75 protein-coding genes (1 of these 75 running past the window's edge) are annotated in these 56,000 nt (G+C 35.1%); 63 read left to right on the plus strand and 12 right to left on the minus strand.

The window, feature by feature from the left end; genetic code table 11:
• The first annotated feature begins 192 nt into the window (after window positions 1-192).
• The 34 genes from BCR26_RS18445 (at window position 193) to BCR26_RS02690 (ending at window position 35,108) form a co-directional block, all read left to right on the plus strand.
• Window positions 193-330, plus strand: a complete 138-nt coding sequence (locus BCR26_RS18445) for a hypothetical protein (RefSeq protein WP_169818848.1) — start codon at window positions 193-195, stop codon at window positions 328-330.
• Window positions 331-367: 37 nt separating this feature from the next.
• Window positions 368-505 (plus strand): hypothetical protein, encoded by a 138-nt coding sequence (locus tag BCR26_RS18450; RefSeq protein ID WP_169818848.1) that lies wholly within the window; start codon window positions 368-370, stop codon window positions 503-505.
• 123 nt (window positions 506-628) lie between these two features.
• Window positions 629-1,009, plus strand: a complete 381-nt coding sequence (locus BCR26_RS02535) for a hypothetical protein (RefSeq protein ID WP_139124858.1) — start codon at window positions 629-631, stop codon at window positions 1,007-1,009.
• Window positions 963-2,207, plus strand: coding sequence for a glucosaminidase domain-containing protein (locus BCR26_RS02540; protein ID WP_069697400.1), 1,245 nt, complete (start codon window positions 963-965; stop codon window positions 2,205-2,207). The genes BCR26_RS02535 and BCR26_RS02540 overlap by 47 nt, the downstream gene beginning before the upstream one ends.
• A 346-nt stretch (window positions 2,208-2,553) precedes the next feature.
• On the plus strand, window positions 2,554-2,775 hold the full coding sequence (locus BCR26_RS02545) for a hypothetical protein (RefSeq protein WP_069697401.1): 222 nt from the start codon (window positions 2,554-2,556) through the stop codon (window positions 2,773-2,775).
• 13 nt (window positions 2,776-2,788) lie between these two features.
• Window positions 2,789-2,992, plus strand: coding sequence for a hypothetical protein (locus BCR26_RS02550; protein WP_069697402.1), 204 nt, complete (start codon window positions 2,789-2,791; stop codon window positions 2,990-2,992).
• A gap of 12 nt (window positions 2,993-3,004) precedes the next feature.
• Entirely contained in the window at window positions 3,005-4,300 is a 1,296-nt protein-coding gene (locus tag BCR26_RS02555; protein WP_069697403.1) for a hypothetical protein, read from the plus strand.
• A gap of 78 nt (window positions 4,301-4,378) precedes the next feature.
• A complete protein-coding gene (locus tag BCR26_RS02560; protein ID WP_069697404.1) occupies window positions 4,379-7,015 on the plus strand; it encodes an MSCRAMM family protein in 2,637 nt (878 codons plus the stop codon).
• Between the two features lie 63 nt (window positions 7,016-7,078).
• Window positions 7,079-7,411, plus strand: coding sequence for a hypothetical protein (locus tag BCR26_RS02565; RefSeq protein WP_069697405.1), 333 nt, complete (start codon window positions 7,079-7,081; stop codon window positions 7,409-7,411).
• A 2-nt stretch (window positions 7,412-7,413) separates the two neighbouring features.
• Window positions 7,414-7,716: a hypothetical protein gene (locus BCR26_RS02570; RefSeq protein WP_069697406.1), complete on the plus strand. Its 303-nt coding sequence runs from the start codon at window positions 7,414-7,416 to the stop codon at window positions 7,714-7,716.
• A gap of 14 nt (window positions 7,717-7,730) precedes the next feature.
• A complete protein-coding gene (locus BCR26_RS02575; protein WP_069697407.1) occupies window positions 7,731-8,957 on the plus strand; it encodes a M23 family metallopeptidase in 1,227 nt (408 codons plus the stop codon).
• Window positions 8,958-9,026: 69 nt separating this feature from the next.
• Window positions 9,027-9,212 (plus strand): hypothetical protein, encoded by a 186-nt coding sequence (locus BCR26_RS02580; protein ID WP_069697408.1) that lies wholly within the window; start codon window positions 9,027-9,029, stop codon window positions 9,210-9,212.
• Between the two features lie 15 nt (window positions 9,213-9,227).
• A complete protein-coding gene (locus BCR26_RS18455) occupies window positions 9,228-9,404 on the plus strand; it encodes a hypothetical protein (protein ID WP_169818849.1) in 177 nt (58 codons plus the stop codon).
• Window positions 9,401-9,757 carry a pilin gene (locus BCR26_RS02585; protein ID WP_069697409.1) on the plus strand — a complete coding sequence of 119 codons (357 nt, stop codon included), beginning with the start codon at window positions 9,401-9,403 and terminating at the stop codon, window positions 9,755-9,757. The genes BCR26_RS18455 and BCR26_RS02585 overlap by 4 nt, the downstream gene beginning before the upstream one ends.
• Before the next feature lie 15 nt (window positions 9,758-9,772).
• Window positions 9,773-10,879, plus strand: coding sequence for a hypothetical protein (locus BCR26_RS02590; RefSeq protein ID WP_069697410.1), 1,107 nt, complete (start codon window positions 9,773-9,775; stop codon window positions 10,877-10,879).
• On the plus strand, window positions 10,854-12,683 hold the full coding sequence (locus BCR26_RS02595) for an immunoglobulin-like domain-containing protein (RefSeq protein ID WP_069697411.1): 1,830 nt from the start codon (window positions 10,854-10,856) through the stop codon (window positions 12,681-12,683). The genes BCR26_RS02590 and BCR26_RS02595 overlap by 26 nt, the downstream gene beginning before the upstream one ends.
• Window positions 12,684-13,018: 335 nt before the next feature.
• A complete protein-coding gene (locus BCR26_RS02605) occupies window positions 13,019-14,104 on the plus strand; it encodes a hypothetical protein (RefSeq protein ID WP_069697413.1) in 1,086 nt (361 codons plus the stop codon).
• Between the two features lie 2 nt (window positions 14,105-14,106).
• Window positions 14,107-17,784: a hypothetical protein gene (locus BCR26_RS02610; RefSeq protein ID WP_069697414.1), complete on the plus strand. Its 3,678-nt coding sequence runs from the start codon at window positions 14,107-14,109 to the stop codon at window positions 17,782-17,784.
• Between the two features lie 16 nt (window positions 17,785-17,800).
• Window positions 17,801-20,299, plus strand: a complete 2,499-nt coding sequence (locus BCR26_RS02615; protein WP_245676901.1) for a VirD4-like conjugal transfer protein, CD1115 family — start codon at window positions 17,801-17,803, stop codon at window positions 20,297-20,299.
• Window positions 20,300-20,308: 9 nt separating this feature from the next.
• Window positions 20,309-22,525 carry a pLS20_p028 family conjugation system transmembrane protein gene (locus BCR26_RS02620; RefSeq protein ID WP_069697416.1) on the plus strand — a complete coding sequence of 739 codons (2,217 nt, stop codon included), beginning with the start codon at window positions 20,309-20,311 and terminating at the stop codon, window positions 22,523-22,525.
• Window positions 22,525-22,833, plus strand: a complete 309-nt coding sequence (locus BCR26_RS02625; protein WP_069697417.1) for a DUF5592 family protein — start codon at window positions 22,525-22,527, stop codon at window positions 22,831-22,833. Before BCR26_RS02620 ends, BCR26_RS02625 begins: the two co-directional genes overlap by 1 nt.
• Window positions 22,834-22,880: 47 nt before the next feature.
• Complete coding sequence (locus BCR26_RS02630; protein WP_139124859.1) at window positions 22,881-25,505, plus strand: ATP-binding protein; 2,625 nt, start codon at window positions 22,881-22,883, stop codon at window positions 25,503-25,505.
• A 17-nt stretch (window positions 25,506-25,522) separates the two neighbouring features.
• Window positions 25,523-26,668: a lysozyme family protein gene (locus tag BCR26_RS02635; protein ID WP_069697419.1), complete on the plus strand. Its 1,146-nt coding sequence runs from the start codon at window positions 25,523-25,525 to the stop codon at window positions 26,666-26,668.
• A 39-nt stretch (window positions 26,669-26,707) separates the two neighbouring features.
• The gene (locus BCR26_RS02640; protein WP_069697420.1) at window positions 26,708-27,373 is read left to right on the plus strand and encodes a hypothetical protein; all 666 of its coding nucleotides are present in this window, start codon (window positions 26,708-26,710) and stop codon (window positions 27,371-27,373) included.
• 2 nt (window positions 27,374-27,375) lie between these two features.
• Window positions 27,376-28,227: a hypothetical protein gene (locus BCR26_RS02645; RefSeq protein WP_069697421.1), complete on the plus strand. Its 852-nt coding sequence runs from the start codon at window positions 27,376-27,378 to the stop codon at window positions 28,225-28,227.
• A 244-nt stretch (window positions 28,228-28,471) separates the two neighbouring features.
• A complete protein-coding gene (locus BCR26_RS02650; protein ID WP_069697422.1) occupies window positions 28,472-28,741 on the plus strand; it encodes a hypothetical protein in 270 nt (89 codons plus the stop codon).
• On the plus strand, window positions 28,742-29,209 hold the full coding sequence (locus BCR26_RS02655) for a hypothetical protein (protein WP_084386993.1): 468 nt from the start codon (window positions 28,742-28,744) through the stop codon (window positions 29,207-29,209). It abuts the gene before it with no gap.
• On the plus strand, window positions 29,206-30,447 hold the full coding sequence (gene mobP2, locus BCR26_RS02660; protein WP_069697423.1) for a MobP2 family relaxase: 1,242 nt from the start codon (window positions 29,206-29,208) through the stop codon (window positions 30,445-30,447). The genes BCR26_RS02655 and mobP2 overlap by 4 nt, the downstream gene beginning before the upstream one ends.
• Before the next feature lie 42 nt (window positions 30,448-30,489).
• Window positions 30,490-32,661, plus strand: a complete 2,172-nt coding sequence (locus tag BCR26_RS02665; protein ID WP_069697424.1) for a DUF3991 domain-containing protein — start codon at window positions 30,490-30,492, stop codon at window positions 32,659-32,661.
• A 21-nt stretch (window positions 32,662-32,682) separates the two neighbouring features.
• The gene (gene ssb / locus BCR26_RS02670) at window positions 32,683-33,171 is read left to right on the plus strand and encodes a single-stranded DNA-binding protein (protein WP_069697425.1); all 489 of its coding nucleotides are present in this window, start codon (window positions 32,683-32,685) and stop codon (window positions 33,169-33,171) included.
• A 21-nt stretch (window positions 33,172-33,192) separates the two neighbouring features.
• A complete protein-coding gene (locus tag BCR26_RS02675) occupies window positions 33,193-33,810 on the plus strand; it encodes a thermonuclease family protein (protein WP_069697426.1) in 618 nt (205 codons plus the stop codon).
• Window positions 33,811-34,002, plus strand: coding sequence for a hypothetical protein (locus BCR26_RS02680; RefSeq protein WP_069697427.1), 192 nt, complete (start codon window positions 33,811-33,813; stop codon window positions 34,000-34,002).
• A 9-nt stretch (window positions 34,003-34,011) separates the two neighbouring features.
• On the plus strand, window positions 34,012-34,746 hold the full coding sequence (locus BCR26_RS02685; RefSeq protein ID WP_139124860.1) for a hypothetical protein: 735 nt from the start codon (window positions 34,012-34,014) through the stop codon (window positions 34,744-34,746).
• Between the two features lie 8 nt (window positions 34,747-34,754).
• Window positions 34,755-35,108 (plus strand): hypothetical protein, encoded by a 354-nt coding sequence (locus BCR26_RS02690; protein ID WP_069697429.1) that lies wholly within the window; start codon window positions 34,755-34,757, stop codon window positions 35,106-35,108.
• 148 nt (window positions 35,109-35,256) lie between these two features.
• Here BCR26_RS02690 and BCR26_RS02695 read toward each other — a convergent pair whose 3' ends face one another.
• From BCR26_RS02695 to BCR26_RS02740, 10 genes are all read right to left on the minus strand, one after another.
• Window positions 35,257-35,724, minus strand: coding sequence for a hypothetical protein (locus BCR26_RS02695; RefSeq protein WP_084386994.1), 468 nt, complete (start codon window positions 35,722-35,724; stop codon window positions 35,257-35,259).
• Between the two features lie 267 nt (window positions 35,725-35,991).
• Window positions 35,992-36,342 (minus strand): hypothetical protein, encoded by a 351-nt coding sequence (locus BCR26_RS02700; protein WP_069697430.1) that lies wholly within the window; start codon window positions 36,340-36,342, stop codon window positions 35,992-35,994.
• Between the two features lie 622 nt (window positions 36,343-36,964).
• Entirely contained in the window at window positions 36,965-38,482 is a 1,518-nt protein-coding gene (locus BCR26_RS02705) for a DUF4942 domain-containing protein (protein WP_069697431.1), read from the minus strand.
• Between the two features lie 21 nt (window positions 38,483-38,503).
• Entirely contained in the window at window positions 38,504-38,941 is a 438-nt protein-coding gene (locus BCR26_RS02710) for a hypothetical protein (RefSeq protein ID WP_069697432.1), read from the minus strand.
• A 621-nt stretch (window positions 38,942-39,562) separates the two neighbouring features.
• Entirely contained in the window at window positions 39,563-40,105 is a 543-nt protein-coding gene (locus BCR26_RS02715) for a hypothetical protein (protein ID WP_069697433.1), read from the minus strand.
• A 57-nt stretch (window positions 40,106-40,162) separates the two neighbouring features.
• A complete protein-coding gene (locus BCR26_RS02720; protein ID WP_069697434.1) occupies window positions 40,163-40,456 on the minus strand; it encodes a hypothetical protein in 294 nt (97 codons plus the stop codon).
• 57 nt (window positions 40,457-40,513) lie between these two features.
• Window positions 40,514-40,975, minus strand: a complete 462-nt coding sequence (locus BCR26_RS02725; protein ID WP_069697435.1) for a hypothetical protein — start codon at window positions 40,973-40,975, stop codon at window positions 40,514-40,516.
• Window position 40,976: 1 nt separating this feature from the next.
• The gene (locus BCR26_RS02730; protein WP_069697436.1) at window positions 40,977-41,336 is read right to left on the minus strand and encodes a hypothetical protein; all 360 of its coding nucleotides are present in this window, start codon (window positions 41,334-41,336) and stop codon (window positions 40,977-40,979) included.
• An 11-nt stretch (window positions 41,337-41,347) separates the two neighbouring features.
• Window positions 41,348-41,755 carry a hypothetical protein gene (locus BCR26_RS02735; RefSeq protein ID WP_069697437.1) on the minus strand — a complete coding sequence of 136 codons (408 nt, stop codon included), beginning with the start codon at window positions 41,753-41,755 and terminating at the stop codon, window positions 41,348-41,350.
• Window positions 41,756-41,775: 20 nt separating this feature from the next.
• The gene (locus BCR26_RS02740) at window positions 41,776-41,991 is read right to left on the minus strand and encodes a DUF4314 domain-containing protein (protein ID WP_069697438.1); all 216 of its coding nucleotides are present in this window, start codon (window positions 41,989-41,991) and stop codon (window positions 41,776-41,778) included.
• 572 nt (window positions 41,992-42,563) lie between these two features.
• Between BCR26_RS02740 and BCR26_RS02745 the strand changes: the two genes are divergently transcribed.
• From BCR26_RS02745 to BCR26_RS02775, 8 genes are all read left to right on the plus strand, one after another.
• Window positions 42,564-42,746, plus strand: a complete 183-nt coding sequence (locus BCR26_RS02745; RefSeq protein WP_069697439.1) for a hypothetical protein — start codon at window positions 42,564-42,566, stop codon at window positions 42,744-42,746.
• 17 nt (window positions 42,747-42,763) lie between these two features.
• Window positions 42,764-43,006, plus strand: a complete 243-nt coding sequence (locus BCR26_RS02750; protein WP_069697440.1) for a hypothetical protein — start codon at window positions 42,764-42,766, stop codon at window positions 43,004-43,006.
• Between the two features lie 87 nt (window positions 43,007-43,093).
• Window positions 43,094-43,432, plus strand: coding sequence for a hypothetical protein (locus BCR26_RS02755; RefSeq protein ID WP_069697441.1), 339 nt, complete (start codon window positions 43,094-43,096; stop codon window positions 43,430-43,432).
• A 21-nt stretch (window positions 43,433-43,453) separates the two neighbouring features.
• The gene (locus BCR26_RS02760) at window positions 43,454-43,684 is read left to right on the plus strand and encodes a hypothetical protein (RefSeq protein WP_069697442.1); all 231 of its coding nucleotides are present in this window, start codon (window positions 43,454-43,456) and stop codon (window positions 43,682-43,684) included.
• A gap of 4 nt (window positions 43,685-43,688) precedes the next feature.
• The gene (locus BCR26_RS18895; RefSeq protein WP_245341869.1) at window positions 43,689-43,961 is read left to right on the plus strand and encodes a hypothetical protein; all 273 of its coding nucleotides are present in this window, start codon (window positions 43,689-43,691) and stop codon (window positions 43,959-43,961) included.
• A 96-nt stretch (window positions 43,962-44,057) separates the two neighbouring features.
• Window positions 44,058-44,477 carry an HNH endonuclease signature motif containing protein gene (locus tag BCR26_RS18900; RefSeq protein ID WP_245676902.1) on the plus strand — a complete coding sequence of 140 codons (420 nt, stop codon included), beginning with the start codon at window positions 44,058-44,060 and terminating at the stop codon, window positions 44,475-44,477.
• 93 nt (window positions 44,478-44,570) lie between these two features.
• Window positions 44,571-44,780 (plus strand): hypothetical protein, encoded by a 210-nt coding sequence (locus BCR26_RS02770; protein WP_069697443.1) that lies wholly within the window; start codon window positions 44,571-44,573, stop codon window positions 44,778-44,780.
• 186 nt (window positions 44,781-44,966) lie between these two features.
• The gene (locus tag BCR26_RS02775) at window positions 44,967-45,089 is read left to right on the plus strand and encodes a putative holin-like toxin (protein ID WP_069697444.1); all 123 of its coding nucleotides are present in this window, start codon (window positions 44,967-44,969) and stop codon (window positions 45,087-45,089) included.
• A 160-nt stretch (window positions 45,090-45,249) separates the two neighbouring features.
• Here the strand turns inward: BCR26_RS02775 and BCR26_RS18700 are convergent, their stop codons facing one another.
• The gene (locus BCR26_RS18700) at window positions 45,250-45,399 is read right to left on the minus strand and encodes a hypothetical protein (protein WP_211272278.1); all 150 of its coding nucleotides are present in this window, start codon (window positions 45,397-45,399) and stop codon (window positions 45,250-45,252) included.
• Window positions 45,400-45,480: 81 nt separating this feature from the next.
• Here BCR26_RS18700 and BCR26_RS02780 point away from each other — a divergent pair, with 81 nt between their 5' ends.
• From BCR26_RS02780 to BCR26_RS02800, 5 genes are all read left to right on the plus strand, one after another.
• Window positions 45,481-45,711: a hypothetical protein gene (locus BCR26_RS02780; RefSeq protein WP_069697445.1), complete on the plus strand. Its 231-nt coding sequence runs from the start codon at window positions 45,481-45,483 to the stop codon at window positions 45,709-45,711.
• Window positions 45,712-45,725: 14 nt separating this feature from the next.
• A complete protein-coding gene (locus tag BCR26_RS02785) occupies window positions 45,726-46,301 on the plus strand; it encodes a type I-C CRISPR-associated protein Cas8c/Csd1 (RefSeq protein WP_069697446.1) in 576 nt (191 codons plus the stop codon).
• 1 nt (window position 46,302) lies between these two features.
• The gene (locus BCR26_RS02790) at window positions 46,303-46,491 is read left to right on the plus strand and encodes a hypothetical protein (RefSeq protein WP_069697447.1); all 189 of its coding nucleotides are present in this window, start codon (window positions 46,303-46,305) and stop codon (window positions 46,489-46,491) included.
• A 137-nt stretch (window positions 46,492-46,628) separates the two neighbouring features.
• Window positions 46,629-47,222, plus strand: coding sequence for a hypothetical protein (locus BCR26_RS02795; RefSeq protein WP_139124861.1), 594 nt, complete (start codon window positions 46,629-46,631; stop codon window positions 47,220-47,222).
• 540 nt (window positions 47,223-47,762) lie between these two features.
• Complete coding sequence (locus BCR26_RS02800) at window positions 47,763-48,080, plus strand: hypothetical protein (RefSeq protein WP_211272279.1); 318 nt, start codon at window positions 47,763-47,765, stop codon at window positions 48,078-48,080.
• 783 nt (window positions 48,081-48,863) lie between these two features.
• Here the strand turns inward: BCR26_RS02800 and BCR26_RS02810 are convergent.
• Window positions 48,864-49,424 carry a tyrosine-type recombinase/integrase gene (locus BCR26_RS02810; protein ID WP_069697451.1) on the minus strand — a complete coding sequence of 187 codons (561 nt, stop codon included), beginning with the start codon at window positions 49,422-49,424 and terminating at the stop codon, window positions 48,864-48,866.
• Between the two features lie 230 nt (window positions 49,425-49,654).
• On the opposite strand from BCR26_RS02810, the gene BCR26_RS02815 reads away from it, so the two are divergent.
• The 16 genes from BCR26_RS02815 to BCR26_RS02895 all read left to right on the plus strand — a co-directional run.
• Window positions 49,655-50,104: a helix-turn-helix domain-containing protein gene (locus BCR26_RS02815; protein ID WP_069697452.1), complete on the plus strand. Its 450-nt coding sequence runs from the start codon at window positions 49,655-49,657 to the stop codon at window positions 50,102-50,104.
• Between the two features lie 34 nt (window positions 50,105-50,138).
• A complete protein-coding gene (locus BCR26_RS02820; RefSeq protein ID WP_069697453.1) occupies window positions 50,139-50,504 on the plus strand; it encodes a hypothetical protein in 366 nt (121 codons plus the stop codon).
• Window positions 50,505-50,692: 188 nt separating this feature from the next.
• Window positions 50,693-51,223, plus strand: a complete 531-nt coding sequence (locus BCR26_RS18705) for a hypothetical protein (RefSeq protein ID WP_209591816.1) — start codon at window positions 50,693-50,695, stop codon at window positions 51,221-51,223.
• 132 nt (window positions 51,224-51,355) lie between these two features.
• Complete coding sequence (locus BCR26_RS02830) at window positions 51,356-51,709, plus strand: hypothetical protein (RefSeq protein ID WP_069697454.1); 354 nt, start codon at window positions 51,356-51,358, stop codon at window positions 51,707-51,709.
• Between the two features lie 13 nt (window positions 51,710-51,722).
• On the plus strand, window positions 51,723-51,932 hold the full coding sequence (locus BCR26_RS02835; protein WP_069697455.1) for a hypothetical protein: 210 nt from the start codon (window positions 51,723-51,725) through the stop codon (window positions 51,930-51,932).
• Window positions 51,933-52,054: 122 nt separating this feature from the next.
• On the plus strand, window positions 52,055-52,351 hold the full coding sequence (locus BCR26_RS02840; protein ID WP_069697456.1) for a hypothetical protein: 297 nt from the start codon (window positions 52,055-52,057) through the stop codon (window positions 52,349-52,351).
• 13 nt (window positions 52,352-52,364) lie between these two features.
• The gene (locus tag BCR26_RS02845; RefSeq protein ID WP_069697457.1) at window positions 52,365-52,547 is read left to right on the plus strand and encodes a hypothetical protein; all 183 of its coding nucleotides are present in this window, start codon (window positions 52,365-52,367) and stop codon (window positions 52,545-52,547) included.
• Window positions 52,548-52,661: 114 nt separating this feature from the next.
• Window positions 52,662-52,874: a hypothetical protein gene (locus tag BCR26_RS02850; RefSeq protein WP_069697458.1), complete on the plus strand. Its 213-nt coding sequence runs from the start codon at window positions 52,662-52,664 to the stop codon at window positions 52,872-52,874.
• Window positions 52,875-52,890: 16 nt separating this feature from the next.
• Window positions 52,891-53,118: a hypothetical protein gene (locus BCR26_RS02855; protein ID WP_069697459.1), complete on the plus strand. Its 228-nt coding sequence runs from the start codon at window positions 52,891-52,893 to the stop codon at window positions 53,116-53,118.
• A gap of 39 nt (window positions 53,119-53,157) precedes the next feature.
• Window positions 53,158-53,379: a TraM recognition domain-containing protein gene (locus BCR26_RS02860; protein WP_069697460.1), complete on the plus strand. Its 222-nt coding sequence runs from the start codon at window positions 53,158-53,160 to the stop codon at window positions 53,377-53,379.
• 20 nt (window positions 53,380-53,399) lie between these two features.
• Entirely contained in the window at window positions 53,400-53,591 is a 192-nt protein-coding gene (locus BCR26_RS02865; RefSeq protein WP_069697461.1) for a hypothetical protein, read from the plus strand.
• A gap of 274 nt (window positions 53,592-53,865) precedes the next feature.
• Window positions 53,866-54,291, plus strand: a complete 426-nt coding sequence (locus BCR26_RS02875) for a hypothetical protein (protein WP_069697463.1) — start codon at window positions 53,866-53,868, stop codon at window positions 54,289-54,291.
• A gap of 32 nt (window positions 54,292-54,323) precedes the next feature.
• A complete protein-coding gene (locus BCR26_RS02880) occupies window positions 54,324-54,503 on the plus strand; it encodes a hypothetical protein (protein WP_069697464.1) in 180 nt (59 codons plus the stop codon).
• A 201-nt stretch (window positions 54,504-54,704) separates the two neighbouring features.
• A complete protein-coding gene (locus tag BCR26_RS02885; protein WP_069697465.1) occupies window positions 54,705-54,944 on the plus strand; it encodes a hypothetical protein in 240 nt (79 codons plus the stop codon).
• Between the two features lie 399 nt (window positions 54,945-55,343).
• Window positions 55,344-55,574, plus strand: coding sequence for a helix-turn-helix domain-containing protein (locus BCR26_RS02890; RefSeq protein WP_245676904.1), 231 nt, complete (start codon window positions 55,344-55,346; stop codon window positions 55,572-55,574).
• Window positions 55,575-55,606: 32 nt separating this feature from the next.
• Window positions 55,607-56,000 carry the 5' end (the start) of a toxic anion resistance protein gene (locus tag BCR26_RS02895; protein ID WP_069697466.1) on the plus strand. It continues 713 nt past the right edge of the window, so the window shows 394 of its 1,107 coding nt (coding positions 1-394); the start codon lies at window positions 55,607-55,609; its stop codon lies off the right edge, out of view.

Consider the following 56,000-nt stretch of genomic DNA (forward strand, 5'->3'; position numbering starts at 1 on the left):
GAAAGGAAGAACATAGAATGGAAAGAGAGACAAGCATATTAAGTTGGATGATTTACACAGTTGTTATAGGCGGAATTATTTTCGCTGTAGCGAAAGTGACATTCCCAGGATTAACGAACCAAGTGTTTGAGTATTTACAAGGGTTACTCCCGTAACCACCAAAAAAAGAGCCAATGAAAGGAAGAACATAGAATGGAAAGAGAGACAAGCATATTAAGTTGGATGATTTACACAGTTGTTATAGGCGGAATTATTTTCGCTGTAGCGAAAGTGACATTCCCAGGATTAACGAACCAAGTGTTTGAGTATTTACAAGGGTTACTCCCGTAACCACCAAAAAAAGAGCCAATGAAAGGAAGAACATAGAATGGAAAGAGAGACAAGCATATTAAGTTGGATGATTTACACAGTTGTTATAGGCGGAATTATTTTTGCTGTAGCGAAAGTGACATTCCCAGGATTAACGAACCAAGTGTTTGAGTATTTACAAGGGTTACTCCCGTAAAATAGAAGACAAAGAAAGGAAAAGAAGCAGCGGGTGTTCCACTAACAGGAAAGGACACTCGCTCTTTTAGTAGAATCAGTATGAGACAAACAGATGAAAACAAGCATCAAGAACGAGGGCTGGTTGCATAGGAAAGAGGAAGGACAAGCGGAAACACGCATTTTATCGGTGCCGAACCGGTTTGTGACGCGGTATAAAGACTATCATGGTGACGGACAAGCACGGATCGGAACGATCGCGTATTTAGTCAAAGAACGACATGTCCATTTTCCTCAAACTTACCTGACATGTGCCCTGCACCGTGTGCAATATTTAGAGATCCAACATGGGGGTGGACGAATCCAACGGATACCCATTGGACGAATTGCCCATGATTTTCAAGAAGTAGACGGGGGACAAGAACCGTATTGGTTATTTATTCCACGTAAAAGTAAAAAGAAGAGGAGTGAATTTTTTTATGAGAAAAATAGTCACCTTATTAACCATCAGTACACTATGCCTTAGCATGAGTCCAATCAGCGGTTTTGCGATGGAGAGTGAGGCAGAAACAACCACAGAAACGAGCCTAGAAGCCACGGAAATAAGCAGTACAGAGACGATCCCTGAATCAACTGAAACAAGCAATACAGACACAAAACCTGAACCAGTAGTACCCACAGAGACAACGACTGAAAGCGTACCGGAAACAACGACTGAAAGTAGTCAAATAGAACAGCCACTAAATCAAATACCGCAAGACGTGCCAACGAAGTATCCTTCAGAAGAACAAGTAGTACCGGACGTTCAACGGTTAGATGGGGAAGCAATGCCTCTAAGAATAGAACGGAATCAAACGACAGAGGAATTTGTAAAAAAAGTTGGAAATGAAGCAAGAAAAGTTGCGGAAGAAAATGATTTATTTGCGTCAGTCATGATCGCACAAGCGATTTTGGAATCGGGTAGTGGGTCAAGTCGATTGAGTCAAGCGCCCAACCACAATTTATTTGGGATGAAAGGCGAATTCGAAGGGCAATCTGTCTCATTTACCACACAAGAAGACGATGGAACAGGAAACCTGTACACGATACAATCGTCTTTCCGCAAATACCCGTCTTTCACAGAGTCATTTCAAGATTACAGTGATCTTCTAAAACAGGGTGTAAGCTGGAATGAAATGATTTATCAAGGGACTTGGAAAAGTATTGCCGGTACGTATCAAAACGCCACAAAAAGTTTAACAGGCGTGTATGCCACAGACATTCATTATGACGAAAAACTGAACCAATTAATTGAAACGTATGGGTTAGCACGCTATGACTTTCCAGAAGCTGAAGACGGACAATTTACGAAACCGTTAGCAGAAGAAGCCCCTGTCACGTCTACTTTTGGTGGAGAAGACAATCATAGAGGGGTCGATTTTGCGACTAACGAAGGGACACCGATTCACGCAATGGCGGCTGGGACAGTCATTTTTGCACACTATCACGACTCATGGGGAAACTATGTCGCTATTCAACATTCAAACGGCTTAGTGAGTTTATACGCTCACCAATCAGCATTTGCAGTAAGTGTTGGCGATACTGTTATGCAAGGGCAAGTGATCGGCTTTGTTGGGTCAACAGGAAACAGTACAGGAAGTCATTTACATTTAGAAATTTGCCAAGACTCTACACTAACACCAGAAAAGCTTGTTGATCCTATGAGTGTGATATCCAATGGCTAAAAAAGTTTGCCGTCAAAAAGAGAAGTCAGTTAGAGAAAAACTTGCAGATTTTGGAAATGTGACTGAAGAAACACATCGATTGATTTGACAGACCCGTCTACAGTCATACCTATTTTATTTTTATTGGTTGGTTTGGTGTTTATTATATTGGATTTTCTGAACGATTAAAGACAATTGAAAAGTTGAAACGAGAAGGAGTGAACAGAAAAATGAATCTAAATAAAATGTCGAAGGATACGTTAAGTTGGGCGCAAGAAGTTGTGAAACAAACAGGACGTGAGTTGATTATTGTCAAATAAAAGAGTGGTCACACAGGAATATTGGCGGTTCAAAAGGTGGAGAAACAGTGACAGGTTATTCTGTCATGATTGAAGATATCAAGGAATACTTGAAAAAAAACGGCTGGTCAACGATTGAGGACATATTAGAGAATGTTCCTTCAGCAAGAGAGCATTATGCCAATCCTAAACCTAGTTTACGAGCAACATTGAGGGAAAAGTGGAATGAACATTGGGTAGAGTGTAAACGAGGTAAAGAATTTCGGACAATTCTCTATAAACTAAAATGAGGGGGAGTTAATTGTGAAAAAGGGAATCATGTTAGTTAGTACGGTGTTGGTCATAGTATTTGTATTATTTATGTTGGATTTCAATAAATATTATCCAGTGAGTGTTATTCTCCTTTGTCTTTCTCTTTTCAAGGTGATTGACTTTATTCAGTTGGAAGAATTGAGAGAAGACGGTAATAACAGTGTTTGCTATAATAAAAATAAGGAAAAACTATAGGAGGACAAAAAAATGAAATTAGTAGAACAAATCAAAGGGTTATCAAAATCAAAAAAAATATTACTTACAGCCGTTACAGTGCTTGCCGTAGGCGGAATCGGCGGTACAGTCTATGCTAACGAGCAATCTAAGCAAAAATTAGCAGAGGCCCAAGAAACTGTAAATAAGGCTACAGGTGAGTTAAAAGAGTTGAACAAGGATATTAACAAACTATTTGATAGTAAAGATCCTAATTTTCTTGTTAAAGGTGTTACAGAAGGTCAAGTGGACGAATTAAAATCAAAAACAGATCCGATTTTTATTGTAGCAGAAGAGAAAAATAAAAAAATTGATTTTTCTGAATACAACAGAGAAAAAATGTCTACAGTTGAATCTATGGATAAGCTAGAAACAGCCTTTAAAACACAATCAGCAATTAACAACCTTTACAAAAAAGATAAAGAGACATTAGCAATGAACGGATCAGATGTTAAAAAGGATTTACCAATTGTGGACGATTTAAAAACGGAAACGGTTGAGACTACGAAAAAGGAGTTCTTCAAACAAGATTCAAAAGTTCCCTATGAAAAAGTAGTCAATGAATTGATTTTAAATACAGAAAATCAATTGAAACAAATCGCTGTTGCTAAACAGGCAGTAGTTAAGGTGTTTAAAGACAACAAGGTTATTTCTACAGATAGTAAATTATACGATGCTGCTAAAGTAGAAACAGATAAAATTAAGAATGAAAAAGCGAAAAAAGAGCTTGCCGATCAGCTTACTAAAGTAAAAGCTGACATTGATAAAAAAGCAAAAGAAGCGGAAGAGAAGAAAAAAGCTGAAGAAGTAAAAAAAGTAGCGGAGCAAACAAAAGTAGCTGAACAAAATGTAGCACAACAAGCGCAAGGAAATGTGACAAATAACAACTCCGGTGCCACTGGTGGAAATGAATCAAATACAGGTGGTGGCTACCCAACAGATAACGCGACTGGTGGTGGCGGTAATCAAGGCGGTGGTTCAGGTAATACTGGTGGAGAGCCTTCTAACCCTAACGCAGGAGGTGGTTCAGGTAATACTGGTGGAGAGCCTTCTAACCCTAACGCAGGAGGTGGTGCTGGTGGAGGATCAGGGAATGAGTCTACTGGTGGTGGACAAGTAGCTCCTCCAACAAACCAACATGGTCCTCAATGTGAACAACCAGGATTGTATCCAAGTTATGCTGCTGCTCAGGCTGCAGGGTTTGATGCTGGTGCAAATAGAGTTCGTGTCAAAGCAGTGTATTGTGAACATGGGGTAATCGTAGGTTATACGTACGAAATAACAGGATAAAACAAATTTGAAGAAGTGAAAAGCTGAAAATGCTTTTCACTTCTTTTCTTTTAATTTTAACTCTAAGGAGGTACGAACGTGAAGAGACCAAGATCAAGAAGTCCGTCAAAAAGATGGACTTTTTCAATTCGCCTAAATACAAAACTAATTACGAAAACGGAAGGAAATGAAGAAATGCAAAAAAAAGGTAGTAATGTGTTTATGTTGATTGTCATGTTGTTAAATCTGTTGGTAATGCCGACTGTTACTTTTGCGGAATCAATAACGACGCCAAAGAATGAAAAAGAGACAACTATTGATGATTCTTCAGTTTTACAAAATACAGAATATGATGAAGCGCTCAAATTTTTTGATGGATATGAAAAGCGATTCGATATTTATGATTCTGAGTCTGCACGTGAAGAAGGTGCGAAAATTCAAAAGTACTCTAACATAATGAGTGCTAATAGTAACCAGTTTCTTAGAATGGCAAGAGCAGGTATTGTAATTGATGTTCCTGCGTGGACGAACATTCCTGATACTGATACTAGATGGACACGTATAGATGGTGCTTCTATTCAGGAATTTGGTTGGTATGGAAAACGATTCAACAATGAAGTCTCTTGGTGTATACAATTAGGAGTTCCTATGTCAGTGGGATTGAATGATAGTTACGTTCAAATTCTACGAAATGATGACTTTTTAGAAAAAGCTTCAATTATTGCTCTTTACGGATATCACAAACAGCCTAGTTTATTAAATGAGCTTCAAACACAAATGATGATATGGGAATTGCAAGGAAATAGGTTAGATGCTATTGTCATGGGTACGCCTAATTATCAAAATTTCAAAAATGAAGTAAATAGACAAGTAAACTGGTTCTACACTACTCCAAGTTTTCATAATAAAGAATTAACGTTAGATATTGACAAGCCAGTTACGATTACAGATACAACAGGAGCTTTTTCAAACTATAAGGCTAAAGCGCTTTTTAATACTGCAAATATTGATTACCAAAAATCAGGTAATCAAGTAACACTTACTGCGAGAAAAAATTCAGGAGAATCAGGAAAACTTACATTTGAGTATGACATTCCAGCTGACTATGAAGGTTCTCCAATTGTATTGGAAGCTCCTTGGACACAAAACAACATGGTTGGAAAAGTAAGTGATCCAACAAGAGTAAATATTCCTTATAAAGTTAATCTTCAGGGCGACTTTTTGATTCGTAAATTAGACGAAAAAACAGGTAAGCCGATTCCAGGAATGGAAATGCTGATTACTTATCCAGACGGATCTACTCAAAAAGCAATTACCGATAACAAAGGTGAATTTAAACCAAACGGAAAGTGGAATCAAGGAACAAATATCAAAGTAAAAGAAATTAAAGCCCCAGCTGGCTATGTGTCACATGGAGAAGAAAAAACAGTAACGATAGTTGCAAATGAAACAACGTCTGTAGTTTTCAAAAATCACACGCAAAAAGGTTTAATTAAAATCAACAAAACTAAAGAAGCCATTACTAGTGCAACAACAAAAGAAACAGAATTTGGGAAAGACTACGATTTTGTCACTGAACAAGTGAACACTGAAGGCGCTGAATTTGTAATTAAAAATATCAAAGACAAAATCACTGCTGATGGTACGCTACATTACAAAGACGGTGAAATTGTAGGAACTCTTACAACAGACAAAGACGGAAAAGCAGAATTACCAAATTTGGAACTAGGAACGTACGAATTGATTGAAACAAAAGCACCATCGGGTCAAGTGATCGATACAACAGCTTATCCATTTGAATTCAAATATGCTGGTCAAGAAATTGAAGTTGTGACAGCTGAACAGGATGTTAAGAATTTTATGCAAGAAATCGAGATTAGAACCCATAAATCAGAAGAAAAATTCACTAAATTTGAAGAAGAAAAAGCCCAGTACGAGATTGTTGAATCTGACAATAAAACGTTCGGGCTATTTTTAACGGAAGCTATGGTTGATGGGAACGGCACTGAAATTGCTCCAGCTGATGCGTTAATTGCTACAGCAAATACAGTAAAAGGGTTGTCAACAAGTAAAGAAAAAATTCCTGAAGGGAAATATTACATTCAAGAATTAAAAGTTGACGAGAATCATGTTTTAGATCCAACAAAACATGAATTTGAATTCGACTACAGTATGACTGGTGACAATGGTGTTTACACAATTGATATTTGGGGAAATAAAGTCGTTTTTGAAGGACAACCAGAAAATAGAATGGCAAATCTTCCAATTATTAATGACTACATTAAAGGTGGACTAGAGTTTACTAAATTTGATAGTAGCAACGGTGACACCTTAGCTCATGTAACGTTTGAACTTCTAAATGAACAAAAAGAAGTCATTATCACTAGAAAAACAGATGAAAATGGAAAAATTAAGCTAGAGAAAGACGAGCTACCAAAAGGTAAGTATTTCCTTCGAGAAAAACATGCTCTTGTAGGATATGTCCTTAATCAAAAGCTGATTCCATTTGAAATCAAGGAAAATGGCGAAATTGTTACACTTGAAATGAAAAATGATCGTGAAGTTACAAAAATTACAACTGGTAAAGATGGAAAAGACGGAAGAACAATTATTAAGACATTGCCACAAACAGGAACACAAGAAAAAGTTAGTATTACATTAGTAGGTCTTGTGATTTTAGCAAGTCTAGTTTGTTATGAATATTTTCGTCTTAAAAAAGCAAAAGAAACAATCTAAATATAAATGATAGAGCAGCCCGACTGATAACTTGCTGCTTTTTTTTTGGAAGGAGGAAACTGAATGCCAACATTATCACTGTTTATCACAGATTTTACGGGTCTATATGATAATCAAGATAATTTGATTGAGATTCAAATTCATAAAAAAGAGGCTCTGAAATTAGAGAGAAACAACCTGTTGAGACAAAATAACAAATACACATCGATTCGTGTGTTGGGAGTTGTAGGTGATCCAGTGATTCCTATTATTCAAGGAACAGGGAGATACAAAAAATTAGGTATATTTATGAGAAAGTCACAGCCGGCTCGTTCAAGTGTATATACTTTTAAAACAGCAAAAGGTATTACACGAAAAGACGTGGAAGCATGGAGAAAATACAAGAGAGGTGTATAAGAATGAATGGAAAACAGATATTTGAGCGTATTCAATACTTAGAACAACGTAACAGACAATTATTTTCTGAATTGGAACAAAAAAACACAGAGAATTTAATACTTCAAGATCACAACAAACAATTAATCTACACAACCAATCGTTCAGAAGCTAAAAAGAATAACGCACTTAGACAATTAAATCAAATCCAATTAGAAAATCAATTGCTTCAGAGTCATAACCAGCTACTTTCTCTGCAACTTAACCACAAAAAATCAGTATCAGTGTCGGTCCAAATTAAAAAGTCGCAGCTGTTAGCTATGTAAGGAGGAAAAAGTTCTTGAAAAAAACAATGACATTAATCACAGTTATGCTATTAGCGTTTCATTCTCTTCCAGTTATTAGTTATGCTTATGCAGCTGAACAAGAAGAAACGATACTAAGCACGTCAACAATCGAAGAATCAACCGAAACAACTACTAGCAGCAGTGAGTTACTCACAGAGCAATCTACAGAAAAAAGTACTGAAAGCATACCAGAAGCAACCACTGAAAGTAGCCACGTTGTAGAGCCAGAAAATCAAGCATCGCAAGAAGCAGTAACTAATTATCAGCCAGAAGAGCAAGTAGTATCAGATGTTCAAATGCAAGGAGTGGCCGATCCGTTGTCCACAAAAATTGAGCGAAATTTGACAACCGAAGAATTTGTAAAAAAAGTAGGCAATGAAGCTCGAAAGGTTGCTGCTGAAAATGATTTGTTTGCTTCAGTAATGATTGCCCAAGCCATATTGGAATCAGGAAGTGGCAGCAGTCAATTGAGTCAAGCACCCTATTATAATTTATTTGGGATTAAAGGCGAATTTGAAGGACAATCTGTCACATTTAACACACAAGAGGACGATGGGACAGGAAACCTGTACATGATTCAATCGTCTTTCCGACAATACCCATCATTTAAAGAATCATTTCAAGATTACAGCGATCTTTTAAAAGGCGGTGTTACGTGGAATGAAGCAATTTATCAAGGTACTTGGAAAAGTGTAGCAACTACTTATCAAAACGCCACACAGAGCCTAACAGGTGTGTATGCAAGTGATACAAAATACAACGAAAAACTCAATCAGTTGATTGAAACATATGAACTAACAAAATACGATTTTCCAGAAGCTGAAGTAATAGCTGAGGACGGACAATTTACTCAACCGTTAACAACAGAAGAACCAATTACAGATACGTTTGGTGGGGAAGATAATCATAGAGGTGTTGACTTTGCAGCAGCTGAAGGCACACCGATTCACGCCATGTCGGCTGGGACAATCATTTTTGCACAATATCACGACTCATGGGGAAATTATGTCGCTATTCAACATTCAAACGGTATAACGAGCTTGTACGCTCACCAGTCAATGATTTCGGTCAGTGTTGGCGATATTGTTACACAAGGACAAGTAATCGGCTTTGTTGGTTCTACAGGAAATAGTACCGGACCACACCTACATGTCGAAATCTGTCAAGATAGTTCTCTACTACCTGAGAAGCTTGTTGATCCGCTGATTTTTTTACATTGATAACAAGAAAGAGAAACGTTACGCAAAAGAAGTTAAATAAAAAAATACGAATCATTTGGAGGAATTAACATGAGCACAATGAAAAAAGCATTATTTTTACTAGTAGCATTTGTAGGCTGTTTGGCAGTTTTGGGATTAATGTTTTATTTGTACGTTGTGGTAAAAGATTATCGAATTACTTTAGCAATCACTATTCTGTTAGCAGGAGCACTACTAATTTTCAAAAGGCTGGACAAAAGAAAGTCTAAATATTAATAGGGGGTTGAATTAATGGACATATTAAAAAATATGACTAAAGCAAAGAAAGACGAAGTTAGGAAAAAAGTAAAGGAAATGATGGAAAAAGAGGGAATTGTCTATGAGGACTGGCTACTCAGCTTAGAGTTAGATTATTTACTTAACAATCTGAATGTATTATCACAAAAACAAGGAGGGCACCATCAATGAAATTTCACATGCTAAACCTATTAATCAGAAGCAACGTAATTTTAACAGCTGCAAACTCACCAGGAGATATATTCAAAAATATTATGACCGATTTTAAAACATGGCTACTCGCAGGAATGGGCATTTATGCTGCTGTACAATTCATTTTAGGTTGTATGGATTTTATGTCTAAAGAGCCACAGAAACACAGTGCTGGGAAAGATCACATGGTTCATGCAGGAATTGGACTGGTACTTGCATTTTCAGCCACTACAATAATGACCTACCTACAAACATCAACAGGTACTTGGTCAAATACTCCAGCAGCAATGGTTGAATTCAACTTGATGCTTCAATCAATAATGATGAAATAAGAAAGAGGGTTTCGTATGTTAACAATTCAATTTTCTGAAAACAAACGATTTCCTAAAAAGGCAGTTACCATTTATGAGGGAATTAAACTCTTGTATTCGGAAGAACAACGAATAATGGCAGCGAAATCTTCTGAATCAGTGAAAATTATGATAAAAGGTTCAACTGTTATTGATGAATTTTCGGCTTCTATTCCACTTGGTAAGGGGTATGGTCAAGAATTAATCTCTTATGTAGAGCAGGAACTATTATCAAACTATCCTGATAATCAAAATGAAATAGATCAGTTTGTTGAAGAGTTAGCCACTTCATTTGCCGACGGCCGAAATGGATCACCTATGCCTGATAACAACGTTAAAGAAAAGAAAGCTAAGAGTACATGGAATAGTAAAACAGTACTAGTAATTTTTCTAATAGCTTTCATTACAGTTATGGGAGGAATTTTATGGTTCACATTTGCTGGGAGGGAGTTCTCAAAAAAAGTGACACCTCCAGCTCAAACGGTGACTTCCCAATCGGCTGGAGAAAAACAAAACGATCCTTCAAAAAAAATAGTAGCTGCATTAGAAAAAAAATCAGCGATAGAAGTTGGTAACAAATTTCCAGAAGATCATGTTCTTATTGTTGAGTATTTGGTAGAAAAGAAGAAGTTTAAAGACCTAGAAACATTTCAAGATTCTTTCCCTACTGAAGAAGGAGCGTTCAATTTAGCCTTTTATCAAGAAGATTGGGAAAATGTCATAAAGCTTCAAACAACAAAGCTAACAAAGGAATATCAAGCAATGTTAGCTCATGCCTATATTAAATTACGGCAACCAATGGAAGCTGAGATATTGAATGAAACACTGAAGAGTGACACCCTAAAAAAAGAAATTTTAGAGACTTACAAAGTTAATGCTGTTTATAAAATCCGAGAGGGGAAAATTGACGATGCCCAAACCATCCAAAATAAGATCAAAGATTCTGATTTAGAAGAACTGATTGAAACAGCAAAAACATGTAAAGACATGATTTCATTTTTCATTAAAGAAAAAGATGCCGAAAATCAAAAAATTTGGACGAAAAGGTTAGAGAATTTAGGAGGAGAGTTTATTTCTAATGAAAATACAAAAAAAGATAACTAAAAAAAGCTTGTATGTTGCATTGGGGGTTTTAGTGTGCACAGGAGTAATTGCTACAGTAGCAATTGGCATGCAATCAGGCCAAGAGCAATCTCAGAGCTCAAAAGTTTCGACAGAAACTTCTAGTGATCGCACGTTTGAATCTTCAGACGACGCAATCAAGCTTCCAAAAAAGAAAAAAGATATAGCTAAGGATACATTAAAAAAATACGATGTTGATTCTAAGAAATCCCCCAAAAAAAGTACTAGTAATTCTACTGCTGAATTAACTTTGCAAGAATTGCGTGCTGTAGCAAGGGTTATTACGAAACAGAAAGAAGATCAACAAAAATTACTTACTAATCCAGGGTTACCAAAACCAACTGATCCAATAAAACCGAATAAACCAGAAAAACCGAATAAACCAGAAAAACCGAATAAACCAGAAAAACCTGTAGAACCACCAGTTGTTATTGAAAGTACACCTACAATAAATTATCAAGAAGGAATTGTGCTCGTTAAAAACTCTCTGTTTGATCCTTATAGATACATTCAAGTGAACGACACTTTAGATCCTAATGTATCAATTTACATCGATACAACAGGACTAAATATGAGTGAAGTTGGAAATCAATCCTTTATCGTAATTGCAACAAATAAATTTGGAAAATCAGCTGTAGCAAAAATTCCTGTTTTTGTTGCGTCAAAACCTGAAATCTATCTATCTGAAGATCCAATTCAACAAGTGATTGGTCATTCGTTCGATGCATTGGCATATATTCGAGCTGAGGACGAAATAGATGGGGATGTAACGGCCAATATTACTGTTCTTAATTCTACAGTTAACGTGGAAGTAGAAGGGGTTTATAGTGTCGATTACAGTGTTGTGAATAGCACAGGAATTCAAACAGTTGCTTCAGCAGCAGTTCAAGTTGTGAATGGGCCACCAGCAATTAACGTACCAACCGTTCATCATGAAATCAATCAAGCCTTTGATCCATTACTTGGCGTAACTGCAACATCATTTAATGGTACAACAATTCCTGTTACAACAGAGAACGTGCTAGAAAACACAGTCGATATTACTACAGAAGGAACGTATAAAGTAGTTTATCAAGTACAAGACCAATATGGGAAACAGTCAGAGAAAGTTGAACGTTCAGTAGTTGTTGAAAATGAAGCACCAGTTATTCATGGCACAAAAAATATAACAATACATGTTGGCTCTTCAATTACTGAAGCCGACTTGCTGAATGGTGTAACTGCAACAGATCGTGAAGACGACAAATTAGGGCTTCCGTTAGTGGTAAGCATTGATAAAGAATTATTTGCTGCAATCAACACAAATGAAGTTGGCCAGTATCCGTTGTCCTACAGCACTACTGATAGTATGGGAAAAACAACGACGAAAACAATAATTGTTCAAGTGGTGAATGACAAACCCGTTATTCATGGTGCAAATGATATTGAAATTGAATTAAGTAGTTCTTTTGATCCATTAGCAGGCGTGACAGTAACCGATACAGAAGACGGAGCTATTCCGACGAATCAGATTCAAGTCACGAACAATGTTAATACGAGTGTAGCAGGAGTGTATGACGTCATTTATCAAGTATCCGATCGTCAAGGTCAAATGACAACTTTAACTAGAAAAGTGACCGTTTTACCTAAAAAGGAGCAACAATTTGAAAGAGGATTTCAAGAAATCCTTATTGAAGAGCCTAAGTTTGTATCAGAAAAAAAAGTAGCCAATGAAGAAAGTCATAAAAAAAGTGAAGAGCTTACATTAAAATTAGAAACACCTTTAGAATTGGTTTTGGAAAAATAAGCAAACGCTAAGCAGCTAGATAGAAATTATCTAGCTACTTTTGTACATTACGACAGGAATTTAAGGAGAATAAGTGATGAATATTTTTACAAAATTTTACTATCTAGTAATCATACTATCAAGCTACATTATATATTTATCGGTTTCGACAAAGTTGTACTTTTTTTTATTTTGTCGAATAATGACTGGTTTTCAATTGCCAATACTAGCTTTTTTTGTTTTTTTAGCATTACTTGTTCTCATTGCTAATGTCGTTGTGTCTGGTTTATTAGTAATTTTACTTTTAATGAAAAAAAAAGATGATTGCAAAAAAAATAGGAAAATGGAGAGGAAGTATGACAACAAAAAATTGGAGAGAATTTAAGGTTAAACTTAAAACTCTAGAGTTTTGGACGGTGCAAGTTTTAAATGCTAGTTATATCTACAAAAAATTTAATTGGATTGTGCTAAGGGTAGGTTGCTGGCTAGGAGTGTTAGCAATTGGAAAGCAGTTTTTATTAACGTATGTTTCAAATCAAAAAGAAGCTGCTTTTGCTTTTTCAAAGTTGTTAGGTGTTTTCCCTGTATTTTTAAATGCTTTACTTACACTGTATCTTTTGCTTTTTAGTACAAAGGTTATGTTGAGAAATAGTTCATGGAAAAAGTATGGCAAAAAAATTTTGAAGTTGCTTTTATTTTGGGCGATTGCTTTAAAAGTTCAACTTTTAAACCCTCAAACGTATGCAGCAGTAACAGAATCAATCATTCCTATTAAAATGTTTGAAGGATTCTTCCCATACTTAGTTTCATTAGTTTTGCTGAGGATTAGTTTAAATAGTCTAGAACGTGTTATTGCCAATAGTTTTGATTTAGTAGGAGATCCTAACTCTCAAATATTGATTGTTTCAGAGCGTTGGAAACCGTATGTAAAATTAGAAGCCGTTGAAGCTGAAGGTCAGGCTCTTCCTGATGGAACATTTGCTACACAGAAGCAGTATGTCAGGGTGTCTTTAAAGTATTCTTTTGTAAAAATTCGAGTGCAGAAGAAATTTGTTTTATTCCCTCTTAGTGGAGGTATTTCTCTGAAAAATGATACTCATAAGTTGGTTTTAGCTAAAGGAGTAGGAGGACGCACTTCACAGTTGTTTCTTCCTTTTTTTAGTGAAGAGGAATTGCTTAGATATGAGGATTCTTATGGAATGAAGATCCATGAGAAGTTTATGAAAAATCCGAAAACTCTGTATGAAGAATTAAAAAATAGTAAAAGATGCATTGTTATCCTAGAAACAAAAGAGTGCAGAGCAGTTGCAAATCCAGATTTAACAATAAATTTAGATATTAGAAAAAATGCTGAAGACTCTGAAATAGAATTTTTGGTTAAATTTGCAAATAAATTACACAGAGAGCTACTGTCACTATATGAACTGGATAGGGAGGAATAATAATGGCTAAAATTTTTACTATCGATGCACAGGAGGCCCAAAGAAGCTTATTTCCTGAGTATTTAGAACTTGGTAAGGGCAGACTGGAGTATATGGAAAAACAACAATCTGACCTGAAAAAAAATATTATTACTCGTATTTCGAATAGAAAGAAAATACGAGAAAATCAAGAATATATTAATGGGTTGAGAGGGCACTTGGATGGGATGGAATCAAATCCAGAACTTTACTTGCATAAAACAACTGACTTGATTGCACCTTCTAAAGCAGAAGAAGCAATTGTATCTGCTCTTGTAAATCAAATTAATTTTGAGTTTAGAAACAAATTTCATACCTTAAGAGATGAACTTAAAGGAACTCATATGTTCGATTGGAAATCCGAAAGACTTGCTACTATTGAACGAGATTTATCAAACATGTCAACTGCTTGGTTTTTTAAAGCGAATGAATGTCCTTCTTTTAAAGACTCTGTAAGCATGGATCGCTGGGAAGCATATGTATTAGAAACAGAATATACTTTTAATCCAATAGATGGGATGAATTACAAAAACGAAGATTCAACATTTGAATATGATGTACAACAAATTGAAACCTATCTTAACACAATGGCCCACTATTTAGATTCGAGTGAAGGGAAATATCTATTTGAATTACAGAATTTCAGGGACAACATGTCTGCTGAAGTGTTGTTAAAGCTGAGTGACTTTATAGATGACCGTACAGATAAGTACAAAAAGAAAATAGAATATTTTTCTAAAGAGTACGGTGATCAAAAAGAGCTTGGCATACTTGTTGATAATTTAGCAAAACCATTTGTCATAGAAAAAGCACAAATCGGAATCTTGTTAGAAGAAGAAAATAGACTAAAAGCCGAAACATTGAGTAAGTCAACAGATTTAGAACGAATAAATGAATGGATTAAGTCATTGAAAGAGGCTAATTTGGTCTCAGGGGATGAATTGATTATTAAAGGGACAGTAAACGGTGGGTATATGGATGGTAAAATAGTAGATTTATCTATTCCTATTCATTCAATAGAACTAGGAACAAATGAAAATAATGAAGTAGGTATTCAGTATTCTTTTGACGACAATGTTGACTTGGTAGATCGTTGGGTCGGAAATGCTGAAGAATTTATGAATATGTTCAGAAATCAACCTGAATTTTATAAGAAATGGAATGAAATCGTTATTGCTGATATTGAAAAAGAACTAAGTGATCAAAAAATAGTAGAGGAACCAACTGTAAGTTATGCTTCAAATTACCACTTAGGAGGAGACTATGTATTAGTTGTTGATGGAGGACAGTATTTAGAAGGTGAGAATACTGTTAATATTCTCAAATGGGGAGAACCTTTTTCAGGAAGTAAAGCTAAGGTAGTAGCTGTTATTAGAGATTTAACCAAATCTGAAGCCAAAGAAATGATGTCAAATCCATTTGATGTTGATTTAGAATACAGCATAATTACAATAGGTGATTCTGGTGCTATTGAAAACATTCGTGGTTTTTCAGAAGTGTTAGTAACTTTAGGAGAGTTGTCTAATGATATGAGTATACCTGAAAACATAGCTTATAGTTTTGCTGAAGCAGGTAAGGATGATATAGCTAAAGATATACGTAAGAGTATTAATAAGCACATAGAACGTGTTGAAATTTCTAATCAACTTAGTCAAATGACAAAAGATCAACGGAAAGTCATTGAATTATCAATAGGTCAAGAATTTCGGTCAGAACAAATTGATAGAATAAATGAATATATCGCTGAAGAGAATGGGCTTCAAACTTTTTATGAAACGCAACAACAAGATACTTCTGGGTTCAGTGAGAGTATTTCAGATTTAGAAAATCAGCTCAAAGAGTTACAAGATGAACAAGAGAAGTCAGCTGAGACTCTTCAAAAAATTAAGGAAACACTGGAACCAGACCAAAAATATGAAGTGGAGTATTTAATTGATCATGTCCATTATGAACCATTAAATGAACTTATGGGACAAACGGCTGTGAGGGAAGATACTAGAGGTACAGAAGCTTCTGAGGACTTACAGCAGCTTGCTAAAGAAAGAGCACAAAAAATCCGTGAAAGTAAAGAGGTCAAGGAAGCAAGATCAAACCTATCTCCAGATAAACAAAATTTCTTATCATTCTTTGATTCATTAACAAGTGAAGAAAAAACGTTGTTTAGAGCACTCAATGACAGCAAACTAGAATATACTTTCTTTCAGGAAGATCCAATCATGTATGCTCTCGAAGATAATGGATCTTCTAAAGAAGAAGAGTATATGCAATTAAAAAATACTGTTTCTAGTGAACGAATCAATGAGATAGAACAATATTTTGAAGATACTGTAGGATATGCTTATCAATGGTCGGATAAAGAACTGACTGTTCATGATATTCATTCGCTTGTTGGGAGTAATGAAGGTAGTGAATTTACCAATGAAGTAAAAACCGAATTAAACAATCAAAGAGTTGATGTGGAAGAACGAACACAGGACTCTTTTTTTGATGAAAAGGAACAAGTGATTGAAATGTATTCTAAGTTTTTGGAAGGAACAAGACTAAGCTATGAGGATCGGTCGATTATAACGTCTTTTGATCAAAAAGTTTCTTCCTTTGAACAAATGCAAATGAGGCTAGAGACAATTGGAAAAATAAAAATCGAAAATCCACATATTGATCTTTCTATAAAAGAAGCTGCATTAGAAGGGACAAGAGGTGAGGAAGCAGAAATGAATGCAATAACCTCTGCTGAATATTTTGAATTGTCAAAAAACGAACGTGCAGAACCCTTCTTACAAGAAAAAAATTATACTAAAGAACCTGTTTTTTCTTCTGTTCAGGATGCTAGAAATTGGATATTTGAGCAACAGGTTACTTACATGCAAGAATGGTTATCTGTTCAAGATAGCAGTCTTTTTGGGGAACATGAACAGGAAGTTATCGACAGTTTAGAGGTAGAGTTTAAAAACGGTCGGACACAAATGAAACTTTTATATATCGATGATCGATATAAGTTGCCTGTCACATCTAATTCAGTTGAGCAAATTCTTGAAAATATTTTTAAGAATGCCCCCACGTTGGTGTCTAATGCAATGGACTTTGTGAATGAAAAATCTTTGACATTTGAGAACAACGTTCTTGATAGCCTAGCTACTTTGTATGAACTAAAGGACGATATGGCTTTTACATCAGAAAATTATGCGAAAATATTTGGTTATCCAAGTATTAGTCATGAACGGGATATTTTAAAAAATATCAGACAACAACGATCAGAACAATTGTTTGATTGGGTGTATAATGAGACTTATCCATTAGGTACTACGATAGAATACAGACATGACCGCCTACTAACTCTTGATAAGAAGATAGTAGACGGTCATCAATTCTTTTTAGCCGACGAAAACACTGAGCTAATGATTCGCTCGTCGCCTAAAAGTGAGAATAACTTTGAATGTTGGACATTCACTGATGCTGGTAACTGTGAGACATTCTCTTTTCCAGGTTCAAAAATAGCAGCGGAATATTTAAGTCATTTAAATGCTGCTCCATGCTCATTAGGCAGCATGGATCTATTAGCCAAATTTATGAATAATGATCGTAGTCAGGAGCTAAATAAGCATTTGGTTCAAAACCAAGTAATGAGAGAAACATACCGAGAAGAAACTGGACGGTCAATGTAGCGAGGAGTGTGCAAACGTGTTTATCTCTAAATTAAAAAAATATTTCGCTAAGGCAGACCAACCTTTAGCAAAACGAGTTTTAATGGGAATTGTCATTGTTGTTGCTACGCTTTTCGCTAATTTGATTACTTCAGCTTTTTACAATATTTTTGTTGCGCTACCTGAAGGAATGCCAACAACCTCTATGTTAGGATTTCATATGATTCGGTATTCTTTTACGTATGTAATCATTTATGGACTATCTGTTGGAATCTATTATTTTTTGTGGCTAAAAATAAAGATAAGCTACGAACCAATCGAAGAAGGAAAAAAAGCGACAAGCCGTTTCACAACATTGGATGAATTGATAGCACAATACAAACAAGTACCATTAAAATCAAACAACTCTGAAGAAACGTATGAAGGTTTAAGCGGAACAATCGTGGCTCGTCACAAAGATAAATTGTTTATAGACACAGATCCAGCTCATAACTTTACACTTGGCCGTTCACGTTCTGCTAAAGGTCAAACAAAAGTGTTACCCGACATGGATGTTTATTCACGCTCTGAAGAAAAACCACATTTGGTTATTGCTTCAGGTAAATATGAATTAGCTGTTGCTGCAATTCCAGAATATATCCGACGTGGTTATGAACCTTCAGTACTGAATCTGATTCATTTAGAACGTTCCTTCATGTACAACTGTGTGGATCTTGTAAAGCAAGCATATTTGGAGAAAGATATCGATAATGCAATTGAGCTTTGTAAAACCTTCTCTTATCCGTTGTATCACAATGATGAAGCAAAAGAACCCGTTTGGGAGGAAACCGCAATGGCCTTGGTCAATGCGGTTATTTTGGCTCTTTGTTATGAATTTATTGAAAAGAGTGATAGTCCAAAAGAAACAGAAAAATATGTTTCAATGTACGCTGTTTCTAACATGCTAGTTGAGCTTGGAACACCAGACGAAAGTGGCGATACATTGCTGGATCGCTATTTTGATAGTTTACCTCCTGGTAATCCAGCTAAAATGGAATATTCAACTGTTAAATACGCTGAAGGTCAAATGAGATCGTCTATTTTTGCAACAACACAAGCAAAACTTAGAAACTTTATTGCACCGAAAGTAGCCAAAATGATGAGCAAATCAACGTTTGATTTTAGACGTTGTACAAAAGATTCTACAGTCATTGACATGACAGCTGAAGTAGAAATTCATGGGATAGTAAACACTGAGATACCAGGTGAATACACTTTATCTTATGAAATTACAAATGAGTTTGGGGATTTAATTACCTGTAAGAGACAGATTTCTGTTGTAGAACAACAAGAATACAGCTCTTATCCAAATAAAAACGAATACTTTACTGGTGTTGATGATTTAATTATGCCTGTAAATAGTAAATTTGATCCACGAGAAGGAATGAAATGTCTTTACTATTACAAACCACAAGCGGTTTTCTTAGTTCTTCCAGATTACATTCAAACGAACTATATTATTGCATCAACTTGGATCTCCCAGTTATATCATGTGCTGAGTGAATTTGCTAGTAATTGTCCAGGAGATAAATTGCTAAAAAGAATTCGGATCATTTTGGATGAATTCGGGAACTTACCAGGGTTTAGTAATATGTCTTCGATGTTGAGTGTAGGGGCAGGTCGTGGGATATTATTTGATTTCTATGTCCAACATCCTCACCAGCTTCATGATAAGTATGGTGAAAAGGTTGGAGAAATGATTGAAGATGAAGCAATGAATTATTTCTTACTTATGACCCGTTCTCAAAAGGCTAGGGAAGACTTTTCAGCTCTGCTGGGTAAGAAAGAGATCACGGTACAAAGTCGCTCAGGGGGCGTTTTTGATATTAATAAACAGGTTACTGAAACTTTGGACGTTCGGCCTTTATTAGAAGATTATGAACTTGGTCGATTAGAAGAAGGGGAGGTTGTGGTGGATCGTTCGATTCACAGACAAGATTTAAAAGGAAACCCAGTTGTTCCATACCCTATTTTCAATACAGGAGAAGACGGGAAGTTAATGTATGCTCATAAATACTTAACAGATCAATTTGATCCTGGAGGAAGTTGGCAGGATTTAGGGTTACCTTATGTGCCAGACATTCCACTTGAACAGTATTCAAGAAACTTTGTAGAGAGAATAAAGAGTCCTCTTTCAATGCAAGATAACGAAAAAATGAACGATTTAAAGAGAAAGGAGCTGCAAGAAATAATGAATGAACCTGAAGCAGCATTAGATAACGTGTATGAAGGAGTAGGAGGAAATGAGATTGCAACGGATTTAGAGAAAATAGATACCGTCTACTTACCTGGTGAAAGAAAACAGTTGGTTGAAGTATATGGACCAGGTCATTTAGTGACAATACACCAAACGCTCGTAAAAGATAAACCTGAAAATGAGCATTTAATTGACGAGTTTGATTATTACGATCAATATTTTTCTTATTTACAAAAAGAAGAGAATAAGAAAGTTTTAGAAAGTTTACAATTCTTGGGGTATTTCACCGAAAAACAGTAGGAGGAGCCAATGGATGACTTAATTAAAGTTTATGATAAATTTTCAGAGTATTTAAGTGTAACGAATATATTAGTCTGGTTGTGGCGCAAATTTGCATGGGCTTGTATTCGAGGAGTTAAAGGAATCGTTGATGCCTTTGAATCGCTTTTAGATGCTGTCTACAAAATGGTTGATTTCATTGAGTCAGATCAGTTAAAGTCATTTGTTGAAGACAATAGAGTAGCCATTTTTAGTATCGGAGCAGTGTGTATTTTATTATTTTGCATTTCTTATATGCAAAATTCAAAAAAGACATCGATGAAATCATTACTAAATAATATCTTGTTAGGTGTGGGCGTTATTGTCGTCGGATTGACATTAACGTATACCTTAACAAATGGAGCATTTAAAGTTGCTAAAAGTATTTACGGAGAAGACTCCACAACTGCGGATCAAATTATTAAAGCGAATATCTATGATGTGACAACATTTGATTCGTTCAATTGGGAAAGTACTAAAAAGGTAAAATCTATTGATTATGACGCTACTTCACTGCGATTAATGGATATAACAGCAGAGGTGAAGCCGAAAGAAATAAAATCAGATAATCCTATTACAAAAGAAATATTTAATAAAAAAGTTTTTATTACTATAGATGGAGAAGCCACAGTTGTACCTTTAGATCGGGGCATGTTTAAAATGGATGAAAGCTATTACAGGTATTCATGGCACCCGTGGATTATTGTTTTTCAGTTGATTACAACAGGAATTGTTCTTCTGGCCGCAAGTTTTAAATATACGAAATGTATCTATAATTCAGCTTACAACGGCATGATTGCTCCATTCTTTAGTTTTAGTGATCTCATTGAATCGTCGAAAGTGATGAAGGTAATAACAGGAATAGTCAATACGTCGATTAACATTGTGATGTTTGCTGTTTCTTTAAAGCTTTATCGAATGTTATCGGCCTACACTGGAACGATTGATATTAATAAGATTCAACAAATTTTTATCCAGTTTTTCTTAGCATTAATTGTTGTTGAAGGGCCGTATATTATTCAAGAAATTACTGGACAAGACGGTGGTGTACGTTCAGAGGCAAAAGCAATTGGGGCCTCTGCTATTGGTGCAGCATTTGCAGGTAAAAAATTAGGGAAAGGGCTAAAAAACTCTTTTGATTCTGCTAAAGACAAAATCAAAAAAGGTGCGAACTTTGCCGCTGGTATCGGTGCAGGTGCAATGGATCATTTTGGAAAAGATACACTTGAAGACGAAATGACAGCAGAAAAAAATAATGATAATCAACCAACAAATGCAACAGCTGACCCAAATAAAGAAATGAGTGATCAGGAACGAGAATCATTCAATCAATCTGTTAAGGACGAATTGCAAGGTACTGAAGGCGATTCTCTTTCTAATAAATCAGCAGATAGTGAAGATAGTTCCAATTTAAATCAAGATGGAATTGATTCCGTAGACCCAGGGCAAGGATTGACAGCTCCAAAACCACCATCAGGATTGGAGGGCATTTCAGCTACGGCACCATTATTAGAGAAAGAAATGGAAGAGGCTACTGAAAATGGTTCGATTCCTGGTGTTTCTGCAATTGGCTCACAGTCAGCTATTCCACAAGGCGCAATGGCAAAAGCTTCACCACTTAGCCAAGAAATTGGTGCTGCAATGAATTCAATGGCAACCACGAGAGGGAATAGCGTTGGAATGGCTAGTCAGGCTGCGATTCAAACTGCTTTAAGTTCTCCTAGTGGTTCGACTAACGGAATGTCTGCTCAAATGCCTGAAGCAATCAAAGCGATGTCAGGATTCCAAGAATTGAAGCAAGGCGGATTTATGGCTCCATTAAGCAATCCATCGTCAGCAAGGTTGGCGAAAATACTTTCTGTTCCAGCAATGGCACCTATAAGTCAAATGCCTACCAGCTTTACTCAACAAGCAATTGGTGGTGGTGGGTTCACTGGAAGTATAGCACCAACCATGTTGAATGCAAGTGTTCCAGCGGCGATTCAATCATTGCCAGGTGTACAACAGTTTAAACAAGATTTGGCAAACTCAGGTCAACCACTTACTAAGGATACGTTATCAGATGTAATCAGTAATAAGTGGGCGGATCGTCAAATTAAAAAAGCGGAAGAAAGAAAAGTGTACCAAAGCTATAAACAATTAGGTAAGAACACTTCAAAGAAAGCTTTAGAAGATTTTGTACCTAGAAAAGATAGGGAGGGTAACTAATGAGTCAAAAATTAGAGAACGTTGAGAGTATTAGACCTAAACGTGAGATTAAGGGTTGGCTTTCACTACCAGACTTCATATTTATTATTGTGGTGACAGTGATTAGTTTTTTCATAAGAGGAATCGTTTTTCCTCTTTTTGAGATACCTTTTGTCATTTTCACTTTTCTAAATGCTGTTTTTCTAGTGAAGCCACCAAAAGAAAATCCAAAACAAAAAAATTACAATATGCTTTGGTTGATTTTAAGGAGATACTTTTTTAAAGAGTATCTTCCTTTTCGATCAATTGACGTTCGTGAGTTCAAATAATATCAATAGGGTAGCAAAATAAAATTAAAAATCAGGAGGCAATAGGATTGAAGTTTGAAATACCTGAAAAAAAAGAAAAGAAAACAAAAATATCATTTACTCTAAATCCAACCACATTGCCTGATAAAGAAGAGAACAGGCCTAATAAGATACAAAAAAGAAATCGGCAAAAAGCGGTTGAAGAATTGACAGTAAAATTGTCTAAACAAGAAAAAAAACAGAATAAAAAAATGAAAAAAAATCTAAAGAAAATTTTAGATATACATCCTATTAGTGCATGGGGTGAATCGAAAGAAGAAAGCTTTGTCAAATATTCTGGTGGTTTTTTTGAAGTAGTAAAAATGCGTGGACATAATCTGTTTGGCATGAAACAAAATGAGTTCAAGCAAATCATGAGTAGCTATGGAGCGTTATCTAGCCTATATGAACCACCATTTAAAATATTATCAATTCATTCCCCGGTGAATACAATATCTCAACAAAACTACTACAAAAATATGTACCAAAAAACAACTGATCCTGTTCAACGCTCTGTATTAGAAACTAAATATGCAGAGTTGTCTTTTATTGGTAAATATCGACAAATGGAAGAATACTTTGTATTTATTTATGGGTACGATGAAGAAAAGCTAAGAGAAAACATTAGTGATTTTTACAAATGCTGTGGCCTCTTGGTTATGGAAAAGTTAACAAGAGAAGAAAAGATTCAATTGCTCTTTAGAATGAACAATCCAACATTAAAGCTTGCCCCTAATCCACCTAGAGGATTTAAAGTGAAATCTAAGAAAATATTAGAAGACCATATTAATGTTGAAATGATGGTTCGCATTCAACCACAAGGGAATTTAAAATTCAGAGAAACAGCTGTACAAACAGGTGCTGGTTGGTCTACTTGTCTACATACTTACCGATTACAAAGTGATCCTGATTATTTGTGGCTTCACCCTTTTACAAAAATTAAGGATAAGCTTTTGACGATTGATGTAGCAACACAAGAAGACGAAAACTTGCATAATGATATTGCTGCTTCTTTACGTGAACTTGACGACAAGAGACACAATCATAAGGACGCAACTGTAAAAGAAATTGCAAATGATGATTACTATGCTTTGCTGAAGCTGTCAAAAAACATTCGCAAAAAAAGAGATATATTGAAGTTTATTATTGTTCGGTTATATCTTTATGCAGATACATTGGACGCTTTGGAGAAGCGTGTAATTGAAACGAAAAAGAAATTAGAGCGTGAGGAGTTTGGCGTTGCAAACTTAACAATCGAACAAAGAGAAGAGTGGCTGTCCTTGTTTCTTGATTACTATTCTCAGGAAATGTTGCCAAATAGACGGACAGGACTAGACGTATCCAGTACAGTGTTCGGAGCAAGTTATCCAGCAAACCAAGTGTATAAAATGGATGCAAGAGGACAATACATTGGGATTTCTAATACTGGTGGCCAAATGATGCTAGACTTTTTCGAGTTAGATTCGAGTCGTACATTTTATAATATTTTACTTACTGGATTAATGGGTTATGGGAAAACAACGCTCATGAAAAAAATAATGAGAGATCTTGCTGGCCGAAACGGAATGATACGAGGCTTTGATAAGAGTGGTGAGTTTACAAAATTAATCCTTGCTTTAGGAGGAAGTATATTACGTTTGGACGGTCAGGATGGCCGACTAAATATTTTTGAGGTGTTTGCATTGGCAATCAATGACCGAACGCTTGAAGTCGATCAAAAGGCTTGTATGACTTTCCACCAATCAAAATTGGCAACATGGTATTCCATTCTTAAACCTGAAGCACCGACTGCTGAATTAGATATTTTTGATAACCTTGTTGATGACTTGTATGTTTTGTTCAAATTTAAGGATAGTTCTGGTGATGTAAGTCAAGTTACGGGTCTTAGTCCAGACAAATACCCAATCTTGACTGATTTGATTTCTCTCATTGAAGAAGAAATGAAAGAAGCTAAGAACTTCTATGGAGAACATCTTTTTAACATTCATACAACACTGACGAAATTAATTAAAACAACAAACGATATGTTTAATGGGCCAACGACTGTTCCAGATCTTTCCAATCAACAGATTTTATTTTTTAACATTGACGGGTTAAGCAGCTTTGACCAACGCTACGTTAATGCTCAATTGTTCAATGCTTTTAATCTTTTTCAGAGTACAATGTTTATTAATGGTCGTGTTGAAACTAAAAAGTATCATGCCAATGAAATAACATTTGAAGAAATTAGGCGGAGTATGTTCTTTATGGCTGAAGCACATAATTTGTTAAATCAAAGCAACCCACGAATGGTAAGTTACTTTAATACATTCGCTCGTGAAGCTAGAAAACGATATGCTGGTTTATGTTTGGATACACAAAGTATTCGATCGTTGGTATCCAGAAACAAAGATGAAGACGGTGACCTGGATGATATTTACGACTTTATGCAGTATCGCTTCTTCTTTAGACCTGGAGACAAAGAGTTGAGAAATTTGAGTGAAGAAAATGGCGGAGACTTAACTGAAAATCAAGCACAAACGGTAGGTCGCTTTAAACCACATCAAACATTACTAAAAATTAATTCGGAGGAAGCATATGAAATGACCGTTTATGCTTCGTCTGAAGAACTGGAGCTATTTGACGGTGGCGGCCGCAAACAAGAAGCTTCTTAAAGCGGGGTGGTGCATTCATGAAAGAATACTTAAAACGTCGATTGAAGAAAAAAATAATTGTCTTTGTTCTATCTAACCTGTTGTGGGTGTTGGGAATGGCCGTTGTCATTGTTGTTATGTCTAGTATGTTTATGGCTTTTCAATCCTCAGAAGAATCGGTATCAAGTGGTGTAGTTTCAGGAAATAAAAATCTTGCCCCAGAAGTGTTAGCACACAAATCTACAGTTGAAAAATATGCAAGTGAGAAAGGAATCTCTTCGGAGGTTCCTTTCTTATTAGCTATTATGATGGTTGAATCAGGTGGGAAAGGCCTAGATCCAATGCAGAGTAGTGAGAGTGCAGGTTTAGATCCAAATGGTATAAGCGGACCAGAGTTATCGATTAAACAAGGTGTTGCTCATTATTATCAAACACTACAGAATGCAAAAAAAGCTGGAATGGCAGACGATAAAAAAGCAATTGTACAAGGATACAATTACGGTAGCTACTATCCCTTATGGTTACAACAAAATGCAAAAAGACACTCGGTCGATGTTGCAGAAATGTATTCTCGTGACTACATGGCACCAATTCAAAGAGCGAATGGATTTCCTTCAGCTGGAACAAAATACAATTATGTAAATGCCGTTTCTCAAAAAGATGGACGGACTTATTTGTACCGTGATAGTGGGAATTTTTTCTATGCAGAACTTTGTTTTCAATATATTGCTGAAGGAAGTGAAGGAACCGATGCAACGGGAGATCTACAAGCAGGAATGGATGGTTTTGTAGTTCCATTGAAAAATTACACCATTAGTTCACCGTTTGGTTATCGAATTCTTAATGGTGCTCCTGACCTTCACAGAGGGTTAGATATGGCAGCCAATGAGGGGGAACCTATTTATGCAAGTAAAGCAGGAACGGTCACCATTTCAACAACGCATAAATCTTGGGGAAACTACATTGTAATACAACATGAAGGTGGTGCGGTCACTCTGTATGCTCACCAATCTCGATTGGTAGCAACTGTAGGACGGCAAGTGAAGCAAGGAGAATTAATAGGGTACGTTGGAAATACAGGTGACAGTTTTGGGGCGCACTTGCACCTTGAAATGTGTAAAAATAGTAGTTTGAGTTCTGACATGTTAATTGATCCACAACCAATTTTGTTTGGTAAAAACTGAAAATAGAGTCGTTCATAAAAAAGAAAGAAGGAATGTTAAATGAGTGATAGTGAGAAAAAAGAAGAGAAAAAAATGGCTCCCTCTCCAATTATTTTGTTGCTCTTTTTCTTAGGCGGAGTCCTCTTTATGTTTATTGTGACTCTTTTTAACCAGGAGGAAAAAGAGAAGTCTCAATCAGTAGACGTGGAGGTGCTGGATCAATCAGCTGAGAAAGAAAACTCAGCAGAAAATCTAGAGTCCTTAAAAAAGGAATGGGGTAAGCAGTCTAAACTATTAGAAGGTTACGAAGAGAGGGAGTTTCAATCGGTTAATTTGTTAAAGACATCTAAAGAATTTGTTGAAGGCTATTACACAAATTCAACCGATAAAATGAAAGAAAATATGAAGATGCTGCAACCAATTATGACAGATAAGGCTATTGACAACTTAATACCATTCAATATAAAGGATAAGTCTATTGAACAAGTAGTAACCCGTTTAGAAAGATACACAACCTATGTTCATAGTGAGAAGAATGTGAACACAGCGCAAACAATTACATTGGGAACAGTTTCAACTAGAGTGAATGGAAATGCCAGCTATGAAAACAATTATGTTATTAGGCTTACCCTAGTATCAGACAAAAAAAATTCTTGGAAAGTGGATCACTTAGAAGAATCAGTTATACTTCACGATATTCCAAGTGAATTTTTTTTAGGTGAATAAACATGGAGAGTGGAAGAAATCAAAATTGGTTAGATCGTCTTCGTGATCGTTGGGAAGCAATGGAGACAAAACGTAGGAGACACCAATCAATTTGGTACATTGTCTATTTTGTAGTGGTCGTTTTGACTTACACAACAATGATTTCATACGGTGTATTCGTTGAGTCAGGTTCTGATATAAGGTCAACGAAGGTGGGCAGCAAGGTAATCATAGGTGGGGTTCAATATGAATTTATCGAAAAAAAAGTAGACAAAGAAAAAAGGACAGCTGTTTTTACTCTTGCAAATCCTGAACCTTCACTAAATGATTTATCAAAAGAACTTGTGCCAACAGTTGAATTTTTTAATGCAGAAAATGTTAAAGTCAAAATGGAAGTCATAACTGGAGACAAAGGATACTACACTCTGTACATGAGTTCCTTGCCAGAAAAATGGGAAGCCTTTCGGGTTTCTTTACAATTTGCTAAAGAAGAAAAATCTGGAGGACAAGTTATAGTTGCAAGTAAAAAAGAACAAAACGTTAAAGTTGTAAAGCCAAGTAAGCAACTTGTTTTGTTGAATTCATTTGAGTATCAGATTAGTAAAAAGAAAAAATTAATCCAAGCTAACAATAAGGAAGTAAGAAAAAATGAACAGTCCATAGAGGTAAACAATAAAAATATTCAACAGTATGAAGATGAAAAAGAATTCCAAACGGAAGAAGAAGTTGTTCAAACGAACATTGCAATTGAACAAGTAAAAGCTGCTAATATAACCAATGAAGGAAATATTCAGCGCATAAAAAGTGAGAATCAGGAAATTGAAAAACAAATAAGTAAAATTCAAGAACGGATTGAAAAAGAAACAACTGAATAAAAGAATTATGTGTTGGAAGTCCGTTGGACTTGTGTTGGAACTATGTTGGAACTATGTTGCTAACACGTCGGTTCTGCACCGTCCTTGTACCCACTAAAATCACCCAGCACTGCTGGGTTACACACGTATGTGGGTACAGATTTCCCTTATGCTCTTTCTTAAAATTTCTCGTTCCGTTGCTTCGCAACTCCACGAGTAAATTTAGAAACTTTTTCAAACAAGTTGAAAGGAGGTCCGCCCCCCCGTGACTCGAATCGTAAAACCGTTTGACGAACTCCGCATTCGGCGTTTTCCTTATGACAAAAAAGTACGACTAATGAAAAAAGCAGGAGATAAATCGCTGAATCAATATCTGTATGAGCACCTAATAAAACTCGCTGACACTGAGGAAGTCGTAGACGTTCAGTATCGAATGGTCCAGATACAAAAGGAAACAAATGAAATCATGGAAGCAAACACCAAAGTGTTGATGGAGGTCAAAGAGTTGCTTCGTTATATCAATGGAGGAGATTAAATGGTAAAAATAAAACCTGAAGGGATTAAAAGGTCAGGGAAACATGTTGCGTTGGATTCCGAACAACTAGAGTACGTTCTACGATACTGGCAGGAAAACTCCTGTAGCGACTTTAGCGAGGCGTTAAGAAAAATAATCAACGAACACAAAACGCAAGGCGCAAACGCTCTTGTAGCTACTACGATTGCGGAAATGGCTGCCGAGTCCGTCGTCAGTTCACTGAAACGTACTTACTTGGACCCGTTACGAATTCGTACAGGGTATGCAGATAAGCAAACAAAAATTTTAATGGAAATGCTGAATCACGTTATTGTTAAAAATGGGTGGGATGATACCAACGTAGTGACAACAGATCACCACAAATCAAATGTTTATGCCATGTCAGAAGAAAAGATTGTCAAACAGATTGAGCATTTCAAACAACGAAAGGCATCAAAAGAAGTAGCAAAAGGAACGAATGACGAATGACAATCGCTGCTGGTATAGTTCAAAGAAATAAATTCATTAGTCCAGGTGACAAAAGATATAAAGCAGCCATCAATTATTTAGATAAGGACAAATCAAAACGTATCAATAATATGGATAAGTATTTTGCTTTTGAAAACGAAATACCAACCAATGAAGCCATTCGGATGACTGCTCTTTTCGACGGAAGGCAGGACGCTTTAGATCAGACTCGAAAAAAAGAATTAAAAGAATTGTTTAAAGTAGCACAGGCTAAGGAGAGCCCAATGTGGCAAACTGTCTACAGTTTTGACAATGAGTATCTAAAAGAATTGGGGCTATACCGAAAAGGCGAGCATCACTTCATTGATGAAGATGCTCTGAAGGAAGCTACTCGATGTGCAATGAATAAAATGATCATTGACATGGGCCTGGATCAATCGGCTGAGTGGGCTGGAGCTATTCATTATGATACAGATAATATCCATGTCCACGTAATGATGGTGACAACTGAACCTGAAGCAACCTTGAAAAAGATGACCTACAAAGAGAAAGAGGTATATAGAGCAAAGATTCCACCAGCGACTCAACGAGCGATGAAAAGTAAGTTTGGGAATCAAATTGCGAATCGAGATCCAACACTTTCGAGAATTTCTTTTTTGCTGAGACAGCAGCTTGTGAAGAATTCATTGGATCAAGGGTATTCAAAGAATCTACAAGTCATGAGAGGAATGAGTCAGTTGCTTAACACGTTACCTAAAGATCGTCGCTTATGGAAATACGGAAATCAAGCAATGATAAATTTTCGGCCGTTACTGGATAGCTTGTCTCAACAAATCATGGTAATGAATAATCCTGATAGTCTGAAGGAGTTGGACGAACTACTAACAGACCAATCCGACTTCTTTTTGAAAGCATATGGACAAGAAGCGATTCAATCTAATGGTGGCAAAACATACAAAGATAATCAATATGAAACACTATTTAAAAATATGGGAAATGCTTTGTTAAAAGAAATGTCTTCAATGGTAGCCCGTGAAGAATGGAAAGTGAAGAATCAATACACACCTGAAGACATTCAACGTTATGTTGAAAAATTAAGAGCACCAGCTGTAACAAAAAAGACGCTCAACCGAGTGAGTCAATTATTGGAAGAAACTAAGCAGGATTATTTGAATCAACTCTCCTATCGACGGGAAGAGTTTAGGAAAGAGCAGCAAAGGAAACGTGACTTAGAACAAAATTCAGGAAGGAGCTACTAATTACTAGTGGCTTCTTTCTTTTATTCAAGGAGGAGTAAAGAAATGGCAGCTGTAGAAAAGAAAACGGTAAAAATATTTAGCAAAGAAGAAATTAAAAAAGCTGAATCAGTGGATATTTACGAGTTTTTAGGAGCTCATGGCTCTGGAGAATTGAAGGGCGGTGGTCGGTATCCAAAGTATTATATCAAGGGTCATAAGTCAATTGTTGTTGACCGCAAAAAGAATTACTTCTATCACAATGGGCAGCACAAAGGGAATAACATTATTCGTCTATTGATGGATTACGAAGGATACAATTTCAGACAATCTGTTTCCTTTTTACTTGGTGAGGAGTTTGAGCAGCACCAGGGATATGATGAAGAAGCAGAAGAGCAAGAAGAATTTAAGTATCCTTACAAACATGAAAAGACGACAGAACGTGTCAAAAAATATCTAGTAGACGAGCGTGGCATTGATCGTGAAATTGTAGATTACTTGATAGAAAATGGTTATGTTTATCAAGATAAGCAATACAAAAGTGTTGTTTTTGCTTGGAGAGAGAATGGATTAGCAAATGGGGAAATCGTCGGCGCTACGTCGCAAGGAACAATTATAGACCACGAAAGATATGGGAAACGCGGCACGGCCAAATTTATTGCAAAAAATTCAAAACGGAATTACGGGTTTAACATTACACTTGGAAATCCTGAAGCATATTATTTTTTTGAATCAAGTATTGATTTATTATCCTTCTGGTCGACGCATAAGGAGTTAACAAATTGCCGTTTAATGAGCATGGAAGGCTTAAAGAAAAATTCACTGATTCAGTATATTCAGGAAACGTATCAGAATTTTAACCAGTTGCCAAAAGACGGGATCTTCTATGGTGTAGACAACGATTCTGCTGGTCACCGATTATACGATTATGCCTATCACTATCTAAATATCGCTAAAAAAAAAGCTGGAAAGGCAACGCCAAATGTCAATATGATTCCTTTTAACAATCAAATTTCTAAAGAACATTTTGACTTGTATCAAGAATTGTCACAAGAGTTTCCAGAAGCAACGTGGGAAATGTTAGCTACTATTCATAAAGTTGAAACGAATATGTCGAACGACAACAAAATTGCGAATGAGTATGATATTCAAAGTGCATTAGCTATTTCAGACAAGAGTGAAGAGAAAATCGGACCAATTGATGTAAGAGCTGCATTGACCAAAATAGCTGCTACAATACAAGAAAAGCATTTAACACCTGAAACATTAATTCGACTATATCCTGACGAGAAGTGGAATAGCACTGACCAATTATTTGTTAATCACAAGTTTGAAAGAGTATATGCTCTTTATTCTGAGAAGAATTACGAAGTGGTTGAAACTGTTCAAAATGATTGGAACGATTATGTGAAGTCTGAACGGGCGAAAGGATTAATTACTGAGAAAGTTCCGCTTGCAGCCAAGCAACTAGAACCTGATTTTGTTTATGGACAAAAGAAAGAAGAGTTCACGTATTACATTCAAGATTCGGATTCAAAAATGAAGATTAAGGAACAACTCGTTGATCGCTTTGGCATTCACCCGTCTATCGTGGGTGCGTTAGTACAAAAAGGCATGATTCGTCAAGATGTGAATGATCGAATTATCTATTTATGGAATCAGTCAGGAACTGTTGTCGGTGGTCAAATAAGAGGAACTTTCCAGGATAAAAAAGCTTTTGGCCGTGTGGGTTATGAACAAAAGATCATGGACCTGTCACTAGAAGGTTATGGATTTAATATTACATTAGGCAAGCCCAATAAAATCACATTCTTTCAAACGCCAGAGGACTTGCTTAGTTATTGGTCGCTAAATGTAGATCAATTGAAGGATACAATCCTCTTTTCGTTGTCAGACGCCAATCCAGAATATGTCGCAAACAATATTAATATAAAATTAGCTTCAGGAGCTAAGATTGAAAAAATTGAAATGTGTGTTGGGAACAATCAAAGTGGAATGCAATTACTCGATGATGTCTCTCAGCTGGAGGATTTTAATTTAGAAAACAGAACGTTGAAAACGGATCAAGGGGAAGAAATAAAAGTTACTTCATTGCGTCCGAAGATTGGGGTCAACTGGTTAGCAGAGTTAGCCGCAAAAAGAGAAAGAGTCGCACGGTTAGAAGAATATAGACACTTGGAAAGTCAACGAGAAAATCAATATCAACGAACGCAGCAACAACAAAACTTATCAAGATAAAAAAGAAAATGGAGGGTTATTATGTTAAACAATTCAATTGTGGTTGGACGTCTTGTGAGAGATCCAAATTGTGGTCAAACTAAGAAGGGTGTGAAGTATGCAACATTCTCAATTGTACATGAACGAGACAATGTGGGCGCTGACGGAAAAAAGAAGACAGATCTCATTCCTTGCGTTGCCTGGAGAGAGACAGCTGTTAAGGTTGAGAGAGAATTAAAAAAAGGCATGTTGATTGATGTCACAGGTGTTCTTCAGTCTCGAAGCTATATGAAACAAGGACAAAAAGTTTTCGTTGTAGAAGTTATCGTTGAGAGTTTTCACGGATTAGAATCCAAATCCGTAATCAATCGACGAATGGCAGGTACTAATACTACTAGCAACAAGCCAATAAATACTACTAATACTTGGAACAAAGAAGAAACAGATTCACTCTATCAAGAAAATGGTTCTTATGATCCGTATGGAACAAATGATTATATGGAAATTACGGATGACGATGTTCCATTCTGATCGAACTGAAGGGAGAGACATATGAGGCGATTCAAAAAGATTAACCAGCTGTTGTTTTTAGCAGCTGGTTTATTCATTTTATCAGGATGTATGATTGATCCACATGAAATTAAAAAGCAAACAGATCAACTAGAAGATAAGCTTAACGGTATGACGAACAGTGCTGAAGCAAATTCATTTCCGATCCTTAAAAAAATCCCTGTTCAATTGGCTCGTTCTATTGATGGAGACACAAGCGACTTTCTTTTAAACGGTGAAACGATACGAGTCCGCTATCTTCTTATTGATACACCAGAAACGGTTCAACCAGGTGTTTCGGTTCAACCTTTTGGTAAAGAGGCTAGTGACCGAACAAAAGGACTTTTAGAAAATGCTTCAGTAATTGAAATAATGTTTGATCGAGGGGATCAAAAAGAAAAGACAATTGATAGGAAACCACGCACGCTGGTCTATGTATTTGTTGATGGCAAATTAGTACAGGACATTTTAGTTCGGGAAGGGTTGGCTCGTATCGCTTATGTAAGTGAATCGAACACAACATATTTAGAACAGTTAACAGCTAGTGAGAACATCGCCAGAAGTCAAGGTGTTGGCATTTGGAGTTTGAAAGGATATGTGACGGAAAGAGGGTTTAACTAGATGCTGAAAGAAATCACAATGCAGTTTTCTATTTTATTTGTAGTAGTAGTCTTCACTGCTATTTCTCTTTTCTTATTCCATTTAAGCACAATAAGAGAAAGTAAGGTTATTATTATTACGTTTGGACTATTAATGTACGGAGCACTGTTAGTTTTATCACTATATTATTATTTTACGTTATTTAGACAGTGAATTATTGAAATGGTGGATTTAACAGGAAAGCATAACATAGAAAAGAAAGAAGGAATAGAGATGAAAGTGATACCATCAAATGTAATAGAAATTGATTTTGAAGTTGACTTAGGAATTGATACATGGATACAAGGGTTAGGTATTATTATGGACACTATGGGTGAGGAAAATGTAGAGATTGAAATAGGGGGAAGAATGATACCTAGCTATTTTGCTACTCGTTACACCTTTGAGGGAACAGTTAAAAACTATAAAAAAGCAAAAATAACTGGCAAATCGAAAGTAGGAACAGCCATTTATTTATTGTCTGAATTGCACCAACTTCTTTTGGAAGATTTTAGAAAGGACGATTGCAGATCCTTGAAATGGTATCCATTATTTGATCAAGATGATGAAATTGACAAAAGTGGAAATTTAGTAAAAATAACTTCAAAAATTGTAGAGAATTCTTTAATTATAAAAGAATTAAGTGGGTTGACAGTCGGTGATTTAATCACACCTATTGAAGATGAAAGGATACCTGAATTACTATCTAGTCACTGGCATGAAATAACTAAAGTTGATGTGGAAAAAGGAAGAGTGTACTTCAAAAGATATTCTGAAGATTCTTCTTTTTTTGCAAGACTTTTCTATAAGTGGTCTCCCGAAGAATCCAGTGTGTCAATTGATAGAATTTTGTTTAGAAATAATGAAAAAGAGAGTAGAGATAACGTCCAAGTGAATAATAATTTGGAAAGAGGTTAAAAATCAAGATGAATAGCATAACTTTTAAAGTCTATGGTTGGCAAAGGCAAATTCATTTAAGTAACATTGTTGAAGCAGAGATCAGAGCGGATCTTCTAAAAGAGGTTAGCTATTTGTATGTGACAAAACTAGTATCATTGGGTGACGAGATAGAAGCTATGTCCTTTAGTGTGCAAGTGGGAAGTGAACAGGATGTTGCCATATACTATCAAGGAAAGGACCTTGAAGAGGACAGAGAGTTTCTAGAAACATGTTTTCAATGTGGCAAAGTAAATGTTGATTGGAGCGTACATGGTGTAACTTGCGAAGATTGTATTGAAAGACATATCGACGAATATATTACACAATCGAATACTAATTAAGGCCTTCAACGGGCCTTTTTTTTTGCAATTAAATGAGGAGATATTGTTAGAAACTAAAAAACAATCTTAACGTTGGTAAGTTAAAATTGCCTTTTAATTAAAAATGTCGAAATACGGGTTTGTCAAAAGTATTATAAAGCTGGAGTGATTATTGGATCTTCAGTACGGACATTTTTTGTCTATTTTTAAAAACCAAATTATTCTCGAACTTTTGAACCTCTTCTTGTTTCTTTCTTAAAAACGCATCGGAAACAGAAAGTGGAAAGCAACCCTCTCGTTCCAACAAAATATTTTCAATAATAAAATTTTTTTTAGTGAAGAAAGTAAATCTTTCCTGGTCTTTTTCTCTAAAAAAAATATCTTTAGCTTTTCTTGCTGCCCGTAGTAAATAATACAAGGTTAGTGTTTTTTCATTTAATAAGTCTTCAGTACTTCGAGACATTAGCTCAAAGATCAAATGTTCATTTTCCCTAATCATAGGGATTTCATAAATCATTTGAGTTTGTCTTTCACTGTTAAAACAGATTTCTTCTGAAGAAAAAGTAAGATCACAATATGGACAATGAAGTGATTTGTCCAGGTAAGTACCACAATATTTACATGTTGCATTATCCATGTTGTTCCGCTCCTTTAAAATGATAGTACACTGTATATATTACACAAAAAGGCAATAAAAAACAGTCTTTTACTTAGAAATGGTGTCTTTTTATTAAAATCACCAGGGTTACAGTAGAAAATATGATAATTGTTGTCTGCTGAAATGACGACGATTGATTGGGAAAGTGACAAACAAATAATAATAGAATCAATACAAGTGTAAACTGAACAAATTTTTTCAATAGAAATAATAGGCATTTAAAAATCGGCTGAAGAGATAATAGGATCATGTGGGAGTTACCTCAACAGTAATTGATTTTAGAAATAAGGCAACCTCGTATTCTCCAATGGGATCTAGTGGGATCAATTTATTATTTTGATCACGACCAACAAGCAAAAAATTATCAGAGTCTATTATTTCGACTTTGTTATCCCAATGGACTTTAAGAGAGCAGGTGTTATGTTCATTTAAGCTGTAGACAATCGAGATATTTTTAGATAAATCAACACCAAGAAAATTATGAGTATCGAGTAAAATAGAAATTGTTTCGATTGTAAATGCTGGAATTACGTCATAATACTTAATTTTAAAATAATTGTTGTTGAGTGAGTAATGAATAAATTTTGGTTGAATCATAAGAAACCCTCCTGAATTGTGCTTGAATGGACTTACTTCAAACATGTTTTTTTATTTTTTTGATTGATTGACCAGTAAATACCATTGATTGAGCGATTTGCAAGGGCGTACAGCTGCACCAATTTTAATTGGATGCAGGTGTAGGTGTATCTTCCCTTGCGAATGTAAGCGAGATCTATGGTATAGGCAACGAAGTTGCCGAGAGGGTCGAGCAAAAAAATAAAACTGTTTGGGGTTTGACCTAAAAGGGGCCCTGGTCGGCGTAGCCGAGTGGGGTGGCAGACGACGCACGTCGGCAGCCATTACAAAAAGAGCGGTCGTCTGAGGTAGTCAGACGATGCGAAGAATCAATATAGCGAAGCGTCAAGGGAAGAGAAAGAAGGGCGAAGCGGGTCCGATTGAACGACCGTATATTGATTGTTAGCAAGCGGCAGCATGAGCCCCTGGGCGAATGCTAACCACGAAGTGGTGGTCTTTTCGACGAGCGGAACGCACGGCGAATCTTCAATAAAAGCGTGCTGTCTAGCACGCTCAAACCTGATTGTTAACGACCTGAAGGGAGTAATCGGGTTTTATCCTTTAAGAAAATCTTTGCAAGAGCAAAGATTTTCTAGCCTTTTATTTATTGATTTAATGCGGTTGTATCGCCTAAGATGGAAAAATGTTCATTCATAAACTCTTGGGCTTCTGGTTTGTTTTTGATATCTTCACTTGTAGGTATCCAACCGTAATGTTGGCCACATACAAAATTTAATTTTTCAAGCAATTCTAAATCTTTGAACCAAATGTGCATAGTACCTTTGGCAAATAACTTAAATCTCATGAAATCGTTCTCGAAATGGTTGTATTCTATCATGGTAAACTCTGTAGGTACTTTTGGATCAAGTAGTTTGAACATTTTCAATAGGTCGTTTATATAATCTTTTGTTGAGTAGTTCAAGTCCTCAAATGATTCGGTTTTTTTGAAAGAATTTAAATAGTAGAACCTCCCAAATGCATATGACGGAATAATGACTTTTTTATTTATTTTGTGTGCTTTGTTGGTTTTCCATCCGTTGTAGTAATGAATGTTTTTACTACCTGAGTTCATGTGGTAATTGGTTATTTTTTCAAACCACTCTAAGCAACTTTCTAAAATGATTTCATGACCATTGTTCATAAGAGCAGTTAAGAGAAGTATAATATTCTCTTCGGTTACTTCTAATTTCCTAGCAGCTGCTATTTTTTCGTTCATGAGAGAAGAGCCATGAGAAGTCAATTGATTCTTAAATTCTTGTGTTTGTAAAATTTGTTCCCAATAATTTTTACGTAAAATCATTATTTCATTGTTGATGTTTGACTCATAACTATAACTTACTGGTGTGTGGTAATAGAAAGTATTTCTACTTGTCACTTCCTTTATTTTTGATTTAATCTTAGACTCAAAAGCTTCTCTAACATGTTTAGCCTTGTAGAAATTTTTTATCACGTGTACATGTTGGTGATAAGCGGAAACAAGATAACGAATTTCTTTCATTCGGTTCTGAACTTCTTTGTCGGCTATAAGGGTACTTAACCCTGTTTCTAATTTGTCAGATTTTCCGTATCTAGGGTTGTAACTTGTTTGTAGGATATCTAACATTTCGGTTTTTTTAGAATCAATAACTAGTGAAATAACGGCATATGTTTTGCCATCATCGTACAAGTTTTCATAGTAGTCTATTTCAGGATTGTGTTTATCAAGCATTTTTAACGTTCCATTGTTTGAGGCAAGAGCTTCCGTAGAAATAACAGAAGAAATGAAACACGCGTGTTCTACTTGTGTTGAAGCTAAAAGAATAGCTTTCATTAAATATTGCACTTGTTGTTCAATTGGTGGAACCATAATGATGGTATTAAATTCTAAGTAAGTTTCAAGGGATAGAAAATCATAAGCGATAATATCAAAATTTTTAGATTTTATCTCTTTGAGGGAGTCTTCTTCATTAGAAACGATAGAAAAAGAATGACTGCTGTTTCTACCATTCAATTCATTTATTTCCTCAATCACTGGAAGTGATTGAGGGTTAACAATTAAGTTGTTGTGTGCCGAGTACTTAGGCATATTTTTACATAGTAATTTTTCTACTTTCAATTCTTTAGCAATTTGAGTTATATTCATGTTCATTCCTTCTTTCTTTTATTAAGAAATTCTTATTAATCCGCCGCCACTTGCTTGAATAGCGATAGTTCCGTATTCAGAACAATGAGGGTCTGAAATATTGTTACAGTAAACGAAGGCGGTATTGTTTTTAAGGTCTTCGTGATCGTCTGGCCACTCTTCTGAGTGGTTGGAAACATACATAAAATCATAGAGAAGACCAAATTCAGTGTTTGTTTTTACCACGTGATAGACCAAAGCGCTATATTCTTGTTGGAATGATTCTATCAGTGTTTTCATTTCTTCAGTGACATGGTACAGAACACCTATCACTCTTTTATTTTGATTGACATTTAAAAGACTGCGTTCAGTGTAGAAAACGATAGAATCGTCTTCAAATTGACGAATAACATCAGAATGTAAATCGAAGTAGTTCAATCGCTTAACAGCCTCTACTTTTTTTTCTTCAATTGGAATCATAAAAAATCCTCCTTTTTATGCCTGAAGTAACTTACTTCAAACATGTTTTTATTTTTTTGGTTGATTGACCAGTAAATACCATTGATTGAGCGATTTGCAAGGGCGTACAGCTGCACCAATTTTAATTGGATGCAGGTGTAGGTGTATCTTCCCTTGCGAATGTAAGCGAGATCTATGGTATAGGCAACGAAGTTGCCGAGAGGGTCGAGCAAAAAAATAAAACTGTTTGGGGTTTGACCTAAAAGGGGCCCTGGTCGGCGTAGCCGAGTGGGGTGGCAGACGACGCACGTCGGCAGCCATTACAAAAAGAGCGGTCGTCTGAGGTAGTCAGACGATGCGAAGAATCAATATAGCGAAGCGTCAAGGGAAGAGAAAGAAGGGCGAAGCGGGTCCGATTGAACGACCGTATATTGATTGTTGGCAAGCGGCAGCATGAGCCCTTGGGCGAATGCTAACCACGAAGTGGTGGTCTTTTCGACGAGCGGAACGCACGGCGAATCTTCAATAAAAGCGTGCTGTCTAGCACGCTCAAACCCGATTGTTAACGACCTGAAGGGAGTAATCGGGTTTTATCCTTAAAGCGGTCGTTTCTTTGCCTAAGCAAAGGAATGACCGCTTTTTTTAACAATCTTGCATAATTTCAACTGTGTAATAATCTAATCCTTTTTTGTACAATATATTTATAATCTCCCACGTATTTTCTGACGTAGGCTGTTCTACATATTCTTGGATTTCTGGAACACTTTTTAAGTATGTGGTATCGAACAAAAGAAGACAGGATATATCATAATTTTTCTCGGCGTCATATTTGATAAACCATTGTTTACTAAAATGTTTGTGTTGTTCAGAGAGGAATTCATAGCAAAAGTGTTCAGCTATTTCATTGAACTCTTGTAGTTCGTCTTCAAGCGGTTCAAATGTATTAGATGTTATAATTTCTACGTCATACTCACCGTCATTACCGTAATGGATTTTTTTTACATAATTCATTTCATAGTACAGCTCGTTTTCTTCCCCGCTACTTCGATAGACAAAAATTTGCAGTTCATGCGTCTTGTTACTCACGCTTGCAATATCCTCTCCAATAGAATGATGAGTTAGTGACCAGTCGTTTTTTATTCCTCTCTCAATTCCAAAATCTTCAAAAGTTAGAGGTATTTCCATTTTGATTCATCCTTTCGATTTCTTATAACTATTTTTTAAAGTCAAAGACACATTATTTCAACTCCATCCGATACTGTCATAATTAAGACCAATCTCCCCTCCAGCTATTAGCCCCCACTCATCGTAAATTTCAACATAGAGAGATTCTACATTCAGAGTTTTTAGAATGTTTTTTCTTCTCCTTTTTAATAAATTGATTGCTTTGTCAGGGTTATAAGCGTTGTCGTACGGTTCACAGATAATGTGGGCAGTGTTTTTTTTAGTATTTTCTACATAAATTGACTTTAAAATGTTATTTTTTGTTGGCTTTCCTTTCATGTAAGTGAAAAGAGTTTTTTCTAAATAAGGCATATTAATGTACCTCCTGTTTATGTGATAATGTAGATTTTTGACTACCTGTTTGTACATTCAATTAAAATTCGCTCTCTCTCGCCTTTCTAATTGTTCTTTTAATTGGTTGCGCCGTTCTCTATTAATATCGTCCTCCGCAAACTGTATGAAAAATTGAACGTCTTCCAAACAAGAGAAACCACGAGTAAATTTATCAATCAGTGTGTCTAAATTTTTTTTGTCGGAAACGACTTCTTCTATATCTTCTACTTGAATGCGGTAAAGCGTTTGTTCTTCTTTGGCTTTGATGGTGTTGAGTAATTCAATCATGTGGTAATAGTAGTTAGGGATGTTTTCAGCTAAATTATTAGCATGGGCTATCAGTTCTTTCAATGGGATTGCTGAAATGTTTGATAGTAAGATAGTGTCAAAGGTTTCGTCTGAATCGATGCAGTAAAGTTCAATTGTGACATGAGTAGTTGTTGCTATAATTCGTAACTCCCAACCATTTTCAAGCAATACTTCTAATTTGTTTTCCATATTATTGCTTCCCTTCTTCTTGTTTAATACAAAAAAAATTTCGTTCCGCAAATGCGTTTTTAAAAAATTCGATTAACTCGTCCGTATCCATGCTACAAAGCATTTCTGTCGGTAGTTCAACGTCAAATTGAGTATGATGAACAAGGGTAGAATCAATATGTTCATATGTTCCAAAATACAAATAATATTTCGTGGAATCATTTGTGGTTCTGGTAAGTAAAAGTAACTCATGTGTTTCGTCATAAATTCTTAGTAGTGTTTGATGACGAGGGGCTAACTGGATAGCCCACTCGTTTTTAACTAGCATAAAAAATTCATCAGTAAAACCTAGTTCTACAATTCCTACAAGTATGTTTTCCATTTTTTTCTCTCCTATCTATTTAGTCCGTTTTTTTCGGTATTTTGAAAAAAAGCTAATGTTTCAATGTCCATGAGTTTAGCTCCTTTTTTACTGGAGTGATTTTCCCATGTGGCTTCTAATGCTTGATGTTGTGAGGGTTTAATACTGGTAAGCTTCACTTTCATATCCAAACAAAGCAATGCTTGAAAGAACCATTTTGGATTTTGTTCGTACAAATCTTTAAGCATGGAAAAGTAAGTATTTACTAAGTTCAATTGAACGTTCGCTTCCATCAATTCCTCGATGGTAGCAGAAAGGTGTTCCTCGTAGTGTTTTTTTGGTACTTTTGTTTCTTTGTATAAGTAAGTTAGGTCTTCCATTGCTTGTGCCATTTTAGGCTTTGTGAATTTAGAAAATTCGTCAAAATAAGTATTTGCCATGTTTGAAACTCCTTTGATTTTTATTTGATTGTTTTGAAGTGGTCTTCTACCACATTTAGAGGTAATGTTCTTCCGTTATCCCACCGAACATGAATCTGTCCTATATCGTCCACAAGTCTTATTGTTCCAAGGGTAAGTGGGGGAACTGGATAAGGGTCGCTCATTTCTATAAGCTGTACTCTAGTTCCAGTAGGGTATTGCTCTTTCAGTTTTGCAACGAGTGTGAAATCAATCATAAAATTCCTCCTAAGTAGTGCCTGAAGTACCTTACTTCAAACATGTTTTTATTTTTTTGGTTGATTGACCAGTAAATACCATCGATTGAGCGATTTGCAAGGGCGTACAGCTGCACCAATTTTAATTGGATGCAGGTGTAGGTGTATCTTCCCTTGCGAATGTAAGCGAAAGCTATGGTATAGGCAACGCAGTTGCCGAGAGGGTCGAGCAAAAAAATAAAACTGTTTGGGGTTTGACCTAAAAGGGGCCCTGGTCGGCGTAGCCGAGTGGGGTGGCAGTCGACGCACGTCGGCAGCCATTACAAAAAGAGCGGTCGTCTGAGGTAGTCAGACGATGCGAAGAATCAATATAGCGAAGCGTCAAAGGAAGAGAAAGAAGGGCGAAGCGATTCCGATTGAACGACTGTATATTGATTCTTCGCAAGCGACAGCATGAGCCTTTGGCGAATGCTAACCACGAAGTGGTGGTCTTTTTTTCTTTTCGAGACTAAAAGTAATTAGCAATAAACGACGGTTAACCGTTGACAACGACGGACAACCGTCGTATAATAGTGTTAGGAGGTGAAAAAAGGATGGATCAAGTGAAGTTAGAAGAAATGTGGAGCGACTTGGGGGATATTCCAATTGATGACAACGAATGTATTGAAGAAACGTTTGACGATTTTCCAGTAGGAACGCATCGAGAGGAAATTTGGCATTGGTTTGATGAACATTACAACGGTGGAGTGGTTAAATTATTCCATGTATCTCTATGAAGAAATGAGGGCTAAAATTGTTGAAAGAAGTGTTTTTAGAAGAGTTAGCAAAGATTGTAGCGTGTGTTGAAAATATACCAGACGGGAGCGATGTGGTAATTAAAAATCAATTCTATGATGTTGTTGTCGATTGGGATTTTTTTGATAGTAAGGATGGTTATTTTCTGAATTTAGCTGAAAGATTGGCTGAGGATGAAGAGGAGGTGGGAAATTTGGATGAAAAAAAAGCTTGTTCTGCTGGAACAGAACAAGACAGATAACAAAAAACCTCTAGAGTATGTTTGCTATCACGATTAATATATCATAATTTGTGGTAGCAAACAAACTACCACCGAAGGGTGAGAACTATGAGAGCAGATTCAACATTAATTGAATGGTTATTGCATGAGCACAAAGAGAATGCAGCAAGTATAGCAAGAAATTCAGGTGTACCAGCGACAACGATTAAGGATCTGAAAAATGGGATCAGTAATATCAATAATTTTAGATTTGGCAACGCTGCTAAGTTAACCAGGTATGCTGAAACAAAGAAATTGGGAGATCCTAAAGTGAGTCAAGAAAAAATTGACTACTTGTTGGAAGAGTTTAAATTCAAAGGAAAAGAAATATCAGAAACGGAATTGTATAGATTAGCGTTAGATTACTATTTTGAATTAGTAAAAGGAAAATTTATTGAAATTAAATAATGACTATAAGGAGACGAAAGCATGACACAGAACAAATTAACGGACTTAAATAATCATTTGTTTGAACAAATTGAACGATTGAACGACGATGCTTTGAACATGGAAGAGCTAGAAAAGGAAATCAAGCGTGCGCAAGCAATGAAGGGTATTGCTGAGAAAATAATAGATAATGCGAATACAGTTATACGAGGTAGTCAACTGTACGATTTAGACTTTCCAAAAGCAACTAAGCCAAAAATGCTAGAGGGCTAAGACTATGATGAAATATACCGAGGCTCAAAAAAAGTTCATTAGAGAAATTGCTCCAGGCAGATATAATGATGAAATAGCAGCTGCATTTAACAAAAAATTTGGGCTGTCGATTACACCTGCTCAAATTAAAAATTATAAGAATAACCATAAGATTAAGAGTGGAACTTGTCGTAGAAGAAAAAACACAGGAGGAATTTTCACCCTCGAACAACAAGATTTTATTAGAGACAACGTTAAGAATAGATCCAACCAGGAATTGACGGATTTATTAAATTAAAATTTTCATACTAATTTTCAAGTCAAGCAGATTAAGGGGTGGAAACAAAATCATCGTGTTTCTAGTGGGTTGACAGGTTACTTTGAAAAAGGACATGTGCCAATTAACAAAGGAACTAAAGGAATGTATAACGTAGGTGGTAATAGCACCTCTTTCAAAAAAGGGGAAAAGCCAGTAACCTATAAACCTGTTGGTTCTGAAATGATTGATAAAGACGGGTATACATTAATTAAAGTAAAAGACGATGGACCGTATCAGGAACGTTGGGTGAATAAACAGCGTGTTATTTGGGAAAAAGAAAATGGACCTATCCCCAAAGGGCATGTGATCCTGTTTGCAGATGGAAATAAGGGAAATTTAGATATAGAAAACCTTATTCTTATTAGTCAGAGTCAACTCGTAAGACTGAATAAAAATGGTTGGATTGGCAAAAGTAAAGAAGTTACAGAAGTCGGCATAAAATTAGCAGATATAACTAGCATTATCGCTGCTAAGAAGAAATCTTTTAGTGAGTAAGTTTGGAGTTTGCCGAACAATCGCAATTCCTGATGGTGAAAATAGTTCGGCAATAGATCCAAATTCATATCCAAAAATTAAGGAAGTGAATTTATGGATGCAATTGAGAAATATGAACAACGATTGAAGGTCTATCAAGATCAATGGAATATTTTTGATGAAGATACTAGATCATGTCGTATATGTGGCTGTACATGGAATAACGCTTGCCCAGGTGGTTGTTACTGGATTACTAATGATTTGTGTAGCCAGTGTATCGAATATGCTGGATCAGACATTGATAAGGTAGAAAATGAATCATAATCAAAAAAGAACAAATAAGTATACCCTATTAGACGATTGAAAAACCGCTCTAATAGGGTATTTTTATGTGTTCAAAAGAGTTGTCTAAAAGTCGATTTTTTTATGATATAATGAGTGAGTAGAAAAGTTATGACGGTGGCGACTTCCGAAAGGGTGTGGTGCTTATGAATGTAAGTGCTGAAATCTATGAAAGGAGTAAGCCTTTTGTCTGCATTAGAGACAATTCAGCTCATTCTAAGCTTTAGCATGTTTGCTATTGCTCTGATTAAGCTAGTTGTTGACTTGCTAAAAAACGACAAAAAAAAATAACCGTTCATATCTTTGGCGAGATAACGGTTATTTTTAACCTATAAAAACTTGCTGCCGTCTTAAACGGTTCTACAAAAGAGGATATGTTAACGCATATCCTCTTTTTCTATTTCATTATAGCACTTTTTAGTGGGATTATCTAGTTTTCAATACATAAGGTCTATAATTGCTGAATCCGAACGTTAGAAATTCCTGAAGCTGAAAATTGTTCGGTATTAGATCCAAAAATAATATACATGGTCGCACGTTCGTTCGTGATTACTAAAATGTATTTTGTTTTCAGATAGCCACTTTTCTCGAAAAAAACCATTCAAAACTATTGCAAACTATTGCACAACTTGAAATGATATGCTATAATTAATTTATAGATAAGAGAAAGAGGGATGTACAGATGAAACAGTTAACGGATTTAGAAATTATCGACTTGATGGAAGAAGTAGAGAATCAATTGATGGAAAAGTATAATGCTACGATTGTTCTAACAGGTTATGGCAAGTATTTAGAAACATTCAACAACTATGATGCTGAAATACAACAATTGATTGTTAACAAGGATGTAAAAAAAGTTTTTAATAAAATAGAAACGAACTCACTTGATTATTTTGATATCGTTTTTAATTAAGGAGGGATCATGTCATGACTGTAAAAATTGACAGAGTAAAAGAGTTGAGAAAATTACTACAAGAAAACAAACTCAAAGTCAGCTATGTTTCAGAAAAGAGTGGTGTGAACCACACCACTCTTGGCAATCTAAAGAATGACAAAGTTTCTCCAGAAAAAATGTCTGAAGGGATGCTGACGAGATTATCAAATTTCGTAATTTCTCCAGACAATCCTTACAATAATAATCAGAATACAAGAGATGATTATTTTGGTCAGTTATTAGCTGTTTTAGAATTATTGCTTGCTAATACTCGATCAGGATACGGGATCACTCAAAGCGAATTGAAAGCATATAGTAAAAGACCAACTTCTACATTTCAAAAGATGCACGAAACATTAGTTTCAGCAAACTTACACACATACCTCGAATTACAAGATGAAGTAACGTCTATAGTGAGTAAATTTGATACTGAGGATTTTACAGATAAACCATTAGAGCCTAGTTACTTACTAGCATACTACAAGAAAAGAGCAGAATTAAAAGCAGATAAACAGTATTTTAAGTATATTAAACATTACGACAAAACAAACAAGAAAGAAGGAGAATAAAATGAAAAAATTGAACAGTTTAGAAGCTTTGGAATATGATGGTTTAATAGTTGCAAGTTCTGCAGACGAAAAAGAAGTTAACAAATCATTGGATACTGAAATCGAATTGACTTATGATCCAGAAAGTTTGAAAGTTTTCAGTGAATCAGGAACGTATATTGCAGATTTAAAAAAAATAGAAAGGGTTTAAAGAAAATCCATTATTTTAATTATATTCACTAAAAAGCTGTCTAACAGACATTAGACAGCAACCATTGAACTAAACCGACTAAAGTAAAATCCAACTGATAGGTTCATTATATCATTTCCCTGACAGTTGGGAAAGGAATGATTATTTTGAAACAGAAGCATAAAGATATTGATTGTAATGCTACGAGTTTTATGTGGCAAATTGTCAATGAGAGAAAAGAAAAAGAAGCAAATCCAACAAAACACGTTCTTTATTCAAAACTAACAGTAGTTAACCTAAAAAGAGGGGCAGCTGGGAATCTTTTATCCTATAATGATGCTTACTTGTATCATGAATACGGTGAACGTGATAATCAGTTAGGCATGTGGCATTATTCCTCTTTATCAAGGATTATTCATAAATATAGCTATCATTCCAAGCGTGGAAAGATAGAACAGGAATTAGATAAACTAATACCAAATGATGAATACTCATTTGAAAGAGTTCGCGAAATCTTAAAAATTGGAGTAGTTAGATACTTCAACAAAAGAAAGCTACCCTTACCAAAACAACGAGTACAAAATCGGATTAAAAATCTTTGCAATCAGTTTATTGCAGAAAGTCCAAAATATCATTATAAATTGACAAGGCAACAAAAATCCATGTTAAAAAGACTCTCTAAAAAAGGTCTTAAATATTGGAGAGAGAATGCTGAAAACAGAGACATATACTATAGCATTTATGTCTATTAAGATTAAAATTTTAGGGGTACATTGTTATGAATAGGGCGTCTATGACAAGCTTTCATGTGGTAAACAATGTATCGCAGCTAGTGTAAGTGAAATGATAGCTGTAGCTAGTTGTTCCCTAACCCTTTGTTGAAATACAAAGTGATCCTTATTATCAATATATGTAACAGATAGTAAGGATACCCTAGATGCGGATACAACACAGACATAAGGACTTGTCTACACTCCCAAAGAGGTGTTAAATTCCTCCTGTAGTTTCTGTCAAAAATCTGTTTAGATGTAAGATTTAGTACAGATACTCTGGTGAACAGCAGAACCGGAAGATTTTACTAATAAAATCTTTTAGCAGGATTACCAAAAGGTTCTATTTAAAAAATGGTGGGATTTCTGACTAGTAAATAGTACGATGTATAATTAAAAAAACTACTTAAAAAGAAAGGAAGAAAGCAGTAGTAGTCCATACATCAAGAAGTATTATTCTAAAAGTAAATTTTTCCATTTTTTATTATTTTATATATGATACAATTTAATAAAAAAGAAAAGGTGGAAAAAATGGGGAAATTTATATTTGACAAAGAGAAAATAATTCTAGAAAATTTTTTAGATCCAGAACTTGATTTAAACAAATCTAAGCCAACTAAAGATATTTCTAAATTGGCAATATTTGATACGTTTGAAGATGCGTTAGCATATGCAAAAGAGAGCGTATCAGAGCTAGAGGATGATGAATACTATTCCTTGTGCCAAGTGGATTTTGATTCGAGGGAAATTATTCAATATATTAATTTTACTACGTATTCAAACGTTGTTGATGGTCCAGGAACAGCTGCTGGAAAAGACTTAAAAAATATCTGGAGATAATAATTATATGCATGTGTCTAGCTCTGTTTAGAGCTAGTGGATTTAAATAGATGGTAAAATTATTTAAAAGATTGTTTCTTTTTAAAAAGAGACAATCTTTTTCGCTATCAATACTTATAGGAATTGATTTTTTTAAACGTATTAAATACACTAACCTTTACATGCTATCATTTATTACTATCAAAAAATCAAACAAACTTAGCTTTAAAAAATGGTTGGGAAAGAAGTTAATTGATCTCATAGATTTTATAAAAAGGGAATTTAAAAACTCCATTATTATGTGCAAAAAAAAAAGAAAAAATCGGCTCTAAAATTTTCTGAAAAAATCAACTAAATTCCTTGCTGTTTGATCCGTAAAAAAAGTAAAGTAATTGACATTTAAACTTATTTACTTTATGCTAACCTATAGATAGTCACAAATCGGTTACATTTGTGCTTGATTTTCAAATAAAAAAAGTTAGTGCTAGAACACTAACTTTTAAATAAAAATGTTGGGTTTGGACTAACTCACTATTTTCTTTTTTTGGACTCTTGATTTTACTTAGCAGGTAAGGACAAGAGTTTTTTTATTTGTCGTTTTTGTGGTCTAAAAAAAGCTTAGTGACTGCCAAAAGCACCATTACTGTTTCGTATGCGGACATGGCTAACACTCCTTTCTGAATCATGGATGAGTCGCCATTCCCAACATATTACCTAGTATATAATGTTTTTCTGAATTGTACAACTTAAATAGTGGTTTCCTAAGTAGTGACTTTCAGAGGTTGTTTAATATCTCCCAACTTGTTATCCAATTTTAAAATTCTTGAACGTCTCGCTGATTTCTTCTTCACGAATACCTATATAACGCTTCGTGATTTGTTGGGAAGTATGATTGAATATTTCCATTAGTGTCGCAATATCTTTTGTGCTGCGATAGTAATGATAGCCAAAAGTTTTTCGGACAGTGTGGGTTCCAATGTCTTTCCGATTTAAATTATTGGCCACTTTTTGATATAATTGATAGACCGTATTCACTTTAATCGGTTCATGTTTACCTTGACGACTTGGAAATAACCAGTCTTCAAGGTTTTTGTCTTTTGTAAAATCTTTTATTTCTTCCTGAAGGTTGGCCAAGAATAGAACTCTGGTCTTTCCAGTTTTCTTCTCTTTAATTTTTGGATTAATGGAAGCAGCAACGTCCGAAACTTTCAAACTCACGAGATCAGACATTCGCAAACCTGTATTGATCCCAAGCTTAAATAAAAAAACGTCTCGATCAGAATTTTTAGATCGACGCAACCAAAAGAGGAAATCTTGAATCTCGGTTTCAGTTCGTAACGGCTCCACATTCTCTTTTTTTCTCATAGTAAAAGCTCCAGTCTTTTATGTTTTTCAGTACATTATTTTATTTCTATTTTAACATAACTAGGTACTTGTGACGAATTGAAAAACATACCCTTTATTTTACTGGTTTTCACATACACGGTTTTAGCCAAAAGCGTGTACTGGAAATGGAGTTTCGACTTGACGAAATAACCTATATGGTTTATTATATATTTATAAACTATATAGGTTATGAAAGAAGGGGTGTAAAGATGGTTGATTTAACAGAACTAGGATTAATGACTGGTGCAGAAGCAAGTGAACGTTGGGGGTTCAATGCGTCCTATATTAAGCAAATGTGGGCTAAGTATCCTAATAAATTTTTAAAGGGATCAATTGTGACTATTGGAAATGTAAATAAGCCTACGATAGTAATATCACGTCAGGGAATGGAATATCTCACGAAAAAAACGGAACAGGAAGCAAATGCAGAATGTTGGAAGGTCATTGTTTTAAAAGATTCAAATATAGTTAATGAGCTAGTTGTCCATTCAGAAAAAGAGGCTCACATAAGAATGATGAGACTTGTTCGAGAATACGCAGAAGGTGTAGGGATCACTTCTAAAAATATTCCAAAATCAAAATATTTGGATGCTGCAAAGAAAAATCGAGGGATTAAGTTTGATTATGGATTAACGTTTTATTACAAAAAAGATTGCTAGTTAACATAAAATAATTAATAGACAGGAGAAAAAAATGGAAAAAGAAAAATTGTATAGTGTAGAGCTAACGGCGAGAGAAATTTGTGAGTTGGCTACGATGATTGGTATTACAGCGTGGAAAGTAGAAAAAGAATTAGAACGAATTACTCAGGAATGTGATGAATTTACTTCTGAAGGCTTTTTGTTAGAATATCCGAATGCGTTAATGACTCCTGATGAAAGATTAGCAGATATAGAGAAATCATTAAATGATAGAACTATAGACGTTAATAATATAGGGCCAATGTTTCAAAGGATAAGCACTGCCCAAAGAAAAATTGAAAATTTTGCTTCAATTGAAAAGTTTGAGCGTTCCATACATGCAATGGAACATATTGCTGATCTGTATAGTAAGGAATAGATTTAGGTATGCTTTTAAGGAAAGAAAATATGTAAGTAGCTAGAGGTAAAACTAGTTACTTTTTTTATACGCTCTTTTACTTAAAACCATGTACTTAAATATTTTTATCACAATCGCACTTAAGTGTTTACAAACGCACTAAAGTGCGATACAATGTGTATATAAGATAAAGAAGGGATATGATACAAATGGAAAAAGAAAAATGTTTAGAAGAAATAAAGATGAATGAAACGCTAAAAGGCGATCTAGTGGCGGTATTGATTCACTTAGTCAATTGTGGGTTTTTGATGAAAAAGAAAATTGAGTTGTCAAAAGCAACATATGTATATGTATTTGAGAGTGAAGAAGAACAAATTGAACTTTTTCGATCTGGCAAAAGAGTGAGAGAACCATTTACAAGTGATGTGTATGACATTACATATTGTGAGTGCCTATCAGATAGGGGGGAAGTTACGACAGTAATTTCAGTATATAAACCAGAATTTCAAACTACTGAGAAAGAATCTTCGGAATCGATAGAGTTGAAATTTATAGGATGTGACGATTGGGGTAGGGCAGTATACGAGGATTGCAACCAAAAATTATGGAAAGATATTGATACAGATTGTCATTTTCCTGCACTATATTCAATTTCAAATAATGATTTTGATGGAGAACCTGATCTGCCAATGAACAAAAAAATAAACGTAGTCTTTATTCCTCGTAGAATAAAAAAATAAAACTCCTGAACTGCTGTAACAGTCCAAGAGTATGAAATGTAACAACGAAAGTTGGGAAACTCGTTTGCTACTAATTAACTATATCAAATTAATTAGTAGCAAGCAATTCTGCTACTGTAAAGGAGAATTTTTATGTATGCGGATGGAAGTTTAGTTAAATGGTTACTTTTTGATGATCCTGATAGGGAGCCAAATTCTGATATTGCAGAAAAGAATGGGATCAAAAGCGAAACTAGCGTTCGTAAATTAAGAAGTGGAGAATCTTTAATAGAAAACATGAAATTCAAGAACGCTGCTGCAATGACCAAATACGCTGAAAAGAAAATCTATGGCGAATCAGACACAGAGGGAAAGATGCAGTGGCTATTAGATCAGTATGAGGAATCAGGGCATAAAATATCTAAGCATGAGTTAATAAAAAAAATGACAGACAGCTACTACGAATTAGCAAAAGGTCATTTTATTAACGAATTAAATGGAAAATAAAGGAGGAATATTTTTGAAAATAAATCTTAAAAAATACGTCGATGAGAAAAAAGTCACGCTTGAAGTAGTAGCAAAAGAAACAGGCGTTGAATTGGAAATGCTTCTAGAAATGTATAACAAAGGAACGTTTGACAGTGCAAAGTTAGGCGTAAATGGGTTAACTAACTTATTAATGTATTTCGAGATCACAAATGTAAACAATTTGATTCCTGAAATTCGATAGTCTATCAAAAGTCAGATCAAATCCAAAAAATCATATACGTTTTTCAGAGGATGATTCTAAGACGTTTTCAGATTTTTTAGGTGTACAAATACCTTAGAACGTCTTTAAAAGGAGGGCTAAAGATGGAGCTAACAGCAAATCAAGTCGGTATGATTTTACATGGCATGTATATGTCAGATTATTTTGAAACAGAAGACTTAGAAGACTCATTGCAACAGCTTATAAATGATAAAGAAACAACTATTGGAATTTCTATACAAGCAGACTTAATCAATTTATACACATTGTTAGAAGAAATTGATTTCGAGGAACGTATACCAGATTTCAATGAACGACAGAGAGCATTTGGAATAATAAGAGACTTTTATAGAATCATACAAGATAGAGAAATTTTTGATCTCAAAAAGGATCAGGATTGAAGGGGGATTTAAAGTGAAAACGACTATAACAGCAAGTGAAATAGCCCATTTAACAACAAGTGGAAAACTAGAAGCTATTGGTTATTCAAAGGAAACCATTTCTTCTTTTCTTGAAGGTGTTTCTTCTGAAAAGCATGAAGAAAGGTTGAAAGAAGAGCTGAATCATTGCCTACATGAATCATGCGAATGGAGCTAGTAATTTCTGAGACCTTATTTCCAAAATGTTCAGTATATATTTGTAGAAAGGAAAATTTCACAATGAAAGTAGAATACATGTTGTTAGGAGCCTTAATATATTTCATAGTATTATATGAAAAATAAATTGTTTTTAGGTCAAGATGCGTGCACATGGCTACAAGGTGATGATAAAAAAATGAACGTTTTAAAGGCTGTACTAAAAGATAAAAAAACAGTGATTGTTGATGAAACAGGAGAGTATGATTCGTTTAAATCCTCCTTGCCTAAAAATGTAACTATAGTTAAAAATCAGGCTGAAGCTGACGAAATTCTCAAAAAGGATTGAAAGGAGATATTAGCAGGTGAAACATAAATTAGGCGACTACCTTTATAAAAATGGGAATATTTATAAACTCGTTCCACATTGGGAAAATAATTTTGTTTCAGAATTCTATTCAATATTTTTAGAAGAAGCCACAGGAAAGATGTTCTGTAGCCCTTATTTAATAAAGGATGATGATTCAAGCTATAACACAGCAACGGAAGAACAAATAAAGAAGTTCGATTTGTCTGAAAAATTATATCAATAGTTCCCAAAAAGGATCAAAAAGAAAGTATGGTGGAAACTTATGAGCGATATTTTAAACAGAAATCATTTACTGAGTCAAGATCAATTAATTTTAGATCACGAGATTGAAAATATGGATGAAGAAAAGAAAGAGCGATTAAAAAAATCGTTAGCTAATGCTTCAAATACCTCCATTGACACTACAGTCATTTTTCAGTCAATAGAAGATTTAGAAAAACAATATGGACAAAGTGAATCTAAAAATATTCTCAAAAGGTATTAAGACTGAAGGAGTGAAGATTTATGGTAAAGGTAAATATTGATTGGATAGATTTTAGCAATAATTGGAAAGTTCCGAAAACAACTTTTGGGTTAGAAAATGAATTAGAAAAAATGAGGAATCAACATGCTAATGAAGTGATAAAGGAAAATAAACTGGAGAAATCAGGCATAAAATCTCTGCTTACTTTGTACTCTAAAAGTTACTTAAAGTAAGATTTAGCTTCTAAAAAGGGATAGGATGGGAGGGAATAAATGGAAAAATACAATGATTTTGCTTACTGGAGTTTAAATATATTAATAATTTTAGCGTTTGCTATATTATTCATTTACTTGTTGTGTCATTTTTTTGTTTGGTTCTGCAATGTTATAGGGTATTTATACGGAAAACACAAAGTCGGCTCGACAAGAAAATCAGAAAACGAATCAAAAATGGACTAACTGAGCTACTAAATAATCTCAAAAAGGATGAATGAACAGGAGATAAAAGATGATGGATGAGCGTTATATGGACAAATTTACTAGATTTAAAAATGAATTGCAGAATTTAATCTACAAATCTATTTACGATCTTAATAAAAAGTCGTACAGTTTTGAAAGCCAAGAATATCCTGATGTTGATGCAATTCTAATGCTTAGTCGATTTTTCACAAAGGATAAATATGAATTGTTGATGGAAAAAGTATACGAAAGACTAAGGCTTGAAAAAATGCCTATATATTTAGAGAAGGTTAGTAGTTACTATCAAGAGCCGAATGAAGATAGTTATAAAGCAATCGGTGAAATTATTATTCCTATAACAGAACAAGTTCTTGAAGAAATGAATACTAATGATTTGACAGCAGATGCCAATTCTAAGTGTTTAGAAACGAAAAGAATTAAAAGTAGATCTCATAGCAGATGGAATTGGAGATAGATTATCAAAAAGGATAAGGAGGATGAAGAACAATGAACACATATGAAACACACTGGACAACTGGAGCAAATCTGTTCGGTTACTATCAAGGTACTCAGACAGTCAGAGCGGAGAACGAAAAAGAAGCAAAAGCTCTTACTAAAATGAAAGTACTCTCAAAAACAGGACTTAGGAATGTATTAGTAGATAAAGTTCAGATAGTTCGTGATTAGATAGTGTTTTTGTTACAGCTGTAAAAATTAAGTTCGTAATTATAAAAAGGATAGTTCGGTTTCTTAATTAATCTTGTCCGGCTGAAGTTAAAAATATTCCAGGATATCCTTCTTAAAAGCGAATGATATTTAATGCCTGGTGAATGGCCAAACTAAAAATAACGAACTATATATAAAAAATGATCAGGGGGGATTAGAAGAATGAAAATTGAGGAAGCGAAAATACAAAATTTTTCTGACATGAAAAAAAGGCAACAAGAGTTTGATATGCAACTTACAAATCTCATTACTCGTTTAAAAAAGGCACACAAGCACATGGAATCAAGTGACTATATGGAGTTGGCTTCAGATATTGAATTGTTTTCAATGACTTTTATTCAAATATCAGAAGAGCTACGTTTAAAAGAATCTGTAAGAAAAATGTTAGCGACCTTAGAATAAATTATCAAAAAGGATCAATAACTTTAGGAGGAAATATGATGAAAAAACGTGCAAAATATCTAGCTCAACCTGGAAACATAACCGATGGATTTGACAAAGAAGAACAAGTCTTTTTAATTCTAGCTTATTAAATCAAAAGCTGCTTTGAAAATCTTGTTGCTAAAATAAGCGATACCGTGTATCATATATGTAAGCGGTGTCGCTTATTTTTCAGAGAAAGGAGGTAATGAGAGTAACTTTTCCGCTTTTTTTAAATCAGAAAGCTCTTATACTATTCGCTTAGTATAAGAGCCAATGTAACAAAGTGTTCTTAGGAAAATTTGCTACGATTAAAGTATATCAAATTTAATGGTAGCAGACAATTCATTACAAGTTACCAGGAACGAGTAGGTGAATGAAGTGGAAATCAATCTAGACACTGATGATCTGATGGCAGCCACTGAAGCGAGTGTTAGATGGGGGAAAAATGAAGGGTATGTAAGACAGCAGTTTGTAAAGTACCCTGAAAAATTTAAAAAAGGAACAATTAGAAAATTTGGGAAAACATATCTAATAACTCGTGAGGGGATGGAACATTTGGTAGGAATGACTGAGCTTGAAGCAAAAAATGAACGAAATAAGAGCAAGTAGGCTGTTAAAAATTAAAAAGGGAAGTGTATATTATGGAAGAATTTACTTTTGGTACACCAAAAGAAGAATCAAAAGAAATTGAACAACTGCTTGAAGTTAACACTCAAACAGTGGAAGAGATCCAACTAACTGATTCACAAGTAGAAGCAATTACTAGCTTAAAAGAACAAATAGATATCAATGATGTTTTAGGAGTTATGAATTATGGTGGAGTTGAACAAAAAAAACTATCTGAATTCTCGGATCAAGCATTAGTAAAGGTGAAAAGCAATGAGTTAGGGGACGTTGGGAAAATAATTAATGAACTGGTAACCGAACTAGAGAGCTTTTCTCCAGAAGAATCAGACAACATGTTTATAAAGCTTTTTAAACGTGGGAAGAATAAAGTGAATAGCATGTTAATCCAATTTGAAGATGTGAATAGTA

Source organism: Enterococcus rivorum (assembly GCF_001742285.1).
Classification (GTDB): domain Bacteria; phylum Bacillota; class Bacilli; order Lactobacillales; family Enterococcaceae; genus Enterococcus_L; species Enterococcus_L rivorum.

What these genes read in the sequence shown, in the direction of transcription:
- BCR26_RS18445 (WP_169818848.1), top strand. Translation starts at nt 193, where the DNA reads ATGGAAAGAGAGACAAGCATATTAAGTTGGATGATTTACACAGTTGTT.
- BCR26_RS18450 (WP_169818848.1), top strand. Translation starts at nt 368, where the DNA reads ATGGAAAGAGAGACAAGCATATTAAGTTGGATGATTTACACAGTTGTT.
- BCR26_RS02540 (WP_069697400.1), top strand. Translation starts at nt 963, where the DNA reads ATGAGAAAAATAGTCACCTTATTAACCATCAGTACACTATGCCTTAGC.
- BCR26_RS02555 (WP_069697403.1), top strand. Translation starts at nt 3,005, where the DNA reads ATGAAATTAGTAGAACAAATCAAAGGGTTATCAAAATCAAAAAAAATA.
- BCR26_RS02565 (WP_069697405.1), top strand. Translation starts at nt 7,079, where the DNA reads ATGCCAACATTATCACTGTTTATCACAGATTTTACGGGTCTATATGAT.
- BCR26_RS02570 (WP_069697406.1), top strand. Translation starts at nt 7,414, where the DNA reads ATGAATGGAAAACAGATATTTGAGCGTATTCAATACTTAGAACAACGT.
- BCR26_RS02580 (WP_069697408.1), top strand. Translation starts at nt 9,027, where the DNA reads ATGAGCACAATGAAAAAAGCATTATTTTTACTAGTAGCATTTGTAGGC.
- BCR26_RS18455 (WP_169818849.1), top strand. Translation starts at nt 9,228, where the DNA reads ATGGACATATTAAAAAATATGACTAAAGCAAAGAAAGACGAAGTTAGG.
- BCR26_RS02585 (WP_069697409.1), top strand. Translation starts at nt 9,401, where the DNA reads ATGAAATTTCACATGCTAAACCTATTAATCAGAAGCAACGTAATTTTA.
- BCR26_RS02590 (WP_069697410.1), top strand. Translation starts at nt 9,773, where the DNA reads ATGTTAACAATTCAATTTTCTGAAAACAAACGATTTCCTAAAAAGGCA.
- BCR26_RS02595 (WP_069697411.1), top strand. Translation starts at nt 10,854, where the DNA reads ATGAAAATACAAAAAAAGATAACTAAAAAAAGCTTGTATGTTGCATTG.
- BCR26_RS02605 (WP_069697413.1), top strand. Translation starts at nt 13,019, where the DNA reads ATGACAACAAAAAATTGGAGAGAATTTAAGGTTAAACTTAAAACTCTA.
- BCR26_RS02610 (WP_069697414.1), top strand. Translation starts at nt 14,107, where the DNA reads ATGGCTAAAATTTTTACTATCGATGCACAGGAGGCCCAAAGAAGCTTA.
- BCR26_RS02620 (WP_069697416.1), top strand. Translation starts at nt 20,309, where the DNA reads ATGGATGACTTAATTAAAGTTTATGATAAATTTTCAGAGTATTTAAGT.
- BCR26_RS02625 (WP_069697417.1), top strand. Translation starts at nt 22,525, where the DNA reads ATGAGTCAAAAATTAGAGAACGTTGAGAGTATTAGACCTAAACGTGAG.
- BCR26_RS02635 (WP_069697419.1), top strand. Translation starts at nt 25,523, where the DNA reads ATGAAAGAATACTTAAAACGTCGATTGAAGAAAAAAATAATTGTCTTT.
- BCR26_RS02640 (WP_069697420.1), top strand. Translation starts at nt 26,708, where the DNA reads ATGAGTGATAGTGAGAAAAAAGAAGAGAAAAAAATGGCTCCCTCTCCA.
- BCR26_RS02645 (WP_069697421.1), top strand. Translation starts at nt 27,376, where the DNA reads ATGGAGAGTGGAAGAAATCAAAATTGGTTAGATCGTCTTCGTGATCGT.
- BCR26_RS02655 (WP_084386993.1), top strand. Translation starts at nt 28,742, where the DNA reads ATGGTAAAAATAAAACCTGAAGGGATTAAAAGGTCAGGGAAACATGTT.
- mobP2 (WP_069697423.1), top strand. Translation starts at nt 29,206, where the DNA reads ATGACAATCGCTGCTGGTATAGTTCAAAGAAATAAATTCATTAGTCCA.
- BCR26_RS02665 (WP_069697424.1), top strand. Translation starts at nt 30,490, where the DNA reads ATGGCAGCTGTAGAAAAGAAAACGGTAAAAATATTTAGCAAAGAAGAA.
- ssb (WP_069697425.1), top strand. Translation starts at nt 32,683, where the DNA reads ATGTTAAACAATTCAATTGTGGTTGGACGTCTTGTGAGAGATCCAAAT.
- BCR26_RS02675 (WP_069697426.1), top strand. Translation starts at nt 33,193, where the DNA reads ATGAGGCGATTCAAAAAGATTAACCAGCTGTTGTTTTTAGCAGCTGGT.
- BCR26_RS02680 (WP_069697427.1), top strand. Translation starts at nt 33,811, where the DNA reads ATGCTGAAAGAAATCACAATGCAGTTTTCTATTTTATTTGTAGTAGTA.
- BCR26_RS02685 (WP_139124860.1), top strand. Translation starts at nt 34,012, where the DNA reads ATGGTGGATTTAACAGGAAAGCATAACATAGAAAAGAAAGAAGGAATA.
- BCR26_RS02690 (WP_069697429.1), top strand. Translation starts at nt 34,755, where the DNA reads ATGAATAGCATAACTTTTAAAGTCTATGGTTGGCAAAGGCAAATTCAT.
- BCR26_RS02695 (WP_084386994.1), bottom strand. Translation starts at nt 35,724, where the DNA reads ATGGATAATGCAACATGTAAATATTGTGGTACTTACCTGGACAAATCA.
- BCR26_RS02700 (WP_069697430.1), bottom strand. Translation starts at nt 36,342, where the DNA reads ATGATTCAACCAAAATTTATTCATTACTCACTCAACAACAATTATTTT.
- BCR26_RS02705 (WP_069697431.1), bottom strand. Translation starts at nt 38,482, where the DNA reads ATGAATATAACTCAAATTGCTAAAGAATTGAAAGTAGAAAAATTACTA.
- BCR26_RS02710 (WP_069697432.1), bottom strand. Translation starts at nt 38,941, where the DNA reads ATGATTCCAATTGAAGAAAAAAAAGTAGAGGCTGTTAAGCGATTGAAC.
- BCR26_RS02715 (WP_069697433.1), bottom strand. Translation starts at nt 40,105, where the DNA reads ATGGAAATACCTCTAACTTTTGAAGATTTTGGAATTGAGAGAGGAATA.
- BCR26_RS02720 (WP_069697434.1), bottom strand. Translation starts at nt 40,456, where the DNA reads ATGCCTTATTTAGAAAAAACTCTTTTCACTTACATGAAAGGAAAGCCA.
- BCR26_RS02725 (WP_069697435.1), bottom strand. Translation starts at nt 40,975, where the DNA reads ATGGAAAACAAATTAGAAGTATTGCTTGAAAATGGTTGGGAGTTACGA.
- BCR26_RS02730 (WP_069697436.1), bottom strand. Translation starts at nt 41,336, where the DNA reads ATGGAAAACATACTTGTAGGAATTGTAGAACTAGGTTTTACTGATGAA.
- BCR26_RS02735 (WP_069697437.1), bottom strand. Translation starts at nt 41,755, where the DNA reads ATGGCAAATACTTATTTTGACGAATTTTCTAAATTCACAAAGCCTAAA.
- BCR26_RS02740 (WP_069697438.1), bottom strand. Translation starts at nt 41,991, where the DNA reads ATGATTGATTTCACACTCGTTGCAAAACTGAAAGAGCAATACCCTACT.
- BCR26_RS02745 (WP_069697439.1), top strand. Translation starts at nt 42,564, where the DNA reads ATGGATCAAGTGAAGTTAGAAGAAATGTGGAGCGACTTGGGGGATATT.
- BCR26_RS02755 (WP_069697441.1), top strand. Translation starts at nt 43,094, where the DNA reads ATGAGAGCAGATTCAACATTAATTGAATGGTTATTGCATGAGCACAAA.
- BCR26_RS02760 (WP_069697442.1), top strand. Translation starts at nt 43,454, where the DNA reads ATGACACAGAACAAATTAACGGACTTAAATAATCATTTGTTTGAACAA.
- BCR26_RS18895 (WP_245341869.1), top strand. Translation starts at nt 43,689, where the DNA reads ATGATGAAATATACCGAGGCTCAAAAAAAGTTCATTAGAGAAATTGCT.
- BCR26_RS02770 (WP_069697443.1), top strand. Translation starts at nt 44,571, where the DNA reads ATGGATGCAATTGAGAAATATGAACAACGATTGAAGGTCTATCAAGAT.
- BCR26_RS02775 (WP_069697444.1), top strand. Translation starts at nt 44,967, where the DNA reads ATGAAAGGAGTAAGCCTTTTGTCTGCATTAGAGACAATTCAGCTCATT.
- BCR26_RS18700 (WP_211272278.1), bottom strand. Translation starts at nt 45,399, where the DNA reads ATGGTTTTTTTCGAGAAAAGTGGCTATCTGAAAACAAAATACATTTTA.
- BCR26_RS02780 (WP_069697445.1), top strand. Translation starts at nt 45,481, where the DNA reads ATGAAACAGTTAACGGATTTAGAAATTATCGACTTGATGGAAGAAGTA.
- BCR26_RS02785 (WP_069697446.1), top strand. Translation starts at nt 45,726, where the DNA reads ATGACTGTAAAAATTGACAGAGTAAAAGAGTTGAGAAAATTACTACAA.
- BCR26_RS02790 (WP_069697447.1), top strand. Translation starts at nt 46,303, where the DNA reads ATGAAAAAATTGAACAGTTTAGAAGCTTTGGAATATGATGGTTTAATA.
- BCR26_RS02795 (WP_139124861.1), top strand. Translation starts at nt 46,629, where the DNA reads ATGATTATTTTGAAACAGAAGCATAAAGATATTGATTGTAATGCTACG.
- BCR26_RS02810 (WP_069697451.1), bottom strand. Translation starts at nt 49,424, where the DNA reads ATGAGAAAAAAAGAGAATGTGGAGCCGTTACGAACTGAAACCGAGATT.
- BCR26_RS02815 (WP_069697452.1), top strand. Translation starts at nt 49,655, where the DNA reads ATGGTTGATTTAACAGAACTAGGATTAATGACTGGTGCAGAAGCAAGT.
- BCR26_RS02820 (WP_069697453.1), top strand. Translation starts at nt 50,139, where the DNA reads ATGGAAAAAGAAAAATTGTATAGTGTAGAGCTAACGGCGAGAGAAATT.
- BCR26_RS18705 (WP_209591816.1), top strand. Translation starts at nt 50,693, where the DNA reads ATGGAAAAAGAAAAATGTTTAGAAGAAATAAAGATGAATGAAACGCTA.
- BCR26_RS02830 (WP_069697454.1), top strand. Translation starts at nt 51,356, where the DNA reads ATGTATGCGGATGGAAGTTTAGTTAAATGGTTACTTTTTGATGATCCT.
- BCR26_RS02840 (WP_069697456.1), top strand. Translation starts at nt 52,055, where the DNA reads ATGGAGCTAACAGCAAATCAAGTCGGTATGATTTTACATGGCATGTAT.
- BCR26_RS02850 (WP_069697458.1), top strand. Translation starts at nt 52,662, where the DNA reads ATGAAAAATAAATTGTTTTTAGGTCAAGATGCGTGCACATGGCTACAA.
- BCR26_RS02860 (WP_069697460.1), top strand. Translation starts at nt 53,158, where the DNA reads ATGAGCGATATTTTAAACAGAAATCATTTACTGAGTCAAGATCAATTA.
- BCR26_RS02865 (WP_069697461.1), top strand. Translation starts at nt 53,400, where the DNA reads ATGGTAAAGGTAAATATTGATTGGATAGATTTTAGCAATAATTGGAAA.
- BCR26_RS02875 (WP_069697463.1), top strand. Translation starts at nt 53,866, where the DNA reads ATGATGGATGAGCGTTATATGGACAAATTTACTAGATTTAAAAATGAA.
- BCR26_RS02880 (WP_069697464.1), top strand. Translation starts at nt 54,324, where the DNA reads ATGAACACATATGAAACACACTGGACAACTGGAGCAAATCTGTTCGGT.
- BCR26_RS02885 (WP_069697465.1), top strand. Translation starts at nt 54,705, where the DNA reads ATGAAAATTGAGGAAGCGAAAATACAAAATTTTTCTGACATGAAAAAA.